This is a genomic window from Alkalihalobacterium sp. APHAB7 (assembly GCF_048323755.1).
In the GTDB taxonomy this organism is placed as follows: domain Bacteria; phylum Bacillota; class Bacilli; order Bacillales; family Bacillaceae_F; genus Alkalihalobacterium.
This window is the reverse complement of sequence record NZ_JBLWFS010000004.1, coordinates 1-57,671: the sequence shown is the minus strand read 5'-3', so window position 1 is coordinate 57,671 and position 57,671 is coordinate 1. Positions and strand designations below refer to the sequence as shown.

The window sequence follows — 57,671 nt, the reverse complement described above, 5'->3', positions numbered from 1 at the left end:
TACGTATTAAAAGATCCAACAAACAGTATTTTTTCTCTTTTTTATCTGCGAATATTATATATATCTATTGTTTATACTGTTTTTCAGAATAGCTTTGTTTAACCCAAATCACTATGATCTTGTATCAGTTAATGGCTTCCTTTTGCCTCCACTTCGCAACATCAACAAGTTGTTCTTGCAAATCACTTTTCATTTCAATACAGTAGGAAAAGATAACACGGTTGAAAAGGATCGATTACGAATGGATGTATTGCAGTTCATACTTTTTATTGTTTTATCAATTATCGGTGGTACAATCGGACAAAAATTACGGCTTCCTGTTGGCACGATAATAGGGGCGATGTTTGCTGTAGGAATAGCTAAAACGTTTCAGTTATTAACATTAGAAACGACCGTTCCCATGGCTTTTGTTCTACAAGTGACACTTGGATTGATGGTAGGATTAACATTTACGAAACTATCGGTATATCAGTTACGTCAATTAGCGACCAGTCTAGTAGCTGTTACATTTAGTGTATTTCTTATTACGATCGGTAGTGGACTACTAATTGCGACACTATCACCCTTTGAACAAGGTGTTGCTATATTATCAGCGGCTCCAGGTGGAATGATAGAAATGGCAACAATCGCCAAAACACTCTCATTACATGCTCCAGTAGTTATTATGCTTCATCTCATTAGAGTTCTGAGTGTGATGACGATTTTTCCAATATTGCTCGAATACCTGCATCGTAAAGAAATACAAAAAGGAGGATCGCCTTATGAAACGTTGGGTCATCACTAGTATGCTAGCAATAATAGGTGGCTGGCTTGGTTTCATGACGTCGTTTCCTTTAGGTCCCTTATTAGGTTCCTTATTAATAATCGCAATCGTACAAATGAAAACAAATACGCTTCCTCCATTACCTATGAAAGCTAAACGAATGATTCAAATGCTGCTAGGAGGAAGCATTGGACTTACTTTTAGCCAGGAAACGTTTTCTATTCTCTCTACCGTTTGGTTGCACGCTCTCCTGCTACCTTTATTGCAAATAAGCGGTGCTCTATTATTAGCACTCTTCCTAAAAAAATTTCTTAAATTTGATACATTAACAGCAGTATGTAGTTCGGCTCCAGCTGGAATGACTGAAATGATTGTCCTTGCTGAGAAATATCCAGTCTCAGTCCCAACGGTTGTCACTCTCCACCTTTTTCGTCTCATGCTCATTGTAAGTGTCATGCCTTTTCTCATTTACTACTTGTTCATTCGCTAATATTATATATGTTTTGTACACTGTAACTAATCCATAAAAATTTCTTCAGTGATGCTGAGCTAGGACGAAATCTGCCTCACAAATCAAAGCTCTAACTTGTTCGTGCACCAACCGGGCTTTTGGTTGTTGGTGCTTTCTCCTAGTTTTTTCTTCTTGTGTACACCATTCTTGGCTTTTGGTTGACACTTTCTCGTAGTTAGTTTCTCCCTCTTGCGCTCACCATTCAGTGCTTTTCGTACACGATGTCTCCTAACTTTTTCCTCTACCGCTCACTATTCCACGCTTTCCGTTCACGCTTCCTCCTATATTTTTTCTCTAACGCTCACCAATTCCCATCGATTGTTGGTTGCTGTATACTCCTCATAATAAATAAACGAGGATGACTAATGTCACCCTCGTTCTATCGTACATGCTACTTCGTATTCAAAATATTGTTCTTCCTTTTTTTGTAATTCCTGTTCTAGGCTAGGCAATAATTGTTCACACGAATTATTTTGATCTTGTTGCTGTATGATGTCATTTATAATACTGGCATGTTCACGTTCAAAATAAAGGTCAAAAGGAAAATAGTGCTTCGCAAACCTTTGAAAGTCTTCGTCTTCGTATGTCTTCATATACTGCAAAAGTGGTTTGTGATCATTTATCACTACAGCGACACGTACATTTCCGTCTTCATCATTACCTATTTCAAATTCTTCCCCATAGTTCATTTGAGTGAAAAGATAGTCAATAATGATAAAATCACTAAACGCAAGAAATTCTGCACTGGAGTAATTCACTTCTACTTCCTTTTCTTCTGTTACAATCATACTTCCTTCAAACGCGGTTACAAACATGTTTTCTTTGACAAACCAAGCACTTGCGATAACGATAATAACAATTACAAAGGCGGCGATATTCTCAAATCTTTTATCTTTTACCTCTTTCTTTTTCAACCATTTCGATACAAAAAAAGAAAAAAGACCACAAAGGATGGCTACTAGAAAAACACCTAAAACTATGAAAAGCCAAGATGGAAATAAAAACACCATAATATCAAATCCTATCTATATAATTATCCATAGAAAATATGGTATCATACTTAACGTATAAAATACTCCTCATAAGTAAAACAATGAGCATGAGAGCTATATTTTTCCCATTAATTGTGGATCTTGTTATTATCACATGCTAAAACTTGAGTGCACGATGCTCTTCCATATTATTTGATATATAGAATAGAGGTAAAACAAATGAATGTCGTTCTTACAACATTAAATGCGAAGTATATCCACACATGTCTAGCGCTTCGCTGTCTGAAAGCTTATGCTGAGCCTGAATATCCGGTTGAAATGGTTGAATTTACAATAAAAGATCCCGTCATGAATATCGTTACAGATCTTTATCAAAGAAAACCTGACGTGATCGGGTTTAGTTGCTATATTTGGAATATCGAAGAAACCATTAAAGTCGTTGAGATGCTAAAAAAAATTATGCCAGACGTTAAGATTGTCCTAGGTGGTCCTGAAGTGTCCTATGATACAGCTTATTGGCTTGAGCGAATTCCTCATGCTGACTTTATCGTAGTTGGCGAAGGGGAAGAAACGTTTAAACTTCTTTTAGATGAACTAAATGGTGAAGAGAAATTTCATATGGTGTTTGGCCTTGCTTATCGTAAAGACGGTAAAGAGATTGTTAACCCGCCAAGTGCAAAGCCGGACTTAAATGCAATTCCTTCCCCGTACCGTTTTCAAGAAGATTTACCTGCTCTTTCAAAACGCGTAACCTATTTTGAGACGAGTCGCGGCTGTCCTTTCAGTTGTCAATTTTGTTTATCTTCTATTGAAGTAGGCGTTCGTTATTTTGATATTGAGAGAGTCAAATCGGATTTACTGTTCTTAATCAAGAGTGGTGCGAAGTTAATTAAGTTTGTGGATCGAACCTTTAATATTAAGCGGGATTATGCGCTTGAGATTTTTCAATTTCTCATTGATAACCATGAAGGATGTGTGTTTCAGTTTGAAATAACCGCTGATATCATGCGTCCAGAAGTTCTCGAGTTTCTAAACGAGAACGCCCCGGCTGGTATTTTCCGATTTGAAATTGGTGTTCAATCAACAAATGACGCAACGAATGAACTCGTTAAACGAAAGCAAAATTTTGAAAAACTCTCTAGAACGGTAACCCTCGTCAAAGAAGGCGGAAAAATTGATCAACACCTTGACTTAATTGCTGGATTACCTGATGAAAATTATGACTCTTTTAAAAAGACATTTAATGATGTGTTTGCCCTGCGTCCTGAAGAACTTCAACTAGGTTTCTTAAAAATGTTACGAGGAACAGGATTACGTCTGAGAGCAGAAGATCATAACTATGTATATATGGATCATGCTCCATATGAAATACTAGGAAACAAAATCCTTCCTTTCAATGACATCGTTCGTATTAAGCGAGTGGAAGATGTATTAGAAAAATATTGGAATGACCATCGTATGGATGAAACGATCGAATATCTAGTTACTAAAGAATTTGATTCTGCTTTTGACTTTTTCCAACAGTTTGGAGATTATTGGGACAAGCAAGGCTGGTCTAAGATTGGTCATCAGCTTGAAGATTTATTCCGCCGTTTATATGAATTTTTACAAGCAAGAGAGACAAAAAATCTTAAGGTCATTCACGGTTTAATGGTTTATGATTATTTTGTACGTCATAAACATAAACCGAGAACAACATGGTGGAATTTCTCGTTAACTAAGGAACAACAATCTCATTATTTAAAGTCGATGGCAAACGAACCAGATACCGTTTCTGAACAATTTAGTTCGTTGAAATTGTCAGAAAAGGATCTTCATAAGCATACAATGATTGAAGTGATTGCTTTTGATCTCGACTATTATTTACAAACAAAAGAAGTGATCGAAAACAAACAGTTAATTATCGCTTACTTTAACCCAAAAGAATTGAAAACTACTCATTACACTTGTGAACTAAACAAACTAGAACAAGGCGCCTTATCTTAAGGCGTTTTTTTTCTAATAAAGGAGAGGAAGAAATTTGAAACGTTGGGCTTACTTATCAATTGCTGCGGGGGCTGCACTTTGGGGTACGATTGGATTATTCGTTCAAGAACTTTATAGTCTCGGTCTAACTCCACTCCAAGTTGTAACACTACGTGTCAGTTGTGCGGTTATTTTTCTACTGATCTATACTTTTTTCGTCAATCGTCAATGGCTTCGAGTACAATTGAAAGATAGTCCACTTTTTATTGGTACAGGAATTATAAGTATCGTTTTTTTTAATTGGTGCTTCTTTGTCGCCATTCAAGAAACATCCATTTCCGTTGCCGCCATTTTGCTCTATACCGCTCCTGCTTTTGTCCTGATTTTATCCCGGCTTTTATTTAAGGAACTGCTAACTGTACGGAAAATCCTGTCTTTAATCTTGACTCTTTTTGGATGTATTCTTGTTGTTGAGCTCCTTCCAAATGGTTCAATGACAATGACAACTGTAGGGATCATTGCAGGTCTTGGTTCTGGATTGTTTTACGGCTTGTACAGCATATTTGGTAAGTTTGCCTTAAGAAAGTATCATCCTATGACGGTAACCATATACACCTTTTTATTTGCAACCTTATTTACATTACCTATCAGTCAAGTGTGGACTTGGATTGGTCAATTAAATGATGTAAAGCTGTGGATTTACGCGGGTAGCTTAGGATTATTTCCAACCGTGTTAGCTTTTATTTTTTATACAAATGGGCTTAAGCAAGTTGAAGCAGGTAAAGCATCGATTATTGCCACACTAGAGCCTGTTGTTGCAGCATTTATCGGTATGTTATTTTATAGTGAAATCTTAACATTATGGCAATATATTGGAGTTTTGTTCGTCATTTTTTCAGTAATCATTGTACAGAATATGTCTTTAACTAATTTTTTAAGGAAAAGAAAAGTAAAACAATCTGCTTAATCTACATAAGTTGCGGTCATTGATTTTCCACCTTAAAAGTCTTATGCTTATTGCAAAATAGAATGGAGGGAAACAAAAAGTGAATCCAGTTATTGAAACCCTAAAAAATCATAGATCGATCCGTAGTTATACAAATGAACCTGTAAGTGAAGATCACTTAATAACGATAGTTGAAGCAGCTCAAGCCGCTCCCTCATGGATTAACGGCCAGCAAGTCTCGATCGTCTCTGTCAAAGATGACCATACCAAAAAGAAATTGACCGAACTCGTTGGTAATCAAAAATATGTAGATGAGGCTCCTGTCTTTTTTATCTTTTGTGCTGATTTTTATCGTGCTTCATTAGCGGCTGAAAAAGAAGGGACATCTCTAGCAATTGAAGAGGAAGTTGACTCATTATTAGTTGGTGCAACAGATGTTGGTCTAGCAATGGGGAATGCCATCGCAGCTGCTGAGTCACTCGGATTAGGCTGTGTTCCCATTGGTGGGGTTCGTCGTCATTCTTTAGAAGTTATTAAATTATTAAATCTTCCGAAGTACGTCATACCGATTTCAGGTTTATGTATTGGCTATGCTGCAGAAGATCCTGGTCAAAAGCCACGTTTTCCAAAAGAAGCAGTATATCATGAGGAAACCTATAACCCTAACCTTAAAGGCATTTTAGATACATATGATCAACAAATGGAACAATATACGAAAGAACGAACAAACGGGAAAATGTCTTCCAATTGGTCTTCACGAGTAGCTTCTTTTTATAGTAAACCTTACTATGACAACATTGCAAAAATGCTGAAACAACAAGGGTTTACTTGTAAAAATATAAAGTAAGTGATTATACAGAAAAGAGGTTGAACTCTAGTTCAACCTCTTCTCCATTTCTATAGCGTTGCTGCAAAATGCTTTTAGTCCTTTTTTATAAGTTGTTGTTCATTAAAATAACGTTCTGCTCCTAGGTGTACATCCAGTGGCATTCCATCTAAAGCTCCGTCTAATGTAATTTGTAACCCTAGTCGATCATTGTTAAATTGTTCGAGGTTTTCAAACATCGCTCTCGTCATTTCATATACTAAGTCCTCATCGACACTTGAATTTACAATTAGCATAGCTTTAATAGCTAATGTCGTTACATCAGAAGTTGTTTCATACCAGTCTTTTGAAATGGTATACGAAACATAGTATGGATACTTTGCTTGTAATTCTTGAATTTTTTCTTCATTGACAGAAATGAAGTCTACATCATCACTCAGTTCTTTTAACACCTTACCTTCACCCATTTCTAATCCTGCTGAAATAAACGCTGCATCGATTTTCCCACTTTGAAGTTCTTCTGCTATTTCAGTACGATCCATGTACTTTTCTTCAAAATCCTCGTAAGTAATTCCATGTATGTTTAAAATTTGCTTAGCATTTACTTCAAGAACAGAATCTCTATTTCCAACTGCTACCCGCTTACCAACAAGATCATCCACTGTTTGAATTCCACTTTCAGGTCGAACGACAATGTGTATAACTTCAGGATATAACGTCGCTAAACCATGGAACCCCGTTATTGGTACATCTCCTTCAAACAAATAAAAACCATGACTCGCAAAGTAGGCAAGATCATTTCTAATTACGGCTAAGTCTGCATGACCATCTACAATATCATAGATCGTAGCAACAGAACTTGTGGAAGAAAGTGAAGTGGCATCTACATTCTCTACATTTGGATTAATGATATCATCTGCAAGAACCTCTCCAACTGCAGAATAATTCATCTGTTCTTCAACCAAGATTACAATTTCCGGCATATTCGTTTCCGCAGTACTATCGATTTTCTCGATAGCTGTCTCCGTTTTCTCTTTCTTTACTTCCTCACTATTCGTACACCCAGATAAGAAAAGTATGTGAGTGAATATAAGTAGTACGATGATAGTCCAAGTTTTCATAGTTTTCTCTCCTATTCTATTTCTTGTTAAACAAAGGCTGGTTCTTTTACTTAGCTTGAACAACTCCTCTTAGTAACAATATGAAATTGAATGTAGGTATTAGTACGACTTTTCATAACTTATTTATAGGTACGGAGTGCTTAACAGAAATGAGTCCATAGTCTCAATTTTCAGAAATGGTAGCATATCACTTTACCATATTATAAATTTGTTATACATTCATTATGTAGAAGTTATACAACTGAAAATTAGGAGGATGTACAATGCACAAATCAAAGGTTTTTGTCATGTCACTGGTTTTTATGTTACTTATGTCAATGTCGATGGGTATGGGGGTACTAGCTGACAATCATGAAGGTGATGATATTGTTGATACAGCCATAGCTGCAGATGATTTCAACACGCTAGTAGCCGCGGTTCAAGCTGCTGATTTAGTAGATGCACTTAAAGGTGATGGCCCATTCACGGTGTTCGCTCCTACTGACGAGGCTTTTGCTGCTTTATTGGATGAGTTAGGTGTAACGGCTGAGGAATTACTAGCTCGTGAAGACCTTGCAGATATTCTTTTATATCATGTTGTTGAAGGCAAAGTAATGTCTACTGATCTAGTAGATGGTATGGAGGCAACTACATTAAACGGCGAAAAAGTTACCATTACATTAAATCCTGTACAAGTAAATGGAGTAAATGTTGTAACTCCTGACGTTGAAGCTTCAAACGGTGTTATTCATGTTATTGATGCTGTGTTAATTCCGGAACAAGGCGAAGAAGAAGGAACTGAAGAGGAAGCTACTGAAGAAGACAATAGTTTAGTTGACATTGTTGAAACAGCAACAGCTGCTGGTGGCTTTGAAACTTTATTAGCTGCTGCACAAGCGGCTGGATTAGTGGATGCTCTTAAAGGCGAAGGTCCATTAACGGTATTCGCTCCTACTGACGAGGCGTTTGCTGCTTTATTAGATGAGTTAGGTGTAACGGCTGAGGACTTACTAGCTAACGAAGATCTTGCAGATATTCTTTTATATCATGTTGTTGAAGGCAAAGTAATGTCTACTGATCTAGTAGATGGTATGGAAGCAACTACATTAAACGGCGAAAAAGTTAAAATTACATTAAACCCTGTACAAGTAAATGATGCAAATGTAGTGACTGCTGATGTTGAGGCTTCAAACGGTGTGATTCATGTTATTGATGCTGTGTTACTGCCAGGTGGAGATACTGATAATGGTACTAATGAAGGTACTGCAGAAGCAGGAGATGCATCTCCTGCTATTCCACAAACGAGTAATAATTCTGTACTTATCTATATTGTATTAGCAGTCCTTGCTGGTGCAGTTGCATTATTCTTTATCAGAAAAGAAAAGATTGCTAGAGTCTAATCACAAAGGCGTAAGGTGCCTGCTTATCGGCGACAAGCGCTGGAGGGTCAGCAATAAGTGGCTTGCTTTTTAGACACCTTTTGATGGACCGAAACGACCTCGAGCCGATGGCACCTGGAGCTAGACAGTGAAAGGCGTAAGGTGCCTGCTTATCGGCGACAAGCGCTGGAGGGCCAGCAATAAGTGGCTTGCTTTTTAGACATTTTTGATGGACCGAAGCGACCTCGAGCCGATGGCACCTGGAGCTAGACAGTGAAAGGCGTAAGGTGCCTGCTTATCGGCGACAAGCGCTGGAGGGCCAGCAATAAGTGGCTTGCTTTTTAGACACTTTTGATGGACCGAAGCGACCTCGAGCCGATGGCACCTGGAGCTAGACATCTTCGAACTTTATAATTTCTTAATCTCTACAAAAGGGAGCTACTAGCTCCCTTTTGTCTAAAGTTAGGATGCTTGTTATGAATGTTAGACGTATAATCATCGGGATATGTGTTTCAATTTTATTATTTTCAATGTTTCATATCGTAGATTACTTTTATGGTAGTTATGAAAATCACCGGATGTATGCAGCAGTCCAAGAAACGTACACAGACTTCTTGCCAGAAGATGAAATGTTTCATAATAATATAGAGGCACAAGAAGATCTTCTAATAAGAGAACAATTTCTACCATTGCTAGAAATAAATGAAGATACGGTTGGATGGATTACAGTTTTAAACACTCCAATTGATTATCCGGTCGTTCAAACGAAAGATAATGATTACTACCTTGACCACAACTTTCAACATTCCAAATCAGATGCAGGCTCAATTTTTATGGATTTTCGAAATGCACCAGACCTTTCCGACCGGCACTCAATTATTTATGGACACCATATGAGAGATGGTTCAATGTTTAAAGGGTTATTAAATTATCAAGACGAAGACTTTTTTGAAAATAATCGTACCATTACCATTCAAACTCTTGCACAAGAGACCGAGTGGGAAGTTTTCTCCGCATACGTTACAGCTACCGATTTTTATTATATCGTTACGGACTTTTCTTCAGATCAAGACTATCTTGATTTTCTTCAATTGGTTCAAAAAAAGTCACAAATTCAACCAAATGATGTTAACTTCACACATGAGGATCAGTTACTGACCCTTTCTACATGTGCTTATGATTTTGAGGATGCTAGGTTTGTTGTCCATGCCCGTAAAATAAACTAAAAAATACTTGAAGCAATGACTTTGTTATAGGTACTTAAAGGTATTTCAACACATTTTTCTCAAGTTAACCTGGAATTGAACCATCTTTTTACAAAAGCTGATTTCAATATGAAATCAGCTTTTGTATTTACTCTCATAAATGAATTTAGTATTCGTAATGGTTTGCTCAATAACTTTGCTTACATGGATTTGTTTCACGTCTGCTATTTTCTTCGTAATCGATTTAAGGAATAACGGCGACGTTTCTTCATTTTCAAATGGTCCATTAAATGGCCAAGGTCCATCTGTTTCTATGAGTAATTGCGTAATAGGAACCATTTCAGCTAACTTTTGATCACGCTCACGGTAACAAATCTCAGGTGTCACTGAAATAAAGTGTCCTGCTGCGACAATCTCTTTTACAACTTGTTCAGGAGCCTTTAACCAATGGAAGTGTGCCTGCACTGCTGGGGACTGTTTTAAAAGAGAAAGAGCTTGCGCCGCTTGTGAATGAACAGCGTGAATGGCTAACGGTAATTTTGTTTGCTTTGCAACATCCACCCACCTAGCAAACTGTTCTACATGCAACCTTTGCTCAGCATCTGTTAATTGGTCCAAAATATAATAAGGAAGGCCAACCTCCCCAATGAACGAAACTGCTTGTTTTTCGGAATGGAGAAGTTCTTCTAATTCATTCATGTCTTGCCCATCCATCGGCTTTTGTTCAGGATGGTATCCAACACCAGCAATAATAAAGTCAGGGTAACGTTGTTTCAACTTTAACGTTTCATAAGAAGACTTTAGATTATTAGAAACAGCGACTACCTTTTCTATCCCATTCTTTTGCCAATGTTGAATTCTTTTTTCAATATCAGTGTATTGATAAAGATGGATATGTGAATCGATCATAAGATCCCCCATTATCAGCTTTTAACTACAAGATTTAACGAGCTCTTTTTTATCAATTTTTCCAACAGGTGTTTTCGGAAGTTCTGAGACCAGACTAATTTTCCTCGGGATTTTATAGCCACCTAAATATTTTCGACAATGGTCTTCTATGTCATGAACGGTTATCGAACCCTCTTGTTTAGGGACAATAAACGCTGCAACTACTTCTCCCCACTTTTCATCAGGTAATCCAACAACCGCAACTTCAGCGATTTGTTCATATTCAGCTAAAATATGCTCGATTTCTAGTGGATATACATTTTCTCCACCCGTTATAATCATATCTTTTTTTCGGCCTACAATGTAAAAATAACCATCCTCGTCCTTCTTTCCTAAATCTCCTGTATAAAGCCATCCGCTTCGAACCGCTTCTGAAGTGGCATCCGGGCGATTCCAGTAATGATCGAATACATGATACCCATTAATAATAATTTCTCCAACTTCTCCAGCTTGTGCATCATTTCCTACTTCATCAATAATTCTTACTTTATTATAAAGCATTGGTTTACCAACAGAACCTCGTTTGTTTTTTACTTCATTAGGATCAATAAAGAAGTTGTTCGGACCTGCTTCTGTCAAACCGTAACCTTCTTTGAATTGTAAACCTTTCTTCGCAAAAGCTTCATAGATCTTGTAAGAGCAAGGAGCCCCACCTGAAAGAAACGTATGCATCGTAGGAAATCTCTGTTTTTCAAATTCTTCGGTTTGAATAAGCATATGATACATCGTTGGAACAAACAATGCGATCGTACAACGCTGTTCATTTAAAATGCGTATCGCTTCTACTGGTTCGAATTGATCGACAATGACTACTTTGCCACCCATATGAAGAAGCGGTAAAGAAAGCGCGTTTAGTCCCCCTGTATGAAACATCGGTAAATAGGTTAATGTTGTGTCTTCCCCTTTAATGTTCCAACTTGTAATCGTGTTAATCATATTGTAAAAAACGGATCGATGAGTTAAAACAGCACCTTTAGGTTTTCCTGTTGTTCCTCCTGTATAAATAATTGCTAGAGGCGCATCAAAATCTACCTTGTAGACTTCTCCTTTTCCACGCTTTAATAACCACTGACTATACTCACTTCCGTTCCGTCTTATAGCAACACTTTGAAATGGAGATGAAACTAGTCCCTCTAGTTTGTCATCATAAATGAGTATTTTAGGCTGACAATCATTTAAAATATACGCAATTTCATGACGAGCTAACCTCCAATTTAACGGAACAAAAATAGCGCCAATTTTAGTACAAGCGAATAGGAGATCAAAATAACAAACGTGATTAGGCGAAAGAAGCGCCACTCGATCTCCTGTTTTTATGCCGCGTTCCACTAATGCACTCGCAAGATTTTGTGCACGTCTATTTAATTGCTCGTATGTCCAATTTTCATTCGTTTCCCCGTTGACTACCGCGACTCTCTCTGGGGTAATACGAGCTCTATTTGCAATCCAATCTGTTTCCCAGCTCATTTTACCACCCTCCTTCACCATAAGCATTTACATCTTGATCTTATTTGAGAGTAGTTACAACCGAGTTACAAATTTAGCTTCCTGGACTCTATTAAAAAAGCTCTTTTCTAAAAGATTGTTGCTTTTAGCTATTGGACCGTAACCAAGCGAAAGCTTCGTTCTCCACGCTTTAGCGTGAAGCTTTTGAATATAGCAACAAAATTTACGAAAGTAGCCATTAAAAAAGAAATTCAATTTCTTCTTTTTGACAGTTATGTAGATTTAGTTACAATAAAACTATGACTATATGAATTTCGAAAGGAAACTATGATGGATATATACGTTGTCGCAACATCAATAATGGTCATGGGATTAATTATTGCAATAGGTGCAACATTAGCTTTTAAAGTAGAAATTACTACTGAAATTAAGCATGTGTTAATCCTGATAATATTAAATATTGCCGTACCTTCCATTATTTTAAACGGGGTTTTTAATACAGAAGTTACAACTCAATTGTTACATCAAGTCGTTATTATATTTGGGTTATCGGTCATCTTCCATTTAGGAGCTCTATTATTTGCGTGGATCTTATCTAGAGCCTTACGTTTTGAAAGTACTTTCGCAAAAAAGATGACCATTTTAGCTGCTTTAGGAAATACCGGTTTTATCGGCATACCGCTTTGTGCAACGATATTTGGACCTGTAGGTGGACTATTAGCAGCTATTTTTGATGCTGGTTTAGATATCGTTTTATTTTCAGTCGTCATATATATGTTGCAATCAGAAAAACGCTTTCAGTTTTCACAGCTAAAGGCATTAATTAACCTACCATTGTTGGCGATTATTATTGGATTAACGGCAGTTATAACAGGCGTTGAACCACCTCAATTCATGAAACAATTAACGAGTATGTTATCAGCACTTGCTGCACCATTAGCGATGTTATATATCGGAATGTTGTTACCCCCGCTTTTTCAAAAAAGAGGCTTTCTCTTTTACAAACAAATATGGTTTCCACTCGGGGTTCGCCTGTTGATCATCCCGATTGTAACGATGCTCATTATCTCTTTACTTCCGTTAGATTACTTGGTTAGTAACATTGTTATCATTCTTTCAGCGATGCCGACGATTATGCTTGCCACTGTCTTATTTGCCCGATATTCCAACGATGAAGAATTAGCCGTTATTACAACTGTGTATTCCACACTTCTATCGTTATTAACGATCCCGTTTATTGCTTTTATCGTTTCTTTACTTTATTAGTTACATCAAACTAGGAAGTGACCATACATTTTTGAGTATTATAAAATAAAGAAGGTTTCACACAGGAAACCTTCTAAAAATTTTTCATAATGAAATTATTTTTCTTCTTATTCCAATGATAGAATTAATTGAGGAGCAAAATCTTGACTACTACTACCATATATCTCTAGAAGATTGCTTGTAAAAGATGCGGTCGTATTAGCTTTTATTCGAAATTGCGTTCTACCATTTTTATTAATATAGTCAAGGTAATTGCTAGGTATTTCAATATCAATGTACTCTTGATCATTTGATGGTACCTGAACAGTCATGAAGTTAGTAATCGTTGCTGTTGCTGCGTAATCTGTTTGCTCTAGTGTAGGGGATGAACCAAAGTAACCCGATTTTAAGTCAATTTCCAAACTGCGTATATTACCTGTTAATGATTTACGGTATAAACGCACTACCGCTCCTTTGATAATATCATTACTATTTAACGATGAAGTATTAAAGGAAAGGATCGTTCGATAAGTATCAGTATTAAACATCCCCTTATCTCCTACCTTTAAGACATTAATACCTAGTCCATCAGCAGAAAAGCGACCGACAAAACCGTCTTCCTGTGTGATAGAAGTCAATGTGACATGCTCACTAGAACCTTCGTCAATTATATATGACTCTGTCTGTATCTCTTCAACTAGTCCATTCGTATCGACAGAATAGAACTTTAAAGTTGTAGATTGTTCTATTTGTATAGGGCCAGTATACACTTGTGAATGTTCATCCGGTTGTGATTCATCTAGTGTGTAGTATGTGGTTGCTTCTCTGTTTGTATGAAGCGTAACTTGTACTGGAGCGGTATAGGTACCTCCTGATGGTTCTGCAGATGTTACTAAAGGAATATTTTCCCCTGGTTCATCCTCTGGATCTTTATGTTCAGAGCTATTGAAGAACTCCCACATTAACTCACTTGCTCTAGGGCCAGCTGGGTCCGTGTAGCTTCCTTGTGAACTTCCTCCTGACCACGCATGGCCCATACCATCTACTATATACTTTTCCATTAATAAATTACCGGCATTGTCACGATAAATCGACCGTGTATAACTCCTTCCTCCAGACACTTGACCTTGAATTACTTCATCAGCAACATCGTAAAAGTACGTATTTTCTTGTCCATCATAAGCTAAGTCATTTGTTTTAGCCCATTGAGTAATTACTTGGTGGCCATTGATTGATTGTACTGTAAAATCACTATTTCCATGGAAAACGATGGTTGGGATTACTTGTGCGAATTGTCCCATTGCTTGATAAGCTAATCTTCCTTGTCGTATTGGATCTGGACCACCATTACTCATAGCTGTCCAAGCTTGTAATGAGCTTGTTGCTGCTTTGTATTCAAGCCCAGCGCCTACACCTATTCCAGAAAATACATCTGGATATGTGGCTCCCATAATGACACTCATTGCTCCACCTGCGGATAACCCAGCAACATACACTTGATTCGGATCAATGGAATAATTATTTTTTACTTGCTCGACCATCCCAGCAATTACAGCCGGTTCTCCACTTCCCCTAGATTGATGTGCGGTCTCAAACCAATTCCAACATTTACTCGAGTTTGCACTAGATGCTTGTTCTGGATATAGAACGATAAACCCTTCTTCTTCAGCTACAGCATTCATTTCTGTTCCAACAGAGAATTGATTTGCATCTTGAGTACACCCATGTAACATGACCATTAAGGATGTTGAAGTTGCTGAATCATAAGTACTTGGGATAAAAACTTTGTACGTTTTCCCCCCATATGAGTGACTTGTAAATGTACTTGAACCATAGACATGACTTGAAAGCACTAACAAAAATGCTAACGTTAACAAGCAGAAACTAGAAATACTCAACACAGTTCTCGTCTTCATCTTTCTAGAAAAACCCCTTTCATCACTTTTTTGTAATCGGTCCATTTTCACTCCTTTTAAATAGTGATGTGAGAATATTTAATACTTAAATTAACTCAATGCTCGTTAAAAGTGGCGTTTATTTTTGGGTATCTTATTTGAACATCTCAAGTTTTAGAGTAACATTTGATGGTTTCTCATAAGTTACAATTCTTTTCTCAAACCAAAAAAACCATTGACAGCTAGTCCTGTCAATGGTCTCTTATTAGTTACATCATAATACCGCCGTCTACATGTAGGACGGTTCCATTTACATAATCAGATTCATCTGATGCTAAAAATAAATAAGCGTTTGCGATATCTGCAGGGTTACCTAGTCGGTTAAGTGGGATTGTCATTTTAAGCTTTTCAATGACTTTATCAGGTACTTTAGCTACCATGCCCGTTTCAACAAATCCTGGTGCGACTGCATTGACGTTAATTCCTTTACCGCCTAATTCCTTCGCCCATGACTTTGTCATTCCGACAACACCAGCTTTCGTTGCCGCATAATTCGTCTGACCGACATTTCCGTAAACGCCAGAAACACTTGAAGTTGTAATGATCTTGCCTTTACCTTGTTCCACCATTTTAGGAATAACAGCTTGTGTACAATAGAATACACCTGTTAAATTTACATCAATGACTTTTTGCCAGTTTTCAGGAGTTAACTTGTGTAACATGGCATCTGCAGTGATACCGGCATTATTCACTAAAATATCGACGCTTCCAAAAGAATTTACAGCTTCTTGCACCATTTGAGTTACACTTTCTTGGTCCGCCACATTTACTTTTACCGCAATACCGTTGCCACCTTTTTCTTTGAGTTCAGCTACAACGGCTTCTGCAGCTGCTTCATCAAAATCTGCAACGACCACATTTGCTCCTTCTCGACTAAATGTAAGGGCTGCTTCTTTTCCTATTCCATTTCCAGCTCCAGTAATAATAGCTGTTTTGTTTTGTAGTCTCATGATTATATCCCCCTAAGGTTTCCGTAGAAAATTTGTTATCGTTAATTGTAGTTGTTCTAAATCATCAATGAGTGGAGAATGGCCACAACCTTTTAAATAAATGAGCTCTGCTTGAACACTTAAGTCTTCTTTTATTTCCTCTGTCATTTGTTGGGTAATCACAAGGTCATTTTCTCCGGCTACAATAAGTGTTGGGTGGGTAATTTTTTTCGCTTCGCCAGACCCCTCAGTAACTCCATTATGAACATTACTAATATTGAAACTATTTAAAGCGTGATATACTTCTGATAAGTTTCGCTGTGTTAGCATATCTTCTAAATACTCGTCGTATTTTTGCTCATCAGGTTGGTTGTTCGTATAAATCAACGAATTCCATACCGCTTTTAAAAAGTCTTTATTTCGTTGTTCATACGCCTGGGACACTGGAATTGTTTTTGTTGCGTCTTTTTTTATTTCTTCTAACGTAGCTAATCGGATAAATTCTCCATTTGCATCTACACTCATAAACGGATAACCCCGAGTCGAACCCGAACACAATAAAACTAGTTTTTGAACATCGGTTGGATAATCGATGGCATAACGCATCGCTACTGTGCCACCTGTAGACCAACCGACCATCGAAAACTGTTTTAAACCAACAGCATCAACAAAGCTCTTAATGTCATCTGAGAAATCTTTAATGGATTCAATCGGTTGATAATAGGAAGAACCACCGAACCCTCTCATATCAACCGCATATAGTTTATACTGCGGTGGAAGTGTTTCAAGTAAAAGGTCCCAATGTTTAGATGACGTCATATTCCCATGGATAAGAAGAATAACCTCATCTCCACCTGCTCTCTCACGATAAGCGATTGTTTCCCCATTTGGTATGTTCACCGATTGTAACATGATGTTTGACACTAGTTTACACCTCCTGACTAGCTTTTCCCCAACGAATTGTATTTGCCCCCCAAGCGTAGCCAATGCCTGCACTAACGAGGACGACGACATCCCCATCTTTTATTTTCCCTTGTTCAAGGGCTAATTCCATTGACAGGATCTGATCGATTTGACCGATATGACCGAACTTATTTAAATAAATCGATTGCTCATCGGTAAGTCCTAACTCACGCAGCACATAATCATGCGCTGATTTTTTCATGTGTAGAATTCCGAGATAATCAATATCCTTTTGATCGTAGCCACTTTTTTGTAACGATCGTCGAATGACTTCGATAAAGTTTTTCATTGATTTTTCTTCCAGACGTTGTTTCATCCCTTCTGGATCGAGGACATCTAAATAGTTGAGCCTTTTCTCAATCGCTTCTCTACTAATCGGATTTTTTGTTCCACCAGCTGCAACGACGACATCTTCTGAAAATGATCCATCTGTAATGATATGACTATCAAGTAGAATGTTAGAGTGATAGCCTTTTTGTAATATGACGGCTCCACCCCCAGCAGCAAGATTATACATAAACCGTGTTCTAGGATTTATATAGTCGATAAAGTCAACGTTTCGATAACCACCTGCTAATAGAACCGTTTGGATAGAAGGATCTGCTAACATCATATCCTTCGCTACTTTCATAGCCATAATTGTCGTACCACATCGCAACGCTACGTCAAATGCCCAAGCATTCGTTGCCCCTACTTCCCGCTGGAGCATAATACCAGCTGTCCAGAGCGGGTATTCTTTATGTTCCTCACCAATATAAATGACTAAGTCAATGTCTTTTGGGTCAATATTTCCTTTTTCTAATGCTTTTCTTGCTGCATAAATCCCCATCTGACATGTGTGATCATCACTACCCGGGAGAGTTTTTTTTAGGATGCCCATCTTCTCTTCAATGATTTCAACAGGTATTCCCGATTGCTCAGCAATGTCAGTACTCGTCATCCACTCATCTGGTATATATACCCCAGTACTTACAATTCCGACGTCTTCTTTTTTCATTCGACAAACACTCTCCTACTCCTGCAAACAAATTAAATATCCTTATCAATTCCAGACTGTTTCGGAATTGATTTTCGAAGTCCTTTTTTATACTGATATTTAGCCCACCAATGTTGAATGGTACCTACAATACCTTTTGGGAAGAACATGACAACTAAAATAAAAACAGTTCCGAACAAAATAATCCATCGTTCGAAAATCCAATGTACTTTAGCTAAGTCCATCAAGCCATGTTTCGCAAATTCTATTAAAGCTGCCCCAACAATCGATCCAAATAGTGTACCAACACCACCAATAATTGTGATAAGGAGCGCATCTAACGTTAATTCAACAGATAATACTGCTGTATTAACAAAGCGTAAGCTCATTCCATATAAAATACCTGCTAACCCAGCAACGACACCCGCTACTACGTTCGCTGTAATTTTATAATGCATCACTCGGTAACCAAGCGATTCTACTCGAGGTTCATTTTCTCTTATCGCTTGTAATACACGTCCCATCGGCGACTCTGTAAAACGTCTAAGAAGTAAATAAATAAGCACCATAAACACTAAACAAATAATATAAAAACTAACTCGATCTCTAAAGAGGTCAGGAATGGTAAACGTAAATCCGTCATTCCCCATCGTTACTGACCGCCACTTTTCAGCAACGACAACGAACAAACTCGAAACAGCTAATGTTAGCATCGCAAAAAAGTGTCCTTTTAAGCGAAGCGTTAACAAACCAACTAAGTAACTTACGACCGCTGTAAAAATAACGGTAATTAAAACGGCTAATAGAACAACTGGAATAGTTGCACCAAATGCTTTTAAACAAATACCGACTGTGTAAGCGCCAATCCCAAAAAACATCGCATGACCAAACGAAACAATGCCTGAGTATCCTAGTAAAATATCGTAACTCATTGCAAAAGCAGCAAAAATAAAGATTTGCGTTAACATAATAAGCATGGTTCTAGAGTCATTAATGAACGGAAACAAGAATAAACCAATAGTTAAAACGGCTAATGTCAGCTTAAATCGAGACAATTGTTTTAAACGACTCATTTCAACGCCTCCTTTGTCCCCATTAGACCTGAAGGCTTAAATATTAAGATTGCTAACATAATTAAGAAGTTCACAGCTAAGGCTAACTCCGGTACAAAATAGGCAGCATAAGCACCTAATACACCGACTAGTACCGCTGCTGTCATCGAACCAAGTACACTGCCCATCCCACCGATAATGACGACTATAAATGCTAGAATGCCGTACTCCAAGCCAATTTCAGCGTAGATCACACCAGAATACGGACCAAACAATAGACCTGCTAAACCAGCCATACCCGAACCGAGCATAAATACAAATAAGAAAATTTTTCGTATGTTAATTCCTAATGCTTGAACCATTTCTTTATCAATAACACCAGCTCTTACAACTAATCCAAGTTTCGTTTTGTTAAGTAAGAATAGTAAACCGAAAAACACAATGAGACCAATTAGAATAATGAATAGACGATATTTGATTAAATAGATATTTCCTACTTCCCAACTACCTTGCAGCCAACTTGGACTTTGCGCATGAATAATATTGGGGCCCCAAACAACCTTTACGAGCTCACTTAAAACAAGCATGGCACCGAGTGTTATAAGAATTTGTTGAATGTGATTCCCGTAGACAGGTTTGATAATAAACCGCTCTAATAAGTAACCTAATATGGCTCCCGCGACTACTGCTGCGATAATACCTACAATATAACTCTCAGTCGTAGTGAACGCCCAAATACCTGCATAAGCCCCCCAAAGGAATAAAGCACCGTGAGCAAAGTTTAAAACATCCATTAACCCAAAGATTAAAGTTAGACCGGCTGCTAATAAAAAAATGAGCATTCCCGTTGCCAATCCATTGATTGTAATACTAATTAATAAGTCCACAGTTGTCCCTCCTTTAAATCAGTTTATTTCTATCAACAAGAGCGTATCCGCTCAATTAAAATACCGAACTAACAACTAGAATTATGCAATTCCTAAATATTGCCGCTTTAATTCTTCATTCTGCTTTAACTCTTCCATGGCTCCACTGTGTACGGAATGTCCGTCATCGATAATATAAAAACGATCTCCAATCGTACTAGCCATCATGAAGTTTTGTTCAACTAGTACTACTGTCGTCTTTTCTTTCATTTGTTGGATCGACTCCATCACTTTCTCAACGATAATAGGGGCTAACCCTTTACTAGGTTCATCGATGAGCAGCATGTCGTTTTCATTCACATAAGCCCTCGCAATGGACAGCATTTGCTTCTGGCCGCCACTTAAGTGCCCTCCATTTTTCTTCCAAAACTTTTTTAAATCGGGAAATAAGTTTAAGATCCAATCTAGTCTTTCTAATGTCTCATCATCTTTCTTTTTCATCGCAACTTTTATATTTTCCTCGACAGTCAGTGTGCCAAAAATTCCTTGATCTTCCGGTACATAACCTATACCTAAGTTTGCGATTTTATGAGTAGGCAAACTATGAATCTCTTGATCCTTGTAAGTGATCGTACCTTCTTTAATCGGATTTAATCCCATAATGGAACGAAGTGTCGTTGTCTTCCCAGCCCCATTTCTTCCTAGTAAAACAGTAACTTCCCCTGCTTTTACTTCAAAAGAAACGCCTTGTAAAATATGATATTGTTGAATGTACGTTTGAATTTGTTCTACTTTAAGAAGCGTCATCTTGAAGCCCTCCTAAATAAGCAGATTGAACTTGTTCATTTTTCATGATTTCCTCTGGGTCACCATCTGCTAACAGACTACCGTGGAAGAGAACCATGATACTATCAGATAAATCTAAAACCATGTCCATCTTGTGTTCTATTAAAATGATTGTTCGATTTCGTTCGTCACGAATACTTCGGATTACATCAAGAATCATGGGTACTTCTTCTAACGACATTCCAGCTGTCGGTTCATCTAGTAGGAGAACTTCTGATTCAAGTGCTAAAAGCATTGCGATTTCTAATTTTCTTTTCTCTCCGTGGGCTAAGTTTACCGCTAACTCCTGAGCTTTATTTTCAAGCAAGACCGTTTTCAATAGTTCATTCGTTTTTCGGTCAATGTCCTTAAAGTGTTTAAAGTGTTTAAACATGTTGTAACGGACTCCAGCCTGTGATTGAACAGCAAGACGAACATTTTCATGACAAGTTAAGTTTGGAAACACATTTGTAATTTGAAAGGAGCGACCAATTCCTAAACGAGTTCGTGCAGTAGGTGTAAGTCCTGTAATATCCTTCCCATTTAAATGTACCGAACCTTTCGTTGGCGTTAATTGGCCACTTAACATATTAAAAAACGTCGTTTTCCCTGCACCATTTGGTCCTATAATCGACTTCAATTGGTTTCGTTCAATTTGAATATTGACTTCATTTACAGCGACATGCCCTCCAAAAGCGATCGTTAAATCTTTCGTTTCTAAAATAACGTCCACTTGCGTTCACCTTCCTCCTTTGATGGTTGAAGCTGACTCACCCACATCAACTCCTGTCTTTCTGCCACTTAAGGAATTGAAGTTTTATTGTTGAGTCAGCCTCATTTTAATGTTTAATTTAATATTGGTGGTGCCGTTTCTTCTGGTAAAAGTTCACGGATAATGACTGGTACTGGGTAATCAAATTCTTCAGTACGCTCTAACGTAATGGCATACATCGTTTGCATAGCTTGATGATCTTCTTGACGGAAAGTCATCGGTCCTTTTGGAGTATCAAACGTCATCCCTCGCATCGTTTCGATTAATGTGTCTGAGTCTGTCACACCATTGCTATTTTCTAGCGCTTGAACAACAGCCATCGCAGCAGAGAAACCACCTGGTGTAAATAAATCCGGCATTTCACCGTTATGACGCTTCTGATGTTCCTCTACTAACCAATCATTTACTTCATTGTTTGGCAGACTGTGGTGGTAAACAGTAAACCCTTTCATACCAACAACGGCATCCATTGTGCGAAGAGCTGCAATATCCGGCGCTCCTGTTGATATTTGAATTCCACGATCCTGAATTCTCATATCAGCTAATTGACCCCAAGGAGAGTTGGCACCTGCCCATATGACAAACAGATAATCAGGCTCAGCATTAATAACGCGTTGGATATTAGCAGCAAAGTCGACTCCTGCTGGGTCTGCGTACTCTTCATGAACAACATCAGCTCCTAATTCTTTTGCTGTAGTTGCAAAAGCTCCAACACCGTCTCTTCCGAAAGCATTATCTTGAGCTAATGTTGCAATTTTTACGCCATCACCCGCAATTGCCGCAGCCCCTGCAATTGCATCTTGAGAAGAGCTTCGACCAGTACGGAAGATATGTTTATTCCAGTTGGCACCTGTAATACTATCTGCCACCGCTGGCTCTACAATCATAATTTTTTCATATTCTTCTACTAGTGGTAACACAGCTAACGTATCACCTGAAGAAGAAGAACCGATAATAAAGTCCACATTATAATCCTCAAGTAATCTCGTTGCCTTTTGAACCGCTACATCTGGCTGTGTCTCTGTATCTTCAATAATGTATTCAATTTTCTTACCTGCCACTTCCATCGTTCCATTCGTCGCATATTCCAGTCCTAATTCAAATCCTTTCACCGTTTGAGCGCCATATGCCTCTAGAGCTCCTGTTAGTGAGGTTAGGACACCGACACGAACTACTTCTTCTGTTTCGGTATCCATTTCTTCAGGATCTACATTGCCTTCTGGTTCACTACTTGTATCATTTGACCCACAAGCAGATAGTAAAAATAAACCAAGGATTACACTCATTACACTAAGAAAAAATCTCTTTTTCCCCATTCTGTTTCCCCCTTAAAAGATAAATTAAATTTCATTAATTGTAGTATGAATGACAGTAGTTACATTTTAGTTGCACGTAACTTTCCTGCACTTACTTCGTGTAAGTAATCGAGAATTTCAGAAGACGTCTGTTGATATTCATGAAATAAAATGGAAAAATGATTAGCTCCTCTAATTTCTACAAACTTTCCTCCGTCTATCATTTGAGCTAGTTTCATCCCATTTTCTTGACTTATTAAATAGGCCGTTGGATGAAATAAACAATTCGGTGCCCACAATATTAAGGTCGGAACTTGAATAGCAGCATGACATTCGTTAATATTTGGTTTGGTTAAGTTGATTAATTCTTCATTAATAATCCCCTTTCTGGTTTTCGACACAACCGAACCATCATCACAATGTGTAACATCAGCATAGAAATACTGTTCTAAGTAATCATTCCAAGGGCTGAAGAAAGGAATTTCACTTACTTGCGCTTTATAGCCAGCAAATGTTTCATACTGTTTTTCAACTCGTTCAATAGAAGGCTTCAGTAGATCAACAACTTCAGGTCTTAAGTCTTCACCTCCATCGATTAAAATGAGTGAAGAAACCATTTTGGGATACATGGATGAGAAAACAACACCAATCATTGCTCCTAATGAATGTCCAACCAAAATCACTTGGTCTAGATTTAACTGTTGAATAATCTTGTTAATATCTTCTGCATGCTGTTTTACAGAATAGCCCGTTTGCGGTTTTTCACTATCACCCCGGCCTCTGAGATCTAAAGCTAACACACGATAACGATGAACTAACCGTTCCGCGATAGCATCCCAGCACCGAGCATTGGCCGTTAATCCATGTATACAAAGAACAGTCTCTTCACATTGTCCGCCATAATCAACGATGTGGAACTGTAATCCATTGGCTACTATTTTCTTGTCTCTCATAACCCACCTCCTCTTTATGCTTAAATTGCTTAAATACACTGTAATCGTCAACAGTTGCACTCCAGTTACAAAAATAAAAAAGCACTAGTATGAATGGTAATAGGTAACTTAGACGTTTCATGATGAGATACAACAAAAAGAGGTATCAATCCTATAATGATTGACACCTCTTTCATGTTTTTCAAAACGGAAGCGGACCCAAAGGCTTAATTATGCCAAAATCTATGTTTTCTGTGTTGTCTTGAAATATAATCATTTTTTTCGGTTATGTTGTTAATTCACTTACACCCATCTTTATTACTTATACAATTTGATCTATATTATCGGGCTCCTTAATGATATCTAGCATACGAAAGGTTGATTCCATCGGCTCAACCCCAAGCTCTTGCTCTAAATTTTTTCTACATTTTTCAAACATTCTTAATGCGTATGAACGGTTATGTTTTCGATAGTAACAATACATCAATAATCGATAGGCTTCTTCCCAACAACGATCGATGAGAAGAATCGATTCACATAAAGCAATCGCTTCATCAAACTCCTCCTCTGCTAAATATAACTGTGCCAGCTTCTCAGACCCCCGCAAATATAAAAATGAAAATCGCTCTCTTTCTTCACTGCACCAATCGTTATACTTTCTAGACGGTAAAAATTCTTCAATATATAATTCTAAGCCACGTTTTAATTTATCTTTAGCTAGAAAAGCGTCCGTTTCCTCAATTCCTTCTTGCACTAATTCTCGAAAAGCAACGCAATCGATATCAAATGACGCTTCTTCATTTAACCCGTACATACTTCCTTCACGAATAACAAAAAAAGGAACTTCTCTCGGTTTTCTTTCTGGCTCTAGTACTTTATTTAATGCATTTAGCGCGACCTTAAAGTCTCGATTGGCTGCTTCTTCCTCAACCTCTCCCCATAAATGGGAAATCAGTTCTGTTTTTGAAAGCATTCTCCCTTTCTTCGTTAAGAAGAGTTGAAATAATTCTTTTGCCTTTTCACGCTTCCACATCTTATCTGCCACTTTTTGATCACCAAGCCAAACTTGAAAATCTCCAAAGAGTTGAACCTTTACTGTATAACCTGGATGGAACGTTAATTGTTCATAGCCTAGCCTTACAAATATGGATGAAATTTTTTCCATTCGCACGTGCTGCTTTTTGGCTTCTATTAACATCGGGATCACTTCTTGTACATCTTTTGGTCCATATAAAGATGAGGTAGTTAACAAAAAATCATACTCATAATGGGTAATACAACGTAAAAATTGATCGATATATGAACTGAAGCTTACTTCTTCGTTGGCAAAGGTTAGTTTACTTAACCAGAATAAACTAGCAGTTTCTCCAAATCGACATCCACACTGATCGAACCCCTCACTGCTCAATAAAAGCTCTTTTTTGGCATCCACCCACTTTTTCTCATAGAATGTTGCAATTCCTAGAGCTAGATGAACATATGAGGATAACCATACATCCTTTACTCGTGTCGGTTCTTCCAATGCCATAATTCCTGCGTTTTTGGAGGCTTCGTATTTCCCTAGTTTTCCATATAATAAACATAGTCCTAAGTACGCTTCTGATTTTCCTCTAGACATCTTAATTTGTTCCATTAAATCTAAAGCTGTCTCATAGCAATGAACGGCTAATTCAGGATTATAACGCTTCTGAATTTGCACAGCATGCCCCATTCTAATCCAACCACACGCTTCTACAAATGGCGCTTTTCTCGAGGTCCCTCTTAATATCCCTTGTTCAGCTAATCGTTTGGAACGCTCTGCTTCACCCATATACGAATACACAATGGACAAAATTAAATCTGTTTCGCGATGGGAACGTGATAATTCTTTAAGGTTTTCTGTTTTTTGTTTCGATTGCTCGAGTAATTGCCTTGCTTTTTCAAGACGTCCCGTTCGTAAATACAGTCTAGACTCTAGTTCTTCTTTTTCATAATTAGAATCTAACTGTTTACACTTATTCAGCCATTTCTCTGCCTCATATGCTTTTCCTAAATTAACAAGATTTTCTGCCATTAAACTATAGAGATGAAGGATTCTTATTTCTTTTTTACTGCTCTTTTCCATTAGAGATATAGCTCGAGCTAAGTAGTCGTCCGCTTTAGCTGGTTGTATGGTATCAAGGAAGATTTTTGCTTTACCTTCATTTCCTAGGCTCTCACCAACTAAATCCCCTTCTTTACACGCAAGTTGAATTAATTGATTATAGTTTGTAAGCGCTTTCTCGTAATGGCAAAAATATCGGTTGGTTTCACCTTCTATAAACCAAATGAGCGGATATTGGTTTTTTATTGAAACGGATAAATGCTCTATGAAACTAGATAACAAATCGATTTTACCAATGGCTAATAGATCTAAACCGTGTGCTTGAATTATACTTGCTGCTTTTCTATAATCCTTAATTTCCGAATAATGATAAATCACTTTTTCGTATTGAGCACATTGTTCAAAATACTCCGCTAATTTAAAATGAAGTGACTCATACAGACTATACTCTTTTTGTAATTGTTGAAGTAAAAAGTCTTTGAATAAGGCATGGTACCTATATTGATCTGGTCCAACTTGATATATAAATAAGTTTTGTTGAACTAAGATATTTAACAATTCACTTGTATTATTGATTTCTAAAATCTCTTCTATTAATTTAGGGTTGAGGTCTTCAAAAATACTAGTATTTAGTAAAAAGTTCTGTATGTCCTTTTGCTGTTTCGAGAATACCTCTAATGCTAAATAACGAAACAACTCTTCATTCGTATCGGCTTCCCATTCATTATCTCTTATATGATCAACAAACTTCATTTGCTGCCAAACCATTTGAATGGCGATAATCCAACCTTCTGTTTTTCTATATATATGTTCAACTTCATCGTCTTTGATTGATATCTGATAAAAGTCAGAAAACAAAACTTCTACTTCATCTTTTGAAAAGGCCAATTCACTTTCCGTGATCTCTACTAAATCACCATGGACGATCATTTTCGTAAAAACTTCCCATGTAGGTCGTGTGCGACTTGAAATAATAAGATGAACATGCTTCGGGAGGTGCTGAATAATAAACAATAACCAACTTTCTATTGGTTTACTAGCTTCTACAAGATGAAAGTCATCAATAACTACAATAAAATGTTCTCTTACTTTCATTAACTCATTTACATATTCTGAGGCAAGATATTCAATTTCTTCTTCAAGGTTAAGAACATTTTCTGTCATTAAATAGTCCAATAAACGCTGACCAAAATCACCATATTGTTGTTGAACAGAATAAATCATATGAATAATAAAGGGATGGATATGATCTTCATCTTTTGTGATTGAATACCAACAAAATCGTTTTTCTTGATGTTTTAAATAAGACGCAATCGATGTACTCTTTCCATAGCCTGGCCCTGAATGAACAAGAGTTAAACGACTTCTTTCCATTTCTCTCATTTTCCTCATTAAGTGAAGGCGCCCAATATTCGTTTCTTTAAGAATTGGAGGAGTAAACTTTGTTTGTACAACCGGTATTCTTTTTTTCAACACGTAAAACCTCCTCTTTTTTTGAATATTCCCATTTTAACATAAAAAAGGTACATATTAGGATACTAAATTGTAAAATCGTTTAGCTTCACAAAAGTATACTGCTAACTCCGTATCGAATAGAACACAACAAATAAATACTGACCTATTAAATAGCATAGAAAATAGAGGTGAAAATCACTTATGATTTTCACCTCTATTTCATTATTTTTGTCCTACAGCCATAATTAAATGGCAGTCTTATATATTTGTTATTAATTTATTTGATGAAGGATGAGCTGAAGGCCTTCCAATCCAATAACCTTGGGCAAGGTCAACACCTATTTCTTTACAATAGGCTAACTCTTCTTCTCTTTCAATTCCTTCCGCTAAAAGGATGATCCCATTCGCATTTGCTACTTCTTGTATCTCTTTTAATTTTTGTTGCTTTTCTTTGTCCATGTCACAATGATCGACTAAATGACGATCTATTTTTGCATAGTTTGGGTTAAGTTCTTTTAAGACTTCAATCGTTGAATAACCTGTTCCAATATCATCTAATGCTACATGTATCCCATGCTGTTTGTATGTTCTAAAAATCTTTTTTAAATGGTCTATATTCTCAATTTTCTCGGTTTCAACTACTTCAAATACTAAGTCACTCGGATTTACATTAAATTGTTCTACGACTTTAAATGTACTCTTTAAACAATGGTTAGGATCATAGATCGATGATGGTAAGAAATTAATAAAACGTTTCTGTCCCTCTTCTAAAAGCTTTGCACCAACTTCAATTGAACCTATTCTTGCCTGGCTGTCTAACAATGATTGCAAACCAGCTCGTTGTGAAAACGCAAAAAGTTCTCCTGGAAAGAAGGGGTAATCTGTGTCTTTTGGTCTTAATAAAAATTCATATCCGAAGACTTTCCCATCATTTAATTGAATAATGGGCTGAATATGATGTGTGAATTTACGCTTATTAATAATCGTTACAAAGTCACGATCGCTAATTCGTGTGTGTAGTTGATCAAATGGTGTCATCGTTGGAAAGAGAACAGGTTGATTTTCTACTTGGTCATCGATCCAGCTTCCAAACACCCCTGTTGAGTTGCCTTGTAACAGAAGGTCAATATCATTAACGATCTGTTCTAGCATTGTAAAAGAATGATATCGTATTTTTAACACTTGCTTATCTGACTCAACTTCATACTTTTGTTTGATACAACTCTCTAAAACTAGAAAATTAAATTCTATTTTACAATAAATGAGTAATGCCCCTTGTTCACTAAGATCAGGAAAGGAAGAGCAACTCGAACATACTGTCATCTTATATCCCCCAATTAACCTTTTTTTTAATAAAGCTTTATGATGAGATGGTATTGAAAAGTTAAAAAACAACACTCAATATTCTGAGCCCTACTATTCAAATCGTCTCATTAGTAGATATACCCAGTTACTTATGGTCTAAAATACAGTATCTATAAGTATTTTATCCTATTTCTATAGTAAAAACCATGACTGATTTTAGCGAATCGCGTAAGACAAAGTAGAAATTCATTACTTATTTGCTATTTCGTAACTAGATTAGCAGTATGAGTAGAACAAAAAATGCGAGGTGCCTCTTGAAAGAGACATCTCGCATTTTTTAATTAAATAGCGCTGTTAACCTTTCAGTTCCTGAAAGGAGTGGGAAATTAACATTTCACACGATGAGCCCAAAATCAACGGATATCGACAGTATTATTTAACATGGCTAACTAAATAAAACCTTCAATTAGTTCTATTCATCATATATTTTGAGTAATGACTGTACAGCTAGTGTTGGTGAGGTTTCACCATTTATTAGCTGTTTTTCGATAGAGGGAAAGTTTTCTTTTACTTTTTCGTTTTGGTAGAAACGTGTTTTTAACTGATCCTCAATTAATGTCCTTACCCAATCTAGCATTTGTTTTTTCCGCCGCTCATCAAACACACCGGTGGATTTCGTTTCCTGCTCGTATCTTTGGATGACTTCCCATATATTGGGTACACCTTCACCTGTTAAAGCAGAGACTGTATAAGCTTGCGTTTCCCATCCTTTTGTTGCCGGTTGAAGAAAATGGAGTAACCGATTGTATTCCGCTCTGGCGTTTAAAGCAGCTTGCTTATTGCTTCCATCTGCTTTATTAATAAAAATGGCATCCGCAATTTCCATAACACCTTTCTTCATTCCCTGCAATTCATCACCAGCTCCGGTTAGCATAATCACAAGGAAGAAGTCTACCATTGAACGGACGGTGATTTCACTCTGTCCAACACCTACCGTTTCAACGATAATAACGTCATAACCCGCTGCTTCACAAATAAGTAAAGTTTCACGGCTTTTTCTAGCTACCCCGCCCAATGTTCCACCAGCAGGAGACGGACGGACGTACGCATTTTGATTTCTTGAGAGATTTTCCATTCGCGTTTTATCTCCTAGGATACTCCCCTTCGATAAACTACTAGATGGATCAACTGCTAATACGGCGACCTTATGGCCTTGGTCACATAACATTGTGCCAAATGCTTCGATGAGCGTACTTTTTCCTGCTCCAGGAACACCTGTAAATCCGATACGAATCGAGTTTCCCGTATACGGCATTAATTTCTTCAACACTTCTTGACCGAGTTGGATATGCTTATGTGAGTTACTTTCAACTAAAGTAATGGCTTGAGCTATAATCGCACGATTACCTGCTAGTACTCCTTCTACATAATCGTCAACAGAAAGCTGACGGCGACGAGGATACGTACTCCCAGCCACCGTTTTTTTATTGCTTGTCATACCGTCATGGCCACCTTCAGTTCCTTTCAGGTAGTGACTCGCATAACCTTCAGCTTGATCTGTTGCCCATTCGGGTCTAGATCTGTCGTCGTTACTCATTGCTATCCTCGTAACCAAGTCTACGATTTACTTCTACTAGTACTTTTTCAGCTGCAACTGGAATGACTGTTCCAGGTCCGAAAATAGCAGCAGCACCTTTTTCTTTTAAGTAATCGTAATCTTGGGCTGGAATAACCCCGCCAATTACTACTGCGATATCGCCGCGTCCTAGACGCTCTAACTCAGCAACTACTTGTGGTAAAAGTGTTTTATGACCAGCTGCTAACGAACTTACACCTAATACGTGAACGTCGTTTTCAACTGCTTGTAACGCTGCTTCTTCCGGCGTTTGGAATAACGGTCCGATATCAACATCAAAGCCTAAATCAGCAAATGCAGTTGAAATAACTTTAGCACCTCGGTCGTGTCCATCTTGGCCCATTTTAGCAACCATAATTCTCGGTCTGCGTCCTTCGCGCTCTTCAAACTCGTCCGTCATTTCACGAACGACTTTCACTTGTTCTGCATCTCCAAACTCTGAACTATATACCCCACTAATCGACCTAATCACCGCCTTATGTCTTCCTGCTACTTTTTCAATCGCATCAGAAATTTCACCTAAGCTAGCACGCACGCGAGCTGCTTCAACCGAAAGCTCTAGTAAGTTTCCTTTACCTGTTTCAGCTGCTTGAGTGATTGCATTTAAAGCCGCATCGACTTTCACTTGATCACGCTCAGCTCTTAATTTTTCCAGTCGACGAAGTTGCGCTTCTCTAACTGCCGTATTGTCAATATCAAGAATTTCAATTGGATCTTCTTTTTCTAGACGATACTTGTTCACACCGATTATGGACTCTTTACCCGAATCGATATGGGCTTGGCGTCTTGCCGCTGCTTCTTCAATACGCATTTTCGGAAGACCTGTTTCAATCGCTTTAGCCATCCCCCCAAGCTCTTCAACTTCTTGAATGTGAGCCCATGCTTTTTGAACGAGTTCAGCTGTTAACGATTCAACGTAATATGAACCACCCCAAGGATCTAATACATTCGTAATTCCTGTTTCATCTTGAAGGTAGAGTTGCGTATTACGAGCGATTCGAGCTGAAAAATCTGTTGGTAAGGCGATCGCTTCATCTAATGCATTGGTGTGTAAAGATTGTGTATGGCCTAATGCTGCAGCCATCGCTTCAATACAAGTTCGTGTTACGTTATTAAATGGATCTTGTTCCGTTAAGCTCCATCCTGATGTTTGTGAATGGGTACGGAGTGCTAATGCTTTCTCATTTTTCGGATTAAACTGTTTCATCAGTTTCGCCCAGATGAGTCGTCCTGCTCTCATCTTAGCTACTTCCATGTAATAGTTCATTCCGATCGCCCAGAAGAAGGATAAGCGTGGTGCGAATTTATCGACATCAATACCTGCTTTTAATCCCGTCTTAACGTATTCCAAACCGTCTGCTAGTGTATAGCCTAATTCGATATCAGCTGTAGCACCAGCTTCTTGCATGTGGTAACCCGAAATACTAATGCTATTGAATTTCGGCATATACTTGGACGTGTATTCAAAAATGTCTGCAATGATTTTCATTGACATTTCAGGACCGTAAATATACGTATTACGTACCATGTATTCTTTTAAAATATCATTTTGTATCGTTCCAGAAAGAAGTTCCTGCTTAACACCTTGCTCCTCAGCGGCAACGATATAGAAAGCCATAACAGGCAGAACGGCACCATTCATTGTCATCGATACAGACATTTGATCTAGTGGAATACCGTCAAATAAGATCTTCATATCTAAGATCGAGTCAACAGCAACCCCAGCTTTACCAACGTCACCAACAACACGGGGGTGATCCGAGTCGTAACCGCGGTGAGTGGCTAAGTCAAACGCTATGGATAGACCTTTTTGTCCCGCTGCTAGGTTACGTCTGTAAAACGCATTACTTTCTTCTGCAGTTGAAAATCCTGCATATTGACGAACGGTCCAAGGACGCGCTTTATACATCGCTGGATACGGTCCTCTAAAGAAAGGCGCGATCCCTGCTACATAGTCAAGGTGTTTCATCCCATCCGTATCCTCTTTTGTATAAAGAGGCTTCACATCGATTTTTTCTGTCGTGTGAAACGTTAATTCTTCTAATGAAGCATCTGCCGTCTGTTCTGCTTGCTTGCGCCAGTTGTCTAAATTAGAAGCAGGTTTATCTGCTGTAAAAGAAATATTCGTAAAATCTGGCTTCGTCATCCTTTAACAACTCCTTTCTCAACTTGAAGCTTATGTAAAACTTCATAACAGTTGGAACGAAGATGAACGAATTCGTCTACACCAGCATTATGATAATTCACTTCATCTTCCTCAGCCGGCTTACCAGCAATCATAACTGTAACCTCTTTGTTATCTTGTTTGATTGATTGAGCAATATCAGCAGCTTGCTCTTGATAGCTTTCATCTTTACCACAGATGACGACAACACTTGCCTTTGAGTCAACCGCTGCTTGAGCTGCTTCAGCACTTGTCATAAAGCCATTATTTCGGATCACTTCAAACCCGCCTATCTCAAAGAAACCTGCAGTAAAATCTGCACGAGCCTTATGGTTAGGGATTGGTCCAAGGTTTGCAAGGAATACTTTAATCGACTCACCTTGTTCTTTTGCATATAGTTCATTGGCTTGGCGAAGTTCTTCAAACAGTTCTGCACCTCTGCTAGCAACGATCGGTTCAATCACCAGACTTCTTTCTGTTTGACGTAAACCGCTTGCAAGATCAGCTACAGCTGCACCGTTAAGGGCATATTGAACAGCTTGATCAACTGTATTTGTTTCAGCTGTGAATTGAACAGGTACTACTGCAGCATTCAATTTTTCACTAACATATTGCTCGACCTGCTCTGTGTCATCTTCTGGTACGACATCAATTGCTTTTTCAGTCGTATTAGCATACATGTTTGTTCCAACAAAAATGTCTTTACGTTGTGCAATGTTATTTAGACGGCTCGCCTTCGTTTCTGCGACTTTCTGTTGCGGCATTCCAGCTTTTAATGCCTCGATAATCCCACCTGTTTGTTCAACTTGTTGGAAGAGTGCCCATGCTTTTTCTGCCAGCTCATTCGTTAGCACTTCAACGTACCAAGATCCGCCAGCTGGATCCGTCGTTTTTCCAATATGAGATTCTTCTTGTAGAATAATTGAGATATTACGAGCAATTCGACGAGAGAACGGTGTTGATTTTTGAATTGCTTCATCAAATGGACTAACGTGGATACTATTAGCACCGCCAACTGCAGCTGCAAATGCTTCTGAAGTCGTTCTAAGCATATTTACATACGGATCGTATTTTGTTTTCGTCCACGAGGATGTTCGTGCATGAATAGTAAGAGTTCCATCACTTTCATCCCCGCCGAATGCTGTTACAACTTGAGACCAAAGGATGCGCGCTGCTCTTAACTTACTAATTTCCATAAAATAATCAGAGCCAACTGAGAACACAAAGCGAATCGATTTCGCTGCATCCTTAACTGAAACCCCGCGAGAAGTAAGTGCCTGTAAGTACTCAACTCCTGTAGCTAAAGCAAATGCCAACTCTTCAACAGCACTGCTTCCACCATTATGATACGGCGTTCCTTCTACAAGTACAGTTTGAAGAGACGGTGCATTTTCAGTTGACCATTTCACTGTATCTGCCATCACGTTATAACACTCTTCTAATGTATACTCAATCGAACCATTTTCAACTAATTGTCCAACCGGATCCATTCCTACTACACCTTGTAGTTGTGGAACTTCGATATTGTTCTTTTTTGCTGCGGCTATAAGAACTGCTAGTACTGGTACCGAATTAGCTCCTGCGTGAATATGAACAGGAATATTCGCTAGATCGATGTCTTCAATTGCCGTTTGCATGTCTTCTGCATTAGTGACATTTAATCCTGAGTGACCGATCAATTGTTTAGCTTCTTCTAAGCTCAGCCCTTTTTTAGTAACCTCATCTAATACGATATTTAATGCTGTTTGACCACGCGATAAATCGTGTTTAGCCACAAGATTAAACTGTTTAGGTGTTGATGTTGTAAGCTCTTGACTTATTTCCCATGCTTTTTCTTTAGAAGGGACAGCCCCAGCTCCTCTTAAGAATGGACTTTGTCCAGGAAGTGAATCGATAAAAGGTAGATCTTGTGTATCTTTTTGCTGATACATCGGCTGCAAGGAAATTCCTTCATACGTTTTAGTTACTAATTTTTTTTCAAAAGAAGCACCTTTTAACGACTTTTCCGTTACTTGACGCCATTCATCATAGGATGGTACTGGAAATTCCCAAAATGGTTCTAATGCTTTTTTATCTTCCATAATAGTTGCGGTAAGCACTCCAAAGAATACTTACCGCTCTCTCCCTTCTTATTATGATACTATCATACGATTTACTCCGTCCGACCGAGTCGGCTCTCTCCACGTGTTCTATCTATTATATATAAACTACTTTAGGTCCCTCTCCTGCCCGCACTCTTTTTTTATAGCGGGATGTTTCCATGTTTTTTCTTCGGTAATGATTTCTTTTTATTTTTAAGCATATCTAATGCACTTGCTAAGCTCTTTCTCGTATCACGTGGGTCGATAACATCATCGACAATTCCGTTTGCCGCTGCAACATACGGATTCGCAAAACGCTCACGGTACTCTTGAATTTTTGCTGCTCTCGTTGCTTCTGGATCATCACTTTCACGAATTTCTTTCGAGAAAATAATATTTGCTGCACCTTCTGGACCCATTACCGCAATTTCAGCATTCGGCCAAGCAAATACTAGATCGGCTCCAATCGCTTTACTGTTCAGTGCAACATACGCACCACCAAAAGCTTTACGAAGAATGACTGTAATCTTTGGCACTGTTGCTTCGGAATAGGCGTATAAGATTTTTGCACCGTGACGAATAATTCCGCCGTGTTCTTGTTGTACACCTGGAATAAATCCACTAACATCTTCAAACGTAATGATCGGAATATTAAAGCAATCACAGAAACGAATGAAGCGTGAACATTTATCCGAAGAGTCGATGTCAAGTCCACCAGCCATCATTTTTGGATTGTTTGCTACAATACCTACTGTTTCACCGTTAATACGGCCAAAACCATTTACGATATTCTTCGCAAACTTAGGCTGGACTTCCATAAACTCACCATCATCAAGAATTAAAGTGAGAACCTTACGAACATCGTAAACCTTTGTCCCATCAACAGGAACAACTTCAAGTAATTCATCGATACGCTCATTTATAGCCTTCTTCTCTTTTGGCTCTACTACTGGTGGTTTTTGTTCGTTATTTGGTGGTAAATAACTAATTAACTTACGAACTTCTTGTAAAACTTCCTCTTCAGAAGCTGCAGTGAAGTGAGCATTACCACTTACTGAGGAATGAACACGAGCTCCCCCTAAATCTTCCGCATTAATTTTAGCTCCTGTTACACTCTCAATAACTTTTGGACCTGTAATAAACATTTGACTTGTTTTTTCTACCATGAACACAAAGTCCGTGATCGCAGGAGAATACACAGCTCCACCTGCACAAGGTCCCATAATGACTGAGATTTGTGGAATAACTCCAGAATAAATAGAGTTTCGGTAGAAGATATGTCCATATCCGTCCAGTGAAAGTACACCTTCCTGAATACGAGCCCCACCTGAGTCATTTAAACCGATAAACGGCGCACCGTTTTCAGCGGCTAAATCCATAACTTTTGCGATTTTTTGAGCATGCATTTCCCCTAATGCTCCGCCAAACACTGTAAAGTCTTGGGCAAATAAGAAAACGAGGCGACCATCTACTTTTCCGTACCCCGTTACAACACCTTCACCAGGTGCTTCGGTCATACCAAATTCAGCACTTCTTGTTTCAGTAAAAGGATTAATTTCTACAAATGTATCCTCATCAAGAAGAAGTTCGATACGCTCACGAGCCGTTAATTTACCTTTTGCGTGTTGGGCTTCTATTCGATTTTCACCACCACCAAGTTTAACCTTTTCGCGGCGTTCTTCCATAATATCGAGTTTATCAAACATATCCATCGTCTATTCCTCCATTCTGATCGGTATTTAAGTACTGCTATTACGCAAGTTTAACGAGGAATAAAGGTTGACCGTATTCAACTAATTGGCCGTTCTCTACTAAAACTTCAACAATTTCACCATTAACTTCTGCTTCTAGTTCGTTCATTAACTTCATTGCTTCAACGATACAAACAACACTTTCTTGTGTTACTTTATCACCAGCTTTTACATATGGGTCAGAGTCAGGTGATGGAGCAGAATAGAATGTTCCTACCATTGGTGAAGTAATCTTATGAAGGTTTGCGTCTTCTACAACTGGCACAGCTGCTTCTGGTTGTTTTTCTTCTTGAACTGGTGCTGCTGGCGCTGGTGCCGCTGCTGGTGCAGGCGTTGGTGCTGGTGCTGCTACTGGTGCTGCTGTTTCAGCAGGTGCTACGAATTCTGTTGTCGTACCACGTTTAATCGTAACTTCTTGTTTTCCTTCACCTTTAATTGTTAGTTCTGTAATAGTAGATTTGTCAACCGCACGGATAAGTTCTTTAAGATCAGTAATTTTAAACATGTAAAACACTCCTTAGTTTAGTTTGATTGATTTTTTAAGAAAAAGCGTTGATATTCTTGTTTCTCAAGCGCTTCTTTTGTAAGTATTGAATGCATAACAAAATCTGCATAAATGGAAGCTATTTCTTCTATTGAATATCGTCCATTTGATTTATACCATTTATAGGTCCAGTTAATCATTCCGAAAATCCCCATCGATGTAATTGGTACCGGAAGCTCTGGACGAAACTCCCCTTTGTCTATACCTTCTTGTACAACTGTGAACATCATTTCTTTATAACGATCACGTTTTTGTTTTATTGATTGAAAGTAATCTGGTGCTAAATATAAGCTTTCTTGATAAAAAACCGTAACGTGTGGCCTGTACATATCAAACATCATCACAAACGATTTAACAGTTTCATATAAAATTTCAGCTGGAGTATTAAAGGTTTGGTAGGCTTCTTCCGCTTTGTCTAATACATACGTGATAAATGAATCATGGATGGTATAGAGTAATTCGTCTTTTGATTTAAAATTGTGATAGAAACCACCCTTTGAAGTACCACTCGCTTTTGCAATTTTATCAACTGTAACTGCATGAAATCCATTTTCCTCAAATAAATGAAGCGCTGCTTCAGTTATTCGCTCCTTAGTTGATTGTGTCATTACTATTCACCTACCATTTCTGACGGTCGACTTAGAAACCAATATTAAACTTTATTTTTTTCTAAGAACTTTGTATCAAAGTTACCAGAAATAAAGTCTGGGTGTTCTAAAAGTCGAAGGTGGAACGGTATCGTCGTTTCAACACCATCTATAACGAATTCATTAAGTGCTCGTTTCATTCTCGCAATAGCTTCTTCACGATCTCTACCATGAACGATTAACTTTGCAATCATTGAATCATAGAATGGTGTAATCGTATAGCCCGGATATACAGCACTATCAACTCGAACGCCTAATCCACCTGGTGGTAAATACATCTCAATCTTTCCTGGTGATGGCATAAAGTTTTTATCTGGATTTTCCGCATTAATACGACATTCAATTGACCATCCATCAATTTGGATGTCTTCTTGAGTAAATGAAAGTTTAACACCACTCGCTACTAATATTTGTTCCTTTATTAAGTCTACCCCTGTTACTAATTCAGATACAGGATGTTCAACTTGAATACGAGTATTCATTTCCATGAAATAAAAGTTTTTATGTTTATCTAATAAAAATTCTACCGTACCAGCTCCGCAGTAACTAACAGCTTGAGCTGCTTTTAAAGCGGCCTCACCCATTTTTGTGCGTAGTTCTTCATCAAGTGCTGGTGATGGTGCTTCTTCAATTAATTTTTGGTGTCGACGTTGAATAGAGCAATCTCTCTCTCCTAGATGGACAACATTTCCGAAACTATCACCAATAATTTGAATTTCAACGTGGCGCGGTTCTTCAACAAATTTTTCTAAATAAACACCAGGGTTACCGAAAGCGGTTTCAGCTTCTTGCTGAGCCATTGAAATTGCCTTTTTTAAATCAGCCTCAGTCTGAGCTACACGCATTCCTTTACCACCACCGCCTGCTGTTGCTTTAACCATAACAGGGAAGCCGATATCTCTAGCAGTAACGAGTGCATCTTCAATATCCTCAATAATTCCATCCGTACCAGGTACGATTGGAACACCTGCTGCTTGCATCGTATCACGAGCAACTGCTTTTGCTCCCATTTTATTGATCGCTTCTGGTGAAGGACCGATAAATGTAATATTATGCTCCGCACATTTCTCAGCAAAATCTGCATTTTCAGCTAAAAACCCGTAGCCTGGGTGGATAGCATCTGCTCCAGTACTCACTGCAACACTTAATATATTAATCATATTTAAGTAACTCTTACTTGAAAGGTGTGGTCCAATGCAATATGCTTCATCTGCTAAGTGAACATGTAATGCTTCTTTGTCTGCTTCTGAATAAACAGCTACTGTCTCTATACCTAATTCTCTACAAGCACGGATAACTCGGACAGCGATCTCTCCTCGGTTGGCAATCAATACCTTTTTAAACATTCTCTCACCCTTTTTCCGCTTATACAGCCTTCTTTTTTATCAAGACCGACTAGTCAGTCTGTATACCTGAATTTTATGAAAATTAACGAGAATTGTCAAGGTATTGTTTGAAACTAGTCTTTAACTCACTATTGTTAACAAGCAATAGTTATATAGTTAACGATTCGTTTTATGATCAAGTTAGGTACACGAAATTTTAATATTTATAAACTACTAAGCAATTATTAGTTAACATTGTTTTTTGTTTTCACTCATTTTGCATTAAATTTTTTTTATTTAATGTCTCTTTTTACAAAGATTGTTGCTCCGTGCTTTTGGACCGTAAGTCAAGCGAATGCTTGGCTCTTCACGCTATGCGTGAAGCTTTTGAAAATAAAATAACAAAGTTTTCGAAGACAGTCTATTTTATAGTCGACATAGAAAAAAGATTCCCCGAAAAATCTTCGGGAAATCTTAATCTATTTTTTGTATCTATTCATGTTCGGGTGTTTTACTTGCATATAACCTATTAATTGATTTTAAACTGTTTCATTAAATCTTGTAACTCCTCTGCTAGATTAGCTAAGCTTTGTGCATCCACTGCAATCTTTCTTGCTGATTCCGCTTGCTCGTAACTCGTGGCACTTACTTCCTCTGCACCTGCTGAAGCTTGCTCGGTAACAGCAGATATGCTTTCCATATCTTGTCCAATTTCTTGGCCAATCGTTGTTAATTGTTGAACAGCATCGTGAATTTGTGTGTTTTTAGATAATACACTCTCAACATAGGTCGCGATCTCTCGAAATGCATCACCGGCTTCTTGTACTGTTTTCTTGCCGTCTTGTACGACATTAGATCCACCTTCAATCGCTTGAACCGCACGGGAGCTTTCTTCTTGAGTTTCATGAATTAACGTTGCAATTTTTGTTGCAGACTCATTTGTTTCCTTTGCGAGTTTTCTTACTTCATTGGCAACTACCGCAAATCCTTTACCTTGTTCACCAGCTCTAGCTGCTTCAATGGAGGCATTGAGCGCTAATAAGTTCGTTTGTTCCGCAATGTTTGTAATTATTTCAATAATATTACCAATCTCTCTAGATTGTTGATCGAGTTTTCTAATGATCATTTTTGCTTGATCTACTGATTGATGAATATCATTCATACTGACAATCGCAGCTTCTGCTGATCCCTGTCCTTTAAAAGCAACATCTTTACTTTGAGACGATGTTGCAATGACATCATCCGTATAGCATGCAATTTTATTAACCGTATTTAGCATCGTATTCATTCGATCTGTAGTGTTCGTAACTGAATCTGCAATATCTGTCGTACCAGATGCTAATTCATTAATCGTTACTGCCACTTGTTCGGCTGAACTTTTCGTTTCTTCACTTGAAATAAGCATTACATCTGATGACGTCTTTACTGTTGTAGATACTTTTTCAATTCTTAATAATAATTCCTGGATTTTTTTGATCATGGCATTAAAGTTGGAGCCGAGAGTACCAACCTCATCATTTGACTCATATTCTGAAGCAATCGTTAAATCTCCTTGTGCAACCTTTGTTGTTAGTTCACTTAGTCTCTGAATAGGTGTGACTAACTTTCTTGCAAAGATAATAATAATGATAAACGTAAAGCCTAGTACGACTGCTGTAGTCACAAAAGATAACATAGCTAAATAAGATAGATTACTTGTAATTTCTTCGACCGGGGCGGAAATGATTAAACCCATTTGTGTAGCTGGAATTAAAGTATAGTAGGCAAAACTATCCAGCCCATTATCTACAAACTGATCCGCTCCAGTTTCACCTCGCAATGTGGATGAAACAATACTAGCTAATTGTTCATTGTCTGTTTCTAATAAATTTACTTCCCCAATATAGTCTTGATTAGGATGAGCGATGATTGTTCCTAAGTGGTTAACAAGAAACGCATACCCCTTTTCACCTATTTGTAATTCTGATACTAATTGCACAATTTCTCCGATTGGGATTGTTGCTATAATTACGCCAATATTTTTTTGACCATTATGAACAGGAACTGCAATGGCTACTACTTGTTCACCACTTGCCCTTGATACGATTGGCTCTGAAACAGCAGTTTCATTGGTTTCCAATACTTGAATAAAATAATCACGATTTGATACGTCAGCTTCCGTTCGACCTTGTGAAATTGCATTTCCTTTCAGGTCTGAATATAATATCATTTCATAATCACTGGTTCGATTAAACTCTGAAATAATATAGTTCACAATATCTTCCCTGTCATTAGACTTTAATGTCTCCGTGTTAGCCATTACTTCAACTTGTCTAATACGCTGTTCAAAGTAATGGTTAATGTATCGTTGCGCGTTTTCTAAACTAATCTCTGATTTTTCAGTAAATTCAACTTCTAAAAAATCTTTCGCCTTATCCTGATTGATGTAGGCTACGACAATTAATGCAACTGCAACGATTGGTAGCATGACGAATAATAATTTCATTTTTAAACTTTTCATGATATTCCCCCCACCCATTTCTATATAATCTCTCTTTTGCGCTGTAACTCATTAGTTATGATTCCCTAATACTGATCAGCGCCTCGAAAATGAAGCGATTTCAAGAATGTTAGTTATTTTTTCGTGACTATAAACACAAGTCATTATACCTAATAGAGAGTTACAGATGATTAACACTTAGTTTAAGCAACCTCCTATATATCCATGAAAAAACTTAACTTACCTCCTTATTCCTTTAATTTCGCTTCATTTATTCTACTATCGGTTATGTTTTAGTTATTTTCAATAGTTTTGTATGAAAAGTTAAAATTTTTAAACGATTTATATCCATTGAGACTTTATACCTATAAACACTAATGATATATTGAAATTATTTCTTACATGATCAATGAAAAAATCTGCTCTCTATCTAACCATTATCTTTCTGTTTCATCCAAAGTGCTCCTGTACAAAAAAAAGTGTTTTATTAACATAATTTATGTATTAACTTTATATTTTTATTTTTCCTTTTTTCATAATTTGTGTCGAATTTACATAAATTTAAACTGTAACCCCTTTCACCATTTCCTTTAATAGCTAATACATATATAGTACATATACTTATTAATGTCCTCTTGTGGTCTTTACTTGGAAATTGCTTCAAAAAAATGATCACATATATAGACTATTTCGACATGATATGCTAATAATAGTTAGAAAAAGGAAAAGGAATTAATTTATTTATGAATAATAAAGGAAAGGTGATGACTGTGGGCTATAATGCATTAAAAATGAAGAAGTTGTTGGAAGTTGATCGTTTTTTACATGGCACGTATGAAGATGTTAAAGAAAAAGTTGGTTGTGAAGATACTGCACTTGAGATGGTATTTCAAACTTATGTCATGAAAGAAAAAATCCTTCAAAATGCTTACGTTCATCTAACGTAATACGTGAGAATATTTAATGAACAACCTTAAGATCTATCTCTCAAATGATATACTGAAAGAATAAAGAAGCATCCTCCCTTTCCAAAAGGACAGGATGCTTCTAATTTTATAGCTAAGTTAAGTTAAGTTAAGTTAAGTTAAGTTAAGTTAAGTTAAGTTAATCATCGGCATTATATCAACAATTATATATAACAATATTTTTTACTAGTCGAACCTTGTAAATTATTTTTTGAACACAACAATTTGTTCTTCAATTACGTCTACTTTCACAGCCTTTACATCTTCTTCATCGATAATTAAATCGACAATTGGATCTTCAATTTTTTCTTGAATCGCTCTTCTCAAAGGACGCGCACCAAAGTTTGGATCGTATCCTTTTTCTACAAGCATTTCTTTTGCCTCGTTTTTGATTTCAATATTCAGTGATTGTTCTTCTGCTTTTCTAAACACATCTTCGAGCATTAAATCAACAATTTGCATCAGATGTTCTTTTTCTAGCTGATTAAAATGGACTGTTGAGTCAATTCGATTTAGAAACTCCGGTTTGAAGTACTGATCGAGTATCTTGGCATTACTTGTCATAATAATCACTGTATCTTTAAAGCTAATAGTGCGTCCGTGACTATCTGTAAGTCTTCCGTCTTCAAGAATTTGCAAGAAGAGGTGTTGAACTTCAGGATGTGCTTTTTCTATTTCGTCTAAGAGAACGATACTATAAGGATTTCTGCGAATTTGTTCCGTTAACTGTCCCGCTTCTTCATGCCCTACATAGCCAGGTGGTGAGCCAATCAATTTAGAAACGGTGTGTTTTTCCATATACTCGCTCATATCTAATCGAATAAGAGCGTCTCTATTTCCAAATAGTTCTTCAGCCAATACTTTTGTTAGTTCTGTTTTTCCTACCCCTGTTTGACCTACAAACATGAAAGAGGCAATCGGACGATTCGAACGACTAAAGCCTGCACGGTTTCTTCGGATCGCTTTCGCTACCGCTTCGACAGCCGCAGCTTGACCAATGACTTTATTTGCGAGTTGAACTTGTAAGTTTCTTAGCTTTTCTTGCTCACTTTGTTGTAATTTTCGAACAGGGATGCCCGTTTTCTTTTCAATTAAAAGTTGAATGTCCTCAACCGTTACCGCTGGGTCATTATTTTCTGCGTGTTTCAGCTTTTCTTCTAATTGTAGTTCTTCTTGACGTAATTTCGCGGCTGTTTCATAGTCTTCTTTTTCAGCAGCTTTTATTTTTTCCTTTTGAATAGCTTCTAACCTTGCTTCAATATTTGCTTGTTTATTGCTCGCATCTTTTAAATTGCATTTTGAACCTGCTTCATCCAGTAAATCGATGGCCTTATCTGGGAGCTGTCGATCTTGTATGAAACGATGTGAAAGTTCAACGCAAGTCTTAATAACTTCTTCAGGATATTTTACACCGTGGTAAGCTTCATATTTTGGCGCTAGTCCTTTCAATATCGTAATCGCATCATCTACAGACGATTCATTGACCTTAATCGGTTGAAAACGTCTTTCAAGTGCGCCATCCTTTTCAATATCGCGGTACTCTTTAAGAGTTGTTGCCCCTATGACTTGGATTTGCCCACGGGCTAACGCAGGTTTCAATATATTTCCTGCATCCATTGAACCTTCTGTTTTTCCTGCACCAACGAGCTGATGAATTTCATCAATAAAAAGTACAGTATTCTGGTTGGCTTCTAACTCAGCTAAGAGCTGCTTCATTCGTTCTTCAAACTGTCCTCGATATGAAGTTCCTGAAATAAGTGAAGCGACATCAAGTGAAATGATTTCTTTATTTCGTAATTTAGATGGAACATTTCCTTCAATAATTCTTAGGGCAAGACCTTCAGCAATTGCTGTTTTTCCGACTCCTGGCTCTCCGATAAGCACTGGGTTATTTTTATTACGACGATTTAAGATTTCTGTGACTTGTTCAATTTCATCATCGCGTCCAATTACCGGGTCGATCATCCCCGTTTTCGCAACCTCGGTTACGTTTCTTCCAAATTGTTTTAATACACTCGTTTTTTCAGGTTCGATATTGCATGACCCTGAAGAGCAGTCCTCACCGCTATTTTTTGCCTCGTAATCAAAGGTAGACGTTGAAAACATTGCACCTCTTTTAGCTTCCTTACGAATTTCCTCGTAGCAGTGAGAACATACCGTTAATTCTCTTCTTTGACCATTGACCTCTACTTGTAAAAAGACATTCGCTTCACGGCTTTGACACTTTGTACACTTCATTTTTTTCACTCCTTTTTTGGTCTAATTTGACTTTGACTAACTTTGACCTTTAATTATTTTTAATATATACCAAATGACTATAAATGGCAACTTATTTTTGACTAATTCTGACCTTTTATTTCATTTTTTTATTTTCAGAATTTTGTTACAATGTTTGTATACTCGTTTATAAAAGGATGTGAGTTTATGCTTACCGTCGGCTCTTTTTTCAAACAAAATGCCTCTAAATATCGTGATAAACCTGCTGTCATCTTTCACAATCAAACACATACATACGAAGAACTCAATACTAGAACAAATCAATTGGCAAATGCCTTTACTAAAAGAGGGTTTCAAAAAGGTGACAAAGTTGCTGTATTTATGAAAAATCATTCTACTTATGTTGAAATCATTGGTGCCCTCGCTAAAATTGGTGTCATCCTCGTTCCCATTAACTACCGCTTACTGAGTAAGGATATTGAATATATTCTTAACCATTCTGAATCCCGTGGTGTCATAACGACTGGTGACTATGAATCTATCATTCGTAACATTCTTCCTTTGACTCCGGTCCTAGATACACTTCTTGTCGTAGATGGTCAATCCGACTATCCATTTCATGAATATGAAGCATTTCTTCAATCTGGTTCAACGGAAGAACCTAATGTACCTATTGACGAAACCGATCCGTTTTATTACGGCTATACTTCTGGAACAACAGGAAAACCAAAAGCCGTTGTCATCTCACACCGTTCACGTGTCCTTACTGGCATCGTTGCTGCTTATGAGTACAAAATTGATGAGTCTGACATTCATATTGTTGCTGGACCGATCTATCATGCAGCCCCATGGATTTTCTTACTGATGCAACTTATTGTTGGTGGTACGGTTGTAATACAAGAAACCTTCGATCCGGAACAATTTTTACAATTAACGGAAAAGTATAAAGCAACCAATACTTTTATGGCACCGACGATGTTTAATTTTATACTTAACCTTCCTTCTAAAACGAAAGAAAAATATAACCACACGACCATGCGCGTATTAATTTCAGCTGGAGCCCCATTACCAACACAAACAAAAAATGAAATACTGAAGTATTTTAATGGTACTGACCTTCACGAATTCTATGGGTCTACTGAAAGCGCAATAACGTTAAATATTAAGCCAAAAGACATCAAAGAAAGAGATGCCTGTGTCGGGCAGCCGTTTCCACTAGTAGAATGCTTACTATTAGACGAACAAAAAAATCAAGTTGCTATTGGCGAGGTTGGCGAATTATATATTAAAGCTCCTTATCTATTAGATGGATACTACCAAAATGAAGAAGCTAATCGAGAGTCTTTTTATGGTGATTTTTTTACAGTTGGAGATATGGCACGCCAAGACGAAGACGGCTATTATTATATTGTGGATCGTAAAAAGGATATGCTGATTAGTGGTGGTGTTAACATTTATCCCCGTGAAATTGAGGAGTTTTTATATACACATGCAAGCATTTTGGAAGTTGCTGTCATCGGTATACCTGATCCGGTTTGGGGTGAGTCGGTGAAGGCGATTGTCGTCCCTAAAGAAGGTGTCCCCTTAACAGAAGAAGAGATTATCTCCTACTGTGAAGGCAGGTTAGCTAGTTACAAGAAGCCTAAATCAGTAGACTTCGTCTCAGCTTTGCCTCGAAATCCGTCTGGTAAAATACTAAAAACAGAACTTCGTGGACCTTACTGGCAAGGTCAAGGAAAGAGAGTCTAAGTTAACATAAAGTAAGTAGTGAATATTAACTATTATGCGACATCGATTGAACTCTGTCCTGCGACTTGAATCCAAAAACAGCTGGGCCTGTCTTTAGGCCCGCTGTTTTGAATGATGCTAATCGATATCTTTATAAATTCGACTTCCTACAGCCTGACGTTGTCCTTGGTATTTTCCTTGATAAGGAGTTTTGGCTTCTTGATCCATTAATGCAAAAACAAGCTGACAAATTCGACGCCCTGACTTCAATTTTATAGGAAGTCGATTTGCGTTATAGAGCTCTAATGTAATTTCACCTTCAAAACCAGGGTCGACCCAGCCGGCATTTTGAATAAATAGCCCCATTCTTCCAATTGAACTTCTTCCTTCTACAAATGCGGTTACATGGTTTGGGAGCTTTATATATTCTTTCGTTGTTGCTAATAAGAATGAGTTTGGGGGGATGACGACTTCATCACTTTCAAATTCAATATACTTCGCTTCTTTATCAAATGATATCGATTCGATTGCATTTTCATCAATTTTCAAAAAGTGTGTTCCCAAACGAATGTCTACAGAAGCGGGTTGTATTTGTCCATCAACTAGGGGCTCTATTGAAAGTTCTCCCTTGTTTAACATTTCATTTATTGTTTTATCTGATAAGATCATCGCTTTCTCCTCACTATTATTAAAGTTATTTATCGTAAACAAAACGTAATTGTTACGATTTGTAGCTTACCATATTCTTCGCTGTCATAAAAGAATACATTGCATAATAACCTGTATTTTTGTATATTAAATAGTAATGATTACGATTATAGTTTTGGAGGTTACATCATGATTGACTGGCTAATTATTGGTGGAGGTATTCAAGGATGTACGGCAGCTGTTTATCTCCTCAAACAGAAAAAAGTTGCAATTGAAAACTTAGCCATAATCGACCCAAATGAAAAGCCATTATCCATGTGGCTTCATTGTACATCTACTATTGAAATGCCTTATTTACGTTCTCCGTCGATTCATCATTTGGCACCTGCTCATTTTGACCTTGAAAAGTTTTCGAAAACGGCAAGCGGAAAGCCTTATGCTGCTTTTTATAGGCCGTATGATCGACCTGGTTTACAGCTTTTTAACAATCACTGTGAGCAACTATTTGAAGAAACTAGACTTTATAATAGTTGGATTCAAGGCAGAGTCGTTCAGTTAAAGAAAGGTAATAAAAATTGGCAAGTTGTCCTTAAGGATGGCCAACAGCTTGAAAGCAAAAATGTTATATTAGCCATTGGATTGAGTGAACATCCATACTGGCCTGAGTGGGCGGTTACAGCTCAGGAAAACGGTGCGTCTATTTCACATGTATTTGATCGCGAACAGCAAGTACCGGCAACTATTAAATCCTTAATGATTGTCGGTGGTGGGATTACAGCTGCCCATGCTTCCATCAAATGGAGCCGTCATCTTCCAGGAAACGTGACTCAGATTTCAAGACATTCCCTTCGAGTCCACCAGTTTGACTCGGACCCAGGATGGCTCGGTCCCAAATTAATGAGAAGCTTCCAAGCCGTTTCTAGTTATGACAAGCGACGAGATATGATACGTCAAGCTAGGCATCGAGGTTCATTACCCCTTGACCTTAAAGCGAAAGTTAGTAAGCAAATCAAAAGCGGTGCTCTCTCTTTTTTACGTGATGAAGTTGAAGGGCTGCAAATAATCGACTCCATGAATGAAGTAAAGTTACTGTCTGGTGATACAGTTAAAAGTGAACACATCCTTCTTGCCACTGGTTTTCATCAATCACCGCCTGGTATTGAATGGTTAACTACAACGATTGAAGAACGCAAGCTGCGATGTGCTGCGTGCGGCTATCCTATATTGTCTAATTCATTGCAATGGGATGAAGGGTTATATGCCATTGGCGCTCTTTCTGAACTTGAGATTGGACCTGTCGCCAGAAATATATCCGGTGCACGCCGGGGAATTGAAAAAATACTACAGTCCATTTAGCTTCATATCCATTTTGACTTTCTGTACCTACAAACCGTAAGTAAATAATTAAAAAACAAAAAAAGCAGAGTGCACAAGACACTCTGCTATAATTAATCAACAAATTGTATATTTAATTCATATCCTTTTTCAAACAACGTTTTCCCTGGACGATAACGATCCAACAACTCATTGTAATGTGTTGATAATACGAAAAATCTTTTTTCATCTTTTTCCTCTAACGCCTCATCAATTTGGTTAAAAATTGCATTTTTCTGATACTCGTATATGGAATATTCAAGCATCGCTTGGGCATACAGGGAATTCAGAATTTCTTCTGAAGGCTTCTTCTTATTACGAATCGCGGCTAATTGTTTCATAAGCTTTTTATCAATGGCAAATTTGTTCATAGAAGTTACCTCCTTTTTGTTATTTTACATTAAATTTTCAAATAATTCAAACATTTTTATTGTCCAAATTTGACCAATTTTATCTAATTTCTATTTTTATTGATATTACATTTTGTTTTCCCCAGTTTATTCACCTCTAAACCTCTCTGATGATTAAATTAAGCCTATTTTACGGAAAAGTAAAAGCACCCCATATATCTAATGCGACAGTGCATTGTAACTTATTGGGGTGCGAAGAAAACGATCATATTCAGTTAGTTTGTTTGTGAATGATCTCTTATTGCTTCAATCATAAGTGCTAAACCTCTTACCTGTTCACTCATAGACATACTTGGGATATTCGGACGAGATGTAACCATGTCTGGAGTGGCAGGAAAATGAACAAATCCAGCTTTTGTATGGTGTTGTTTCTTATTGATATGATGTAAAATTCCATATAATGTATTATTACAAATATATGTACCAGCTGTATTTGAAATTTGTGCTGGGATCCCTTCTTGGATTAAGCGTTCTACCATCAATCGGATCGGGAGCGTCGTAAATAATCCATCGGGACCACCTTTAATGATCGGGCGATCGACTGGCTTTTCTCCTTGATTATCTCCTTTATCACCCTCACCTGCAGTATCTTGAATATTAATTCCTATTCGTTCAGGAGTAATCGCTGCTCGTCCAAAAGCTAGACCACAAGACAGAACAATATCAGGGTTAACTTCTTCAATTTTAGCTAATAGTTGATCTACACATTGTCCATATACGACTGGCAAACCGATTATTTCTATTTCTACTCCTTCTACACCTAACTCTTGAACTTCTTTAACCATTTCTAACGTAGGATTTACTTTAAAATCTCCAAATGGCTCAAAGCCTGATAATAGAACTTTCATAATTAGATATTGCCTCCTTCATTGCTGCATACTTTTATTTTAAAGGTCCAACGTCCAAGTGGCAATTTTCAAAAGCATGTAAACATAAATTAGTTTTATTACCAAATTGTTTTTCTTTCATTGTTCTCCCCTTCTGCCTATAATGGAAAAGGCTATAAGGAGTGATCATTATGAATCCGCCAAAAAGTTTATTAGATAGCATTAACTTATTTGAAAACCTCATCAGTCAAGCTCCTGACACTCGAGCATCTGTCCCAGACTTTCTAAAATTTATCCGTTATTTTTTACGTACAAAAGATCCCAAATATTCATTACCAACAATTGAAGTGATGTCACTATTAAAGCACCATAAACCTAATGTATTCGGATACTTACGGAAACAAGCGAGTATCGATGCTAATTTAAAAATGATCACTCAATTACAAATGGATGTTCAAAGAGCAGAGCAACGTCTGCAAGATTTAAAAACTAATTTACATTAAGCAAACCGAGGACAAAATTTTGTTTCCTCGGTTTTTGTATCCATAAATTTATAGTTGTAAAAGAACATTTGTTTGCATATACTATAATTACAAACAAATGTTCTTAGAATGGAGTTTGATAGCTTATGATGATTACAAAAGATGAACAAAAAGCGTTACATCATTATGTGCTATTAACAATTGCACGAAAAGCGTTAGAAAAAGATTTAGAGCGACTAAAAGCATTACCATTAAAATTGCAACCTTCTTACATAACACTGACAACGACTGTACTTGATCAGCTCAGCAAAGAATTAGGAGTGATTAAACGTTATATGAAACAAAATGAATTACGCGTTGATACGGGAAAAAACGATGGAACCTTTTCACATTACAACTATTTCTGTAGGGGATATGAAGGACAAAATCACTACTTAAATGTTAACTTAAAAAATCAGGTAACAGAATACATTACAAACTGTTTTGCAAACGGAGTTAAGTAAAATATTTTTAAAATGATCGTATCTGTAAATACTCTCATTATGATAAACTTGAATTATCTTAACGTTGAAAAAGGGGTTTCTAAAGTGGACAAAAACATAATTATCGTACCTGTAGACGGCTCTACATATGCACTTGAAGCTGTTCATTACGCTGTAAAAACAGCAAAAGCATTTAATTCTAATCTACTATTATTAAATGTCCAACCCAAATATAACGATGCCACGGCTCATTTGCTTTCAGAACAAGAGATCATTCAAATTCAAGAAGGTGAAGCGAACCAGATTTTTCAGAAAGTGGAACCTATTCTTAAAGACGAAGATGTCTCTTACCAAACCAAAATTCGAGTTGGGTTGCCTTCCATCGAAATTACGAGTGAAGCAAAAGAACAACAGGCAGAAGCCATTATAATGGGAACACGTGGTATGGGACCCGTTGTTGGGCAAGCATTAGGAAGTGTGAGTTATAGTGTTTCTCATTTAACTCCATGCCCATTAGTACTTGTCCCTGCGAAAATTTAATTGGAAATATAATGATGATTCCATAAACTTAGTTGCTTTTGGACCGTTTTTTGAAAATAAAGTAGCCTTCACGCACAGCGTGAAGAGCATAATATAATTGAGAATGAGCGATGTTATGAATTCGCTCATTCTTTTTTTAGATCCAATTTAGGGTAATGAAATAAGCTTTTTAAAAAAGGTCATAAATTTCCTCGTATTTTATATGATTTATATAATAGTTAATTTTTAAAAATATTAGGGGAGGTGAAGAAGATATTACTCACTGAATTTAATTATGAGATACTTATTAAGTTAAGTTTTGCTGCTATAGCTGGGTTAGTTATCGGTTTAGAACGAGAGCTAAAAGGTAAACCATTAGGCTTAAAGACTTGTCTAATTGTCTCTGTAATATCTTGTTTACTCACCGTAGTATCATTTGAATCCGCATTTATATATTCTAAGGAGTATTCACGGCCAATGGACCCAGGTCGTATTCCATCTTATATTATCAGCGGGATCGGTTTTTTAGGTGCTGGCGTCATTCTGAGGCGAAGTAATGAAGCCATTTCAGGACTAACTACAGCTGCATTAGTCTTAGCCTCAGCTGCGTTAGGGATAACGATTGGTGCAGGGTTTTATTTCGAAGCTCTTACTGGCGTATTTTTTATTATTTTAGGCATGAAAGTAATTCCTTATTTCTTTAATAAGCTCGGTCCGAAAAAGCTAAATGAAAAAGAAATCAAAGTAAAGCTGTACATGAAAGAAACTACGGATTTAACAACATTGCTAAAGGAAATTAAAGCAAAGAGTTTTGGAATAAAGCAAGTAAAGATAAAAGAAGAAGCCGACGATCTCATAATAACTTGTATTGTAACGGCCCATAAAAAATTTTATACAACGGATGTTTATTATGCGATCAAGTCGTTAAATGGTGTAATTAAAGTAGATGCTGAGAGTTTAGAATAAAGCTGCGGATAGAATATGATCATTTCATCGAAAAAGATATGGGTCCTGACCTACTACAAACAAAAAAGAGTAAGAGATAGTGGATTGGCACTACCTCTTCACTCTTTTCACTTTATAAATACTGAAGCATCAAACTTGCGATTGAGAAGTAAATAAGCAATCCCACAATATCATTGATCGTCGTAATAAATGGACCCGAGGCAACCGCAGGGTCAACTTTGAAACGATGAACAATCCAGGGAATAATTGTTCCTGTAATGGTTGAAATAACAATCGTACAAAACAAAGAAACGCCAACGATTATTCCAAAATACATACCGCTAATATCAAAAAGCAACGCGATAAAAAATGCGATGATCCCACATGTAAAGCCCATCAACAGTCCCGTTATTGCTTCTCTTTTAAGCAATTTACGAAATACATGATGTTGTTCCAAACTACCAAGTGCAATACTTCTTACGACAACTGCTAATGATTGTGTTCCCGTATTTCCTCCCATATCCGCAATGAGCGGAATAAATATCGCTAAAATGGCCATCTCAGCAAGGGTGCTTTCAAACTGACCGATAATACTAGCTGTACCAATACCGAGTATCATTAAAATGACTAACCAGGGTAAGCGACGTTTCGCAGCGACTAGAGGACTTACTTCAATATCAACTGACCCTCTTGTCGCCATTAAATCCTCAATATCTTCGGTTGTTTCTTCTTCCACTATATCCATTACATCATCAACCGTTACAATTCCTAAAATGACGTCTTTTTCAGTAACGACAGGAACGGCTATTAAATCATAGTCTTTAATAATCTCAGCAACTTGTTCTTGGTCAGTAGTAGGTCCAACAGAAATAAATTGCTTTTTCATGATATCTACTACAGCTTGTGTCGGTTCAGCTAAGATCATTTCTCTTAAAGAAAGAACTCCTTTTAAGACCCTCTTCTCATCAGTAACGTAAATGTAATAAATCGTTTCCGCATCTTTTGCTTCGGTTCTTAACCTTTGCATAACATTTTCAGCTGTTTCCATTTCTAATGCGGTAATAATTTCTGTAGTCATTAAGGACCCTGCTGTATCATCATGATAAGACAATAACCTTTTAATGTTATCCGCATCGTTTTTATTCATCCGACCAAGAAAATAATTGGCTATATGATCAGGTATTCCGCTTAAGAAATCCGTTACATCGTCTGCTGATAATTCCTCCAACAAAGTAGGAACCCGGTGTTCATCAAACTCTGAAATGACAATTTTTTGTTGTTTCACAGGTAAACCAACAAAAATATTCGAAAATTCTTCTATAGATAAATAGTCGTAGATTACGTGCCGCTTGATCTCACTAAATTCTTGAAATATTTCAATTTGATCGGTTGGATGAAGCGATAGAAAATCTCTCCGAAATTCTTCTTTCTTTTCTTGTTTTAAATATAAGTGCAAATAGAACGTGTACTCTTCACGGTTTTTTAAATTAAGCATCACCATATTTGGTACCTCCCCTCACAGAGGCTTATTTTTTACACATTAAGGAAATTAAAGTTTGTAGGCAAAGACGTATATTCGACGTCGTAAACAATTTTAGGGATTAAGTATACGTAGAACTACGCCTCTGTCTTCGCCTAAAGGCTCACCAATCTGCCAGTTTTCTTTATAAATGTTCCACATCGACAGTTAACACATGATCGATTTTTTTAAATAAATAGTAAATTTCAGTCGTGTATTGTTTTTCAGGAGCTGAAATCGTTAGATCAATTTGTTGATTTCCATTTTCTAAATCTCGAATTTTTATATTGCGAATATCAATTTCATATTTTTTTTGTTGCTTTAAGCTATCCCCTTTTCGTTCAATCGCTTGCAGGAGCTCCGTCATTTTCATGTTGGGTTCCATGACAATTTTAACAGCAACATCACGTTTACTTAATGTGCTTGGCCCCAACCTCTTAACAAACAGCGGCAAGATATTAACGGCTGCAATGAGTAGAATAACTACATAAATGGCTTCAGCATAAAAACCGGCCCCAATTGCAATCCCTAAGCCCGACGCTGCCCAAATCATAGCAGCTGTCGTTAAACCTGAAATGACATCATTACTTCTTCTTAAGATGACACCGGCACCTAAAAAACCGACACCACTAACAATTTGCGCTGCTAGCCGCATTGGATCCATAGTGTTAAAAGTAGGTGTTGCATAACGATGGAACGATTCAACCGATACGATGGTAATAAGACAACTAGCTACACAAATGACCATGCTTGTCTTTAATCCAAGAGGCTTATGCTTGAGTTGTCGATCAATTCCTATTAGAAGTCCGAGCAAAAGAGCAACCGACAGCTTGATAAATACTTCATATGGTAGCACCATCCACACCTACCTCCCAGCTATTAAATTTCATTATTATTTCTATATCCTTCTACATACACCGGTGCCAGGTACCTTTAGTTCACTAAAGTACCTGGCACCGGATTTTTTTATAGATAATGTATTAAAGATGTTGCGATAGAGAAGTAAATAAGTAAACCTAAAATATCGTTTACTGTTGTAATAAATGGACCTGATGCAATCGCTGGGTCTAGTTTTAATTTATTAATAATTACAGGAACAACTGCCCCGATGATTGTTGAAACGCTTAATGTAAAGAATAGTGAAATACCTACGATAAACGCTAGCATATAACTTCCATAAATGAATGGAACTAATATCATTAAAACAACGGCACAAATTAACCCTAACATTAAACCTGTTCCAAATTCACGCTTAATCGTTGACCAGAGACCTTTCTTTTCAAGAGCACCTGTAGCTAATGCACGAACCATAACCGCTAATGACTGAGTACCTGTGTTCCCAGCTGAGTCCATAATTAACGGAATGAATACTGCTAATAAAACAATTTCTTCTAACGTTTCTTCAAACTGACCGATAACACCGGCTGTTATAAGACCAAAAAACATTAATAAGATAATCCATGGTGAACGTTTTCTAGCAGATGTAAATGCAGTTGCGTTAACATCTGTTGCACCTCTAACCGCAGAGATTTCACCTAAGTCCTCAGTTGCTTCTTCTTCTAAAACGTCCATTACATCATCTACCGTTACGATACCGATTAATTCGCTAGTACTTGTAACGACAGGAGCGGCAAGGAAATCATACTTCTTAATTAATTTTGCCACTTCTTCTTGGTCCATATGTGCTTCAACAGAAACAACACGTGAACTCATAATGTTTTCAATTTTTTCATTAGTTGGTGCAATGATCAGGTCACGAAGTGAAATTACCCCAACTAATTTATCTTTTTCATCAATAACATACAAATAATAGACTGTTTCAGCATCAGGGCCTTGTTCACGCAGAAGTTCAACTACCTCAGCTGCTGTTTGTGTCGCTTTAATTGAAATATATTCTTTTGTCATAATCGCACCAGCAGTTTCAGGTGGATACGATAATAGTTCTTTTACGTCATCAGCATCTTCTTTATCCATTGCACTTAAGATCGCTTTAGCCTTAGCATCTTTAATTTCAGCTAGGTAATCCGCTACATCATCGGCATACATGTTATTAAACATTTCTGCAATGAAGTCATCATCTAATTCAAGTGCAATTCTTTTTTGATCATCAATTTCTAATTCTTGGAATACCTCAGCAAATTCAGCCGCTGAAAGGTAGGCATATACGAGTTGGCGTTGATCTTTTTCTAAGTTAGAGAATATATCCATTTGATCGGTTGGATGTAATTCAAGAAACGCCTCTCTAAATTGCTCTTTGTCATTTTCTTTTAGGACTTGAAGAATATGATTCACGTATTCTTCTCGTGTTTGTTCGTTTAGTCTAACCACGGTCGCTTCCTCCTTGTGAGGAGAACTAATTCCACCAAACTACTACTCGGGAGTGAAGTGGAGTTCTCCCTTTTTCTTGTATTATTCCTTTTGTCTTAATTAATAAACCACAATTTGTCGAATCAGGTTCGGGACTACTATCCATTCCACAACACCTCCCGTTTTTATGTATTTAGTCATATAAAATAAAAAACACCTTCTACGAGAGAAGGTGTGAATACAACAAAAATTAGCGTATACTTATTATATAAGCATACCAAAAAAATGTTCATTACCATTCCTTCAATCGTAGAGCTTTAGCACTGTACGGCATAGGTCATTGACCAGCTACATTAAAAACCACCTTATTTCGATGGTTCCTGTTGACCCATTGGCGTCTTTGGACATTTTTGGGCAGCAGCGTATCTCCGTACAGGAGCCTCACCTAACGAGGAACATTATTCAATTACCTTGTTGATACTACATGAAGTCTAACTACCTGTCAACCACACTACTAAAAATTTTACAAAGAATTTTCTAACGAATGCTCTTAAGAAATCCAGTATAAACTTCTGTTTTATTTTTTATTCCACCTTTAGAACAATCCATTTCTCTACACAAATAGTTTGTAAAATCTTCATATTCATTTTTAATCTAAGGCTTTTATAATAGTATAATTTGTTTATTATAGCGAAAGTGAGTCACTTATATTTATGTTGAAAAAAAATGTTATTTACTCTTTGCTTCTTATGACTGTTGTAACACTGATTGGTTCAGTTGGATTTATGTTAACAGAAAGACTCCATTTCTACGATGCACTTTGGTTAACCGTTGTCTCTTTGTTAACGATTGGTTATGGAGATATCTCACCAGAAACACCAGGTGGCAAAATTATTACTTTTATTATTATTCCGATTGGAATCGGCTTGGCAACTTACATACTGGCAGTCATTGCAGCATTTGTTATTGAAGGGAAAATATTTAATAAAGTAGGTAAGCGGAAAATGGAAAAAAAGTTATCGAAACTAACTGACCATATTATCATTTGCGGCTACGGGCGTGTCGGCATACAAGTAGCTAAACAACTAGAGCAAGTTGGGATAGATTTTGTTCTAATTGAAATAGACGATAAAATTGAACAGGAACTTGAACATGGAAATTTATTTATCAAAGGGGATAGTAGAGAAGATCAAACGTTACTTGATGCGGGAATCCATCATGCCAAAGGATTAATAGCTACGCTCCCCAATGATGCAGACAATGTGTTTATTACATTAACAGCTAAAGGGCTTAATCCAAACGTGCATGTGATTTGTCGAACAAATAAGCAAGAATCTGAGGCGAAGTTATATCGCGCCGGCGCAGACAAAGTTATTAACACAGCTAGCATCGGCGGCCAAAAGCTCGCTATGTCCTTATTGAAGCCAATCAGTATCGAATATATGGAAACGATCTTTCATGATCATGAAAATGAATATAACGTTGAAGAAGTTTTATTAGGATCTCCTTCCCCATTACTAAATCATACAATCGCTGAGTTAAATGTCAGAGGAACGTACGGTATTACAATTGTTGCTATAAAACGAGGAAATGAATTCATTGGCAATCCTAAATCTGACTTTCGCTTGAAAACAGGAGATTTATTAATTGTATTAGGCACAACACAAGAATTAGAGAATTTCAAGAAAATTGCCCATTCTAAAAGTGCATAAATAAATGTGTAGAATATTTAATAACATTAAAAAAGCTGACATCACCTTTAAACTGTACCCCTTGTCAAGGACATTTTAAAAAAGACTAGGCAGCTACAAGAAGATGATTTCTGTATTGAACAGGAGTCATCTTTTTTAAGCCCCATTGATATCTATGATTGTTGTGGTAAGTCAT

The 57,671-nt window shown here is 37.4% G+C and carries 48 protein-coding genes and 1 riboswitch; of the genes, 16 read left to right on the top strand and 32 right to left on the bottom strand.

Annotated elements, in window-relative coordinates; genetic code table 11:
* Positions 1-175 precede the first annotated feature (175 nt).
* Both ACNSTQ_RS05795 and ACNSTQ_RS05790 read left to right on the top strand, forming a co-directional pair.
* Complete coding sequence (locus tag ACNSTQ_RS05795; protein ID WP_418198900.1) at positions 176-784, top strand: AbrB family transcriptional regulator; 609 nt, start codon at positions 176-178, stop codon at positions 782-784.
* The gene (locus ACNSTQ_RS05790) at positions 762-1,253 is read left to right on the top strand and encodes an AbrB family transcriptional regulator (protein WP_418198899.1); all 492 of its coding nucleotides are present in this window, start codon (positions 762-764) and stop codon (positions 1,251-1,253) included. The genes ACNSTQ_RS05795 and ACNSTQ_RS05790 overlap by 23 nt, the downstream gene beginning before the upstream one ends.
* 389 nt (positions 1,254-1,642) lie before the next feature.
* Here the strand turns inward: ACNSTQ_RS05790 and ACNSTQ_RS05785 are convergent, their stop codons facing one another.
* A complete protein-coding gene (locus ACNSTQ_RS05785) occupies positions 1,643-2,284 on the bottom strand; it encodes a hypothetical protein (protein WP_418198898.1) in 642 nt (213 codons plus the stop codon).
* A gap of 201 nt (positions 2,285-2,485) precedes the next feature.
* On the opposite strand from ACNSTQ_RS05785, the gene ACNSTQ_RS05780 reads away from it, so the two are divergent.
* From ACNSTQ_RS05780 to nfsA, 3 genes are all read left to right on the top strand, one after another.
* Entirely contained in the window at positions 2,486-4,252 is a 1,767-nt protein-coding gene (locus ACNSTQ_RS05780) for a B12-binding domain-containing radical SAM protein (protein ID WP_418198897.1), read from the top strand.
* A gap of 34 nt (positions 4,253-4,286) precedes the next feature.
* Positions 4,287-5,198 (top strand): DMT family transporter, encoded by a 912-nt coding sequence (locus ACNSTQ_RS05775; RefSeq protein ID WP_418198896.1) that lies wholly within the window; start codon positions 4,287-4,289, stop codon positions 5,196-5,198.
* A 79-nt stretch (positions 5,199-5,277) separates the two neighbouring features.
* The gene (gene nfsA / locus ACNSTQ_RS05770; RefSeq protein WP_418198895.1) at positions 5,278-6,024 is read left to right on the top strand and encodes an oxygen-insensitive NADPH nitroreductase; all 747 of its coding nucleotides are present in this window, start codon (positions 5,278-5,280) and stop codon (positions 6,022-6,024) included.
* Positions 6,025-6,098: 74 nt separating this feature from the next.
* On the opposite strand, the gene ACNSTQ_RS05765 is transcribed toward nfsA, so the two are convergent.
* Positions 6,099-7,124, bottom strand: coding sequence for a TAXI family TRAP transporter solute-binding subunit (locus tag ACNSTQ_RS05765; protein WP_418198894.1), 1,026 nt, complete (start codon positions 7,122-7,124; stop codon positions 6,099-6,101).
* A 263-nt stretch (positions 7,125-7,387) separates the two neighbouring features.
* Here ACNSTQ_RS05765 and ACNSTQ_RS05760 point away from each other — a divergent pair, with 263 nt between their 5' ends.
* Together ACNSTQ_RS05760 and srtB are read left to right on the top strand one after the other, a co-directional pair.
* Positions 7,388-8,503 carry a fasciclin domain-containing protein gene (locus tag ACNSTQ_RS05760; RefSeq protein WP_418198893.1) on the top strand — a complete coding sequence of 372 codons (1,116 nt, stop codon included), beginning with the start codon at positions 7,388-7,390 and terminating at the stop codon, positions 8,501-8,503.
* Positions 8,504-8,958: 455 nt separating this feature from the next.
* A complete protein-coding gene (gene srtB / locus ACNSTQ_RS05755) occupies positions 8,959-9,708 on the top strand; it encodes a class B sortase (protein WP_418198892.1) in 750 nt (249 codons plus the stop codon).
* A gap of 114 nt (positions 9,709-9,822) precedes the next feature.
* Here srtB and ACNSTQ_RS05750 read toward each other — a convergent pair whose 3' ends face one another.
* Complete coding sequence (locus tag ACNSTQ_RS05750; protein WP_418198891.1) at positions 9,823-10,596, bottom strand: TatD family hydrolase; 774 nt, start codon at positions 10,594-10,596, stop codon at positions 9,823-9,825.
* Positions 10,597-10,617: 21 nt separating this feature from the next.
* The gene (locus ACNSTQ_RS05745; protein WP_418198890.1) at positions 10,618-12,102 is read right to left on the bottom strand and encodes a class I adenylate-forming enzyme family protein; all 1,485 of its coding nucleotides are present in this window, start codon (positions 12,100-12,102) and stop codon (positions 10,618-10,620) included.
* Positions 12,103-12,411: 309 nt separating this feature from the next.
* On the opposite strand from ACNSTQ_RS05745, the gene ACNSTQ_RS05740 reads away from it, so the two are divergent.
* On the top strand, positions 12,412-13,347 hold the full coding sequence (locus ACNSTQ_RS05740) for an AEC family transporter (RefSeq protein ID WP_418198889.1): 936 nt from the start codon (positions 12,412-12,414) through the stop codon (positions 13,345-13,347).
* 107 nt (positions 13,348-13,454) lie between these two features.
* Here the strand turns inward: ACNSTQ_RS05740 and ACNSTQ_RS05735 are convergent, their stop codons facing one another.
* From ACNSTQ_RS05735 to ACNSTQ_RS05640, 20 genes are all read right to left on the bottom strand, one after another.
* A complete protein-coding gene (locus ACNSTQ_RS05735; RefSeq protein WP_418198888.1) occupies positions 13,455-15,287 on the bottom strand; it encodes a PHB depolymerase family esterase in 1,833 nt (610 codons plus the stop codon).
* A gap of 203 nt (positions 15,288-15,490) precedes the next feature.
* Complete coding sequence (gene fabG / locus ACNSTQ_RS05730) at positions 15,491-16,231, bottom strand: 3-oxoacyl-ACP reductase FabG (RefSeq protein ID WP_418198887.1); 741 nt, start codon at positions 16,229-16,231, stop codon at positions 15,491-15,493.
* Positions 16,232-16,243: 12 nt separating this feature from the next.
* Positions 16,244-17,134, bottom strand: coding sequence for an alpha/beta fold hydrolase (locus tag ACNSTQ_RS05725; protein ID WP_418198886.1), 891 nt, complete (start codon positions 17,132-17,134; stop codon positions 16,244-16,246).
* Positions 17,135-17,138: 4 nt separating this feature from the next.
* Positions 17,139-18,170 carry a 3-oxoacyl-ACP synthase gene (locus tag ACNSTQ_RS05720; protein WP_418198885.1) on the bottom strand — a complete coding sequence of 344 codons (1,032 nt, stop codon included), beginning with the start codon at positions 18,168-18,170 and terminating at the stop codon, positions 17,139-17,141.
* 32 nt (positions 18,171-18,202) lie between these two features.
* The gene (locus tag ACNSTQ_RS05715) at positions 18,203-19,222 is read right to left on the bottom strand and encodes a branched-chain amino acid ABC transporter permease (RefSeq protein ID WP_418198884.1); all 1,020 of its coding nucleotides are present in this window, start codon (positions 19,220-19,222) and stop codon (positions 18,203-18,205) included.
* On the bottom strand, positions 19,219-20,088 hold the full coding sequence (locus tag ACNSTQ_RS05710; protein ID WP_418198883.1) for a branched-chain amino acid ABC transporter permease: 870 nt from the start codon (positions 20,086-20,088) through the stop codon (positions 19,219-19,221). The genes ACNSTQ_RS05715 and ACNSTQ_RS05710 overlap by 4 nt, the downstream gene beginning before the upstream one ends.
* Before the next feature lie 81 nt (positions 20,089-20,169).
* Entirely contained in the window at positions 20,170-20,874 is a 705-nt protein-coding gene (locus ACNSTQ_RS05705) for an ABC transporter ATP-binding protein (protein ID WP_418198882.1), read from the bottom strand.
* Positions 20,861-21,625: an ABC transporter ATP-binding protein gene (locus ACNSTQ_RS05700; RefSeq protein ID WP_418198881.1), complete on the bottom strand. Its 765-nt coding sequence runs from the start codon at positions 21,623-21,625 to the stop codon at positions 20,861-20,863. Before ACNSTQ_RS05700 ends, ACNSTQ_RS05705 begins: the two co-directional genes overlap by 14 nt.
* A 113-nt stretch (positions 21,626-21,738) precedes the next feature.
* Entirely contained in the window at positions 21,739-22,980 is a 1,242-nt protein-coding gene (locus ACNSTQ_RS05695; protein WP_418198880.1) for a substrate-binding domain-containing protein, read from the bottom strand.
* 59 nt (positions 22,981-23,039) lie between these two features.
* Positions 23,040-23,912: an alpha/beta fold hydrolase gene (locus ACNSTQ_RS05690; RefSeq protein WP_418198879.1), complete on the bottom strand. Its 873-nt coding sequence runs from the start codon at positions 23,910-23,912 to the stop codon at positions 23,040-23,042.
* A gap of 301 nt (positions 23,913-24,213) precedes the next feature.
* On the bottom strand, positions 24,214-27,447 hold the full coding sequence (locus tag ACNSTQ_RS05685; protein WP_418198878.1) for a BTAD domain-containing putative transcriptional regulator: 3,234 nt from the start codon (positions 27,445-27,447) through the stop codon (positions 24,214-24,216).
* A gap of 240 nt (positions 27,448-27,687) precedes the next feature.
* Positions 27,688-28,752: an EAL domain-containing protein gene (locus ACNSTQ_RS05680; RefSeq protein ID WP_418198877.1), complete on the bottom strand. Its 1,065-nt coding sequence runs from the start codon at positions 28,750-28,752 to the stop codon at positions 27,688-27,690.
* Between the two features lie 454 nt (positions 28,753-29,206).
* The gene (gene meaB / locus ACNSTQ_RS05675) at positions 29,207-30,331 is read right to left on the bottom strand and encodes a methylmalonyl Co-A mutase-associated GTPase MeaB (protein ID WP_418198876.1); all 1,125 of its coding nucleotides are present in this window, start codon (positions 30,329-30,331) and stop codon (positions 29,207-29,209) included.
* Positions 30,324-32,516: a methylmalonyl-CoA mutase gene (gene scpA / locus ACNSTQ_RS05670; RefSeq protein ID WP_418198875.1), complete on the bottom strand. Its 2,193-nt coding sequence runs from the start codon at positions 32,514-32,516 to the stop codon at positions 30,324-30,326. Before scpA ends, meaB begins: the two co-directional genes overlap by 8 nt.
* A complete protein-coding gene (locus ACNSTQ_RS05665) occupies positions 32,513-34,633 on the bottom strand; it encodes a methylmalonyl-CoA mutase family protein (RefSeq protein WP_418198874.1) in 2,121 nt (706 codons plus the stop codon). The genes scpA and ACNSTQ_RS05665 overlap by 4 nt, the downstream gene beginning before the upstream one ends.
* Before the next feature lie 143 nt (positions 34,634-34,776).
* Complete coding sequence (locus tag ACNSTQ_RS05660; RefSeq protein WP_418199124.1) at positions 34,777-36,321, bottom strand: acyl-CoA carboxylase subunit beta; 1,545 nt, start codon at positions 36,319-36,321, stop codon at positions 34,777-34,779.
* 46 nt (positions 36,322-36,367) lie between these two features.
* Positions 36,368-36,871, bottom strand: a complete 504-nt coding sequence (gene accB / locus ACNSTQ_RS05655; protein ID WP_418198873.1) for an acetyl-CoA carboxylase biotin carboxyl carrier protein — start codon at positions 36,869-36,871, stop codon at positions 36,368-36,370.
* A 17-nt stretch (positions 36,872-36,888) separates the two neighbouring features.
* The gene (locus ACNSTQ_RS05650; RefSeq protein ID WP_418198872.1) at positions 36,889-37,518 is read right to left on the bottom strand and encodes a TetR/AcrR family transcriptional regulator; all 630 of its coding nucleotides are present in this window, start codon (positions 37,516-37,518) and stop codon (positions 36,889-36,891) included.
* 44 nt (positions 37,519-37,562) lie between these two features.
* Positions 37,563-38,903 carry an acetyl-CoA carboxylase biotin carboxylase subunit gene (gene accC, locus ACNSTQ_RS05645; RefSeq protein ID WP_418198871.1) on the bottom strand — a complete coding sequence of 447 codons (1,341 nt, stop codon included), beginning with the start codon at positions 38,901-38,903 and terminating at the stop codon, positions 37,563-37,565.
* A 508-nt stretch (positions 38,904-39,411) separates the two neighbouring features.
* Positions 39,412-41,382, bottom strand: coding sequence for a methyl-accepting chemotaxis protein (locus ACNSTQ_RS05640; RefSeq protein WP_418198870.1), 1,971 nt, complete (start codon positions 41,380-41,382; stop codon positions 39,412-39,414).
* 722 nt (positions 41,383-42,104) lie between these two features.
* Here ACNSTQ_RS05640 and ACNSTQ_RS05635 point away from each other — a divergent pair.
* On the top strand, positions 42,105-42,308 hold the full coding sequence (locus ACNSTQ_RS05635; protein ID WP_418198869.1) for a hypothetical protein: 204 nt from the start codon (positions 42,105-42,107) through the stop codon (positions 42,306-42,308).
* A gap of 222 nt (positions 42,309-42,530) precedes the next feature.
* On the opposite strand, the gene ACNSTQ_RS05630 is transcribed toward ACNSTQ_RS05635, so the two are convergent.
* Positions 42,531-44,564, bottom strand: coding sequence for an ATP-dependent Clp protease ATP-binding subunit (locus tag ACNSTQ_RS05630; protein ID WP_418198868.1), 2,034 nt, complete (start codon positions 44,562-44,564; stop codon positions 42,531-42,533).
* Between the two features lie 186 nt (positions 44,565-44,750).
* Between ACNSTQ_RS05630 and ACNSTQ_RS05625 the strand changes: the two genes are divergently transcribed.
* Entirely contained in the window at positions 44,751-46,292 is a 1,542-nt protein-coding gene (locus tag ACNSTQ_RS05625; RefSeq protein ID WP_418198867.1) for a class I adenylate-forming enzyme family protein, read from the top strand.
* Between the two features lie 117 nt (positions 46,293-46,409).
* Here the strand turns inward: ACNSTQ_RS05625 and dcd are convergent, their stop codons facing one another.
* The gene (dcd, locus tag ACNSTQ_RS05620; protein ID WP_418198866.1) at positions 46,410-46,940 is read right to left on the bottom strand and encodes a dCTP deaminase; all 531 of its coding nucleotides are present in this window, start codon (positions 46,938-46,940) and stop codon (positions 46,410-46,412) included.
* Between the two features lie 168 nt (positions 46,941-47,108).
* On the opposite strand from dcd, the gene ACNSTQ_RS05615 reads away from it, so the two are divergent.
* Entirely contained in the window at positions 47,109-48,275 is a 1,167-nt protein-coding gene (locus ACNSTQ_RS05615) for an FAD/NAD(P)-binding protein (protein ID WP_418198865.1), read from the top strand.
* Between the two features lie 92 nt (positions 48,276-48,367).
* Here ACNSTQ_RS05615 and ACNSTQ_RS05610 read toward each other — a convergent pair whose 3' ends face one another.
* On the bottom strand, positions 48,368-48,664 hold the full coding sequence (locus ACNSTQ_RS05610; RefSeq protein WP_418198864.1) for an IDEAL domain-containing protein: 297 nt from the start codon (positions 48,662-48,664) through the stop codon (positions 48,368-48,370).
* A gap of 254 nt (positions 48,665-48,918) precedes the next feature.
* Entirely contained in the window at positions 48,919-49,551 is a 633-nt protein-coding gene (pcp, locus tag ACNSTQ_RS05605) for a pyroglutamyl-peptidase I (protein WP_418198863.1), read from the bottom strand.
* A gap of 170 nt (positions 49,552-49,721) precedes the next feature.
* Here pcp and ACNSTQ_RS05600 point away from each other — a divergent pair, with 170 nt between their 5' ends.
* The 4 genes from ACNSTQ_RS05600 (at position 49,722) to ACNSTQ_RS05585 (ending at position 51,979) form a co-directional block, all read left to right on the top strand.
* On the top strand, positions 49,722-50,033 hold the full coding sequence (locus ACNSTQ_RS05600; protein WP_418198862.1) for a hypothetical protein: 312 nt from the start codon (positions 49,722-49,724) through the stop codon (positions 50,031-50,033).
* A 125-nt stretch (positions 50,034-50,158) separates the two neighbouring features.
* Positions 50,159-50,515, top strand: a complete 357-nt coding sequence (locus tag ACNSTQ_RS05595; protein ID WP_418198861.1) for a hypothetical protein — start codon at positions 50,159-50,161, stop codon at positions 50,513-50,515.
* Positions 50,516-50,599: 84 nt separating this feature from the next.
* On the top strand, positions 50,600-51,034 hold the full coding sequence (locus ACNSTQ_RS05590) for a universal stress protein (RefSeq protein WP_418198860.1): 435 nt from the start codon (positions 50,600-50,602) through the stop codon (positions 51,032-51,034).
* 243 nt (positions 51,035-51,277) lie between these two features.
* Complete coding sequence (locus ACNSTQ_RS05585; protein WP_418198859.1) at positions 51,278-51,979, top strand: MgtC/SapB family protein; 702 nt, start codon at positions 51,278-51,280, stop codon at positions 51,977-51,979.
* A 112-nt stretch (positions 51,980-52,091) separates the two neighbouring features.
* Here ACNSTQ_RS05585 and mgtE (ACNSTQ_RS05580) read toward each other — a convergent pair whose 3' ends face one another.
* The 3 genes from mgtE (ACNSTQ_RS05580) to mgtE (ACNSTQ_RS05570) form a co-directional block, all read right to left on the bottom strand.
* Positions 52,092-53,459 (bottom strand): magnesium transporter, encoded by a 1,368-nt coding sequence (gene mgtE / locus ACNSTQ_RS05580; RefSeq protein WP_418198858.1) that lies wholly within the window; start codon positions 53,457-53,459, stop codon positions 52,092-52,094.
* Positions 53,460-53,622: 163 nt separating this feature from the next.
* Positions 53,623-54,336 carry an MgtC/SapB family protein gene (locus ACNSTQ_RS05575; protein ID WP_418198857.1) on the bottom strand — a complete coding sequence of 238 codons (714 nt, stop codon included), beginning with the start codon at positions 54,334-54,336 and terminating at the stop codon, positions 53,623-53,625.
* 107 nt (positions 54,337-54,443) lie between these two features.
* Positions 54,444-55,805 carry a magnesium transporter gene (gene mgtE, locus ACNSTQ_RS05570; RefSeq protein ID WP_418198856.1) on the bottom strand — a complete coding sequence of 454 codons (1,362 nt, stop codon included), beginning with the start codon at positions 55,803-55,805 and terminating at the stop codon, positions 54,444-54,446.
* Between the two features lie 274 nt (positions 55,806-56,079).
* Positions 56,080-56,244, bottom strand: a riboswitch (M-box (ykoK) riboswitch).
* Between the two features lie 253 nt (positions 56,245-56,497).
* Here mgtE (ACNSTQ_RS05570) and ACNSTQ_RS05565 point away from each other — a divergent pair.
* The gene (locus tag ACNSTQ_RS05565; RefSeq protein WP_418198855.1) at positions 56,498-57,496 is read left to right on the top strand and encodes a potassium channel family protein; all 999 of its coding nucleotides are present in this window, start codon (positions 56,498-56,500) and stop codon (positions 57,494-57,496) included.
* A gap of 85 nt (positions 57,497-57,581) precedes the next feature.
* On the opposite strand, the gene ACNSTQ_RS05560 is transcribed toward ACNSTQ_RS05565, so the two are convergent.
* On the bottom strand, positions 57,582-57,671 hold a 90-nt coding region (locus tag ACNSTQ_RS05560), incomplete at its 5' end, for an IS3 family transposase (RefSeq protein WP_418199123.1).

What these genes read in the sequence shown, in the direction of transcription:
- ACNSTQ_RS05790 (WP_418198899.1), top strand. Translation starts at nt 762, where the DNA reads ATGAAACGTTGGGTCATCACTAGTATGCTAGCAATAATAGGTGGCTGG.
- ACNSTQ_RS05785 (WP_418198898.1), bottom strand. Translation starts at nt 2,284, where the DNA reads ATGGTGTTTTTATTTCCATCTTGGCTTTTCATAGTTTTAGGTGTTTTT.
- ACNSTQ_RS05780 (WP_418198897.1), top strand. Translation starts at nt 2,486, where the DNA reads ATGAATGTCGTTCTTACAACATTAAATGCGAAGTATATCCACACATGT.
- ACNSTQ_RS05765 (WP_418198894.1), bottom strand. Translation starts at nt 7,124, where the DNA reads ATGAAAACTTGGACTATCATCGTACTACTTATATTCACTCACATACTT.
- ACNSTQ_RS05760 (WP_418198893.1), top strand. Translation starts at nt 7,388, where the DNA reads ATGCACAAATCAAAGGTTTTTGTCATGTCACTGGTTTTTATGTTACTT.
- srtB (WP_418198892.1), top strand. Translation starts at nt 8,959, where the DNA reads ATGAATGTTAGACGTATAATCATCGGGATATGTGTTTCAATTTTATTA.
- ACNSTQ_RS05750 (WP_418198891.1), bottom strand. Translation starts at nt 10,596, where the DNA reads ATGATCGATTCACATATCCATCTTTATCAATACACTGATATTGAAAAA.
- ACNSTQ_RS05745 (WP_418198890.1), bottom strand. Translation starts at nt 12,102, where the DNA reads ATGAGCTGGGAAACAGATTGGATTGCAAATAGAGCTCGTATTACCCCA.
- ACNSTQ_RS05740 (WP_418198889.1), top strand. Translation starts at nt 12,412, where the DNA reads ATGGATATATACGTTGTCGCAACATCAATAATGGTCATGGGATTAATT.
- ACNSTQ_RS05735 (WP_418198888.1), bottom strand. Translation starts at nt 15,287, where the DNA reads ATGGACCGATTACAAAAAAGTGATGAAAGGGGTTTTTCTAGAAAGATG.
- fabG (WP_418198887.1), bottom strand. Translation starts at nt 16,231, where the DNA reads ATGAGACTACAAAACAAAACAGCTATTATTACTGGAGCTGGAAATGGA.
- ACNSTQ_RS05720 (WP_418198885.1), bottom strand. Translation starts at nt 18,170, where the DNA reads ATGAAAAAAGAAGACGTCGGAATTGTAAGTACTGGGGTATATATACCA.
- ACNSTQ_RS05715 (WP_418198884.1), bottom strand. Translation starts at nt 19,222, where the DNA reads ATGAGTCGTTTAAAACAATTGTCTCGATTTAAGCTGACATTAGCCGTT.
- ACNSTQ_RS05705 (WP_418198882.1), bottom strand. Translation starts at nt 20,874, where the DNA reads ATGACGCTTCTTAAAGTAGAACAAATTCAAACGTACATTCAACAATAT.
- ACNSTQ_RS05695 (WP_418198880.1), bottom strand. Translation starts at nt 22,980, where the DNA reads ATGGGGAAAAAGAGATTTTTTCTTAGTGTAATGAGTGTAATCCTTGGT.
- ACNSTQ_RS05690 (WP_418198879.1), bottom strand. Translation starts at nt 23,912, where the DNA reads ATGAGAGACAAGAAAATAGTAGCCAATGGATTACAGTTCCACATCGTT.
- ACNSTQ_RS05680 (WP_418198877.1), bottom strand. Translation starts at nt 28,752, where the DNA reads ATGACAGTATGTTCGAGTTGCTCTTCCTTTCCTGATCTTAGTGAACAA.
- meaB (WP_418198876.1), bottom strand. Translation starts at nt 30,331, where the DNA reads ATGAGTAACGACGACAGATCTAGACCCGAATGGGCAACAGATCAAGCT.
- scpA (WP_418198875.1), bottom strand. Translation starts at nt 32,516, where the DNA reads ATGACGAAGCCAGATTTTACGAATATTTCTTTTACAGCAGATAAACCT.
- ACNSTQ_RS05660 (WP_418199124.1), bottom strand. Translation starts at nt 36,321, where the DNA reads ATGTTTGATAAACTCGATATTATGGAAGAACGCCGCGAAAAGGTTAAA.
- accB (WP_418198873.1), bottom strand. Translation starts at nt 36,871, where the DNA reads ATGTTTAAAATTACTGATCTTAAAGAACTTATCCGTGCGGTTGACAAA.
- ACNSTQ_RS05650 (WP_418198872.1), bottom strand. Translation starts at nt 37,518, where the DNA reads ATGACACAATCAACTAAGGAGCGAATAACTGAAGCAGCGCTTCATTTA.
- accC (WP_418198871.1), bottom strand. Translation starts at nt 38,903, where the DNA reads ATGTTTAAAAAGGTATTGATTGCCAACCGAGGAGAGATCGCTGTCCGA.
- ACNSTQ_RS05640 (WP_418198870.1), bottom strand. Translation starts at nt 41,382, where the DNA reads ATGAAAAGTTTAAAAATGAAATTATTATTCGTCATGCTACCAATCGTT.
- ACNSTQ_RS05635 (WP_418198869.1), top strand. Translation starts at nt 42,105, where the DNA reads ATGAATAATAAAGGAAAGGTGATGACTGTGGGCTATAATGCATTAAAA.
- ACNSTQ_RS05630 (WP_418198868.1), bottom strand. Translation starts at nt 44,564, where the DNA reads ATGAAGTGTACAAAGTGTCAAAGCCGTGAAGCGAATGTCTTTTTACAA.
- ACNSTQ_RS05625 (WP_418198867.1), top strand. Translation starts at nt 44,751, where the DNA reads ATGCTTACCGTCGGCTCTTTTTTCAAACAAAATGCCTCTAAATATCGT.
- dcd (WP_418198866.1), bottom strand. Translation starts at nt 46,940, where the DNA reads ATGATCTTATCAGATAAAACAATAAATGAAATGTTAAACAAGGGAGAA.
- ACNSTQ_RS05615 (WP_418198865.1), top strand. Translation starts at nt 47,109, where the DNA reads ATGATTGACTGGCTAATTATTGGTGGAGGTATTCAAGGATGTACGGCA.
- ACNSTQ_RS05610 (WP_418198864.1), bottom strand. Translation starts at nt 48,664, where the DNA reads ATGAACAAATTTGCCATTGATAAAAAGCTTATGAAACAATTAGCCGCG.
- pcp (WP_418198863.1), bottom strand. Translation starts at nt 49,551, where the DNA reads ATGAAAGTTCTATTATCAGGCTTTGAGCCATTTGGAGATTTTAAAGTA.
- ACNSTQ_RS05600 (WP_418198862.1), top strand. Translation starts at nt 49,722, where the DNA reads ATGAATCCGCCAAAAAGTTTATTAGATAGCATTAACTTATTTGAAAAC.
- ACNSTQ_RS05595 (WP_418198861.1), top strand. Translation starts at nt 50,159, where the DNA reads ATGATGATTACAAAAGATGAACAAAAAGCGTTACATCATTATGTGCTA.
- mgtE (WP_418198858.1), bottom strand. Translation starts at nt 53,459, where the DNA reads ATGGTGATGCTTAATTTAAAAAACCGTGAAGAGTACACGTTCTATTTG.
- ACNSTQ_RS05575 (WP_418198857.1), bottom strand. Translation starts at nt 54,336, where the DNA reads ATGGTGCTACCATATGAAGTATTTATCAAGCTGTCGGTTGCTCTTTTG.
- ACNSTQ_RS05565 (WP_418198855.1), top strand. Translation starts at nt 56,498, where the DNA reads ATGTTGAAAAAAAATGTTATTTACTCTTTGCTTCTTATGACTGTTGTA.